Source organism: Bacillus sp. LQ16 (genome assembly GCF_057784645.1).
In genome coordinates this window covers 944,640-1,002,310 of record NZ_CM173491.1, presented here as the reverse complement: position 1 = coordinate 1,002,310, position 57,671 = coordinate 944,640, and the positions used below count along the sequence as shown (strand labels likewise).

The window sequence follows — 57,671 nt, the reverse complement described above, 5'->3', positions numbered from 1 at the left end:
ACTTTCGTAAATCCTTTCCCGTGCCACCCTTTCAAAATCCCCTTCACATAAGCAACCGTCCGCTTATTATTCTCAAACGCAATTTGAAGAGCCTTCAGCACAAGCTCCTCTGACAAATCTTCCATCCACGCACTCAGTTCCTCCACAGTATAAGGAGACAAACTACCGAAATGTTGCTCATAAAAAGAAAACACACGACTTCCCGTTTCTTCCTCTATAACCTCTTCTTCCGCCTCTGTCTCCTCACAAACTGGCTCAACATCATCCACAGCCAAATCACTCGGCATACCGAAATGCGCTAAAAGCATCGGAACATTCAGCTCCTCCTCTACGCACTTCTGAAGAAACATATGTACAAACTCTTTATTCTTCACACCCTTCAGCTCACGAAGCACACACTTCTCCACATTCGTATTCGTCACAGGGTTATAACGAAGCCAATTCAAAACGAATAACTCCCGTGTATCCGCATCATACAGAATCTTCCCATAATCAATGAAGCGCTGCACAAGCTTATCAACAGTCTCCCGATTATATCCAGTCTCCATCTCAGCTAACCGCTTCGGAAAAGGAAAAATCCCACACTGCGTCGTCTTCGAACAAGTCAACAAATACACATAAAAATACCGCTCCTCCGGCGTCAAATCCAAAACAAAATCATCCTGCCAAAAATTCACCTGCACAGTACGATACACCGCCATCCGAATTCCTCCCGTCTCCGTTCAAAATAAAAACCTCTTCATAATATATATGGGAGGTTAGTCGGGTTTTTGGCGTGTTATTTTAAATTTTTTTTGACTACTACTACGGTGTTTGTTGTTGTTTTTGTTTTGTTATGTTTTTTCTTAGTGATTTATTACTTAGTAGGGGCTTGTAAGGAGCTTAGGAGGGGCTAGTTATCAGTTACTTCGATTAGGAAGACTCGATCCGAAAAGCCGCCTCGTTCTTCTGCTTTCTTTTTACGGATGTTGTTGATTTCTTCTAGTGTTGTCCCTTCGTGTTCGGCTAGAGCGTTTATTAGTTCTAGTAGGTCGGATAGTTCTTCTAGTTTATGTTCTTTTGTTGTTGCTTCTAGGTATTCGGTTAGTTCTTCTTGTGTTTTTTTGCAGAGTTCCTCTATGTATTCATCTTTGTTTAGGATTCTTGTTGTTGGTGTTTTGCCGTTGGATTTTATTATTTGTGGGATTTTGTTCCGGATTAGTTTGTTGTAGGTTGGCATGTGGGTTTCCTCCGTTTGGTTTTTCTTCTATTATAATGGAAAAGCAGTTTAACTAGTTGTTAAACTGCTGGATTGCTTCTTATTAATTAATATCAATCTTTTCTACTAACATTGCTGGAATACTAATTTCGCCACCCATAGTAGATTTATAAGTATATATACCTGCAGATTTACCTTTAACAGTAACATTATCTTTTTCTAACACTCTTGAATTTAAAATGTCACTTTTATAAACAACGTATAATACTTTATCATAATTTCCATTAACTGCTACCCTTAATTGCGTCTCGCCTTTTCCTTCCATTACTTGAAGAACTTTTCCTGTAAATTTAGCTTTCTTTCCTTTAAACTCATCCGGTGTTCTAGCTAATTGATCATATGTAATTCCTGTTTCATATCCAATTCGCTCTTCTTCCTCTTTTGCCGCTTTCTCCGCTGCTGCTTTCTCTGCCGCTGCTTGTTCTGCTGCTGCCTTCTCCGCTGCTGCTTTCTCTGCTGCCGCTTTCTCTGCTGCCGCTTTCTCTGCCGCTGCTTGTTCTGCTGCTGCTTTTTCCTCAGCTGTTAACTCTTTCTTCTGCTCAACTTTAGCTGATTTAGCCACAGTTTTTGTCTCTTCTGCCTTTTTCGTATCATCAGCAGTTACACCAACCAAAACAAGCATTGCTATTAAACCTATTCCATAGAACTTTAACACACTTTTTCTATTTCGTTTTCCTTCTTCTCCCCATCTAACTACTAATTGAGGTTTAATAATCCCAATAATTAATGCTATTAAGCATACAACAAATAATAATGCAAATAAAGTATTCAAATCGTCTAGCCCTCTCATTCTTTTATTTAATTACAATTAATTTCATTCAAACTATATATTACCATGTTTCAATATTTTTTTTAACAATAAATCATTTAATTGATTTGTCAGATAATAAAGTTTTAATTTATCAAATGAACTGCCTATAAAGGCACTAATAAAAGTAATAAACAAAAGAATACAGTATGATATGAAGAATCGTTTTTAACCTTAATAAAATAAAGGGACAGCTTTCCTATTTTATTACTAATGAGGAAACTGTCTACTTATGGACTACATTTTATTCATAGCTTCTTTTATATACTGTTCTTCCTCATTTGTGAAAAGAGTAGGGAATTCGGCTATTGAAATTTTTGATTGTTTAATTACACTCACTACCTCACTTTGAGATATATCAAGATAGTCAGCTATCTTTTCTATTAAATTGAAAAATTCCTTCAAAGTAACTTGAACGTCATGATGACTCGGATTCTTCTCTTCTTCCTTATACTTTTTCAACTTCCCTATCACATCCATAAAACGCCGATCAAACTTTTCTTTTAATTCCTTATTATTATAAAACGCTTGAACACTCTCCTTTGAAAAGTGTTCCTCTAACCATTCTTTATTTTCTTTCTCCCATATAAAAGTTTGCAAAAACGAAGAAAACAAAGCGACATCCACTCGTTCTTCCTTTTGAAACTTCTTCGTCATCTTATCCATATGCGAAAGTACCTTCGTAATTCTTTCTTGCTCTGCCAGAAGCACTTCTCTTTGAAAATGCATCTGTCTTAAAAAGACTTCTGTCTCTATATCACGCTGCAATATAATATTTTGAATTTCTCCAAGCGAAAAACCAAGATGCTTAAACGATTGAATTTGCTGTAGCATATACAAATCATCTTTCTTATATAACCGATGCCCATACTCTGAAGCTACTATCTTCATACAGATGTAATTAAAATCAAGTAGAATGCAACTAACATATTTAAGGAGAATCTACTAAACATGTTTTGTAATTTTATAAATTAAAATTTTCCCTTCCAACTCACTATCAATACCTTTTGGAATACAAGGACAAAAATATATTCTATCTGGTGCCTTAGTAGATACGATTTTCATTTTTGTATGTAATTCACAATTTATATCTACTCCATTAACTTGTTTTGTTAATTTGTCTTTAACTGTTCCTCTACTTCGTTCAGGGCTACAATCCACAGACATGACCTCTCCAATATTTTTATATCCACTTATACCCCTACTAATAATTTCAGGTATTTCCTTCTGGATACAATATAAATGATAAATGATTTCGTTTTTCCTCACATCAAACCCATCATTTAGCTCTTCCATTGACTTTTCAAGATTTTCATCAAATACAACGTCAGGAAAGATTAATTTTAATTCTTGTACAAAATCATTTATATCATTAATTCGTTTAGAAAATAATAAAAGAACTTGTTTTAGAAGTTCTACTTCAAATATATTTCTTAAATTAACTCCAATATCCAACATATAGCCTATTTCATTAACATCATGATCAAAATATTTTTCATTTCTTAATATCTCCTTAAATGAATTTGATTCTTCCTTTACTAAATTATTAATTTTTCTTATATAATCATTTTGCTCTTTCATTTCTACATGCCTAAACATCTTTTCAAATATTTTATTTATAATTTTTATATCTTCTTTACCTTTCGAAGTACCTAGTACATTATAAATTTCTTCTACAAATTGATCAGATAAAATGACTGTATATGATAAGTCTTTTAATAATTCTAGAATTGAAACAAAATCACTTAATTTATTTTCACTACCCTTCAATAGTTCCAAAAACGTTTCGTTTTTAAGTACCATTTTTCCCATTATTTTTTCAACCTCATTTTTCTAATTTCAAATAAATCATTTTCTTCTTGATCCATAAAACCATCCGGCCAATGAGTTATTTCTGCTTTATCATTTAGTATGATTTCTTCAATACCACAAGTTTTATCCACATTAAAATAATTTATAATTAAATCCGACGATTTTAACGGATTTTTATCATGTAATATAGCTTTTCTAAATCCATTAACGATATGCTCACTATGTGTCTCAATAACCAACTGCACTCCTGATGCTGCAATCACCGCTAAAAAAGCAGCAATATTAGATTGCGCCTTAGGATGTAAATGTAATTCTGGATTTTCAACAATCAATATGGACCCCTCATCTGCTATTAGCCCCGCAACAATTATGGGTAAAATAAAGGAAATCCCATAACCTACATTGGTTTGGTGTAATGAATCTTTTTCACCAAACAATAAAGAAAAATGATTATCTGTACCTTTATTTGTTGCAGTTACTCTACTTTTAGGTAATACATAGTTCAACCAATCGTTTATCTGTATATCTAAAATACTAGTATCTTCATGATTCCAATGATTACGCCTCTTATCAATTTTTATAAATTTGTCTTGGCGACCTTTCTCAATAATATAACCTAAGTATTCATTATCTTTACCTAAACCTATATTGTGAATATCTCCACTTTTTTGATACCTAGAAATCAATCTATCTGCACTCAAGTATAATAATGTATTGGTAAGTTTATTTACTTCACCAGTAAAATTCAATTTAACAACATTATTGTCATCAGTTGATGCATATTCGATAGTTGATGTACACTCTCCATATTTTAATTCCATACTAAAAAAATTCTCTAAAGCATCTTCATAAATAATCTCATCAAATGAGTATAAATTTAATCCATACTTATTAGTTATTAAGTCTATACTTTCCCCTTCCTGCATACCACAGTCTAAGGACATTTTCGAAAGTAATAGTGCCTGAATAAATGAAGATTTACCTCCTGAATTAGTACCTAACAAAAGGTTTGCTTTTTTCATCTTCACTTCATTTTCTTTAAAACATTTAAAATTTTTAATTTTTATACTCTTAATCATTGCTACCTCCAAAAGTTTTAGCTAGAAATTCTTCAACAAGCATAAATGTTGTATCAACCCTTAGCCTATCATTTGTACCATACGTGATTGATTCAAAAAGATAATCCTCTTTTTGTAACCATATTGCAAACTCTTTAATAACACTACCTTTTCTTTCAACAATACACTCATCATAATTTGAAAGTAGCACCGAGAAAGCGGTAAACAAAGATTTATTAATCATATTTTTATAATATTCATTGTAATCAATTCTCACTTTCCTAAAAGCATACTCTTCAAATAAAACAAAAGCATTTTTCATCGCTAACAAAAAATCTGATTTTATAGTATTAAAAGGAACAGATTTAAATTCATTGTTTAAAATTTCAACCACATTATCTAAAAATTCATCCATAATTCCATTATAACGAAGTTGTGGAAACCAATCTGGTCGTTTATATAAAAAATAAAAACCAATAAATCGAATCACTAATTCTTGATCCATCATCCTTTTTGATTTAACACTATTATTTGTTGCCAATTTAAACTCACTCGAATTTGCTAAGTCCCTAACAAAATCTCTTGATTCCTTTATTAATATTGAATTTCTAATTTCTTGATTATTCAAGCTCCTACCACCGGTGTTTAACCTTTTAAATATATCTGATTTAACTCTATTTGGTGTATCCGGTTCAATAATATTACAATCTATTTGATATGATCTTAAATGTCTCACAAACTTCGGATGCAATGAAGAACTATTCTCTTTTTGAAAATATCGTTTGTCACATTCTTCTTTTAAATATTCTAAATTTCTTAACTTAAAACCATTTGAGAAAAATTCATTTATAACCGATAAACGTTGTACACCATCTACAACCTGATATTTCCCTTCTTTATTTCTAGCTAGATAAAATACAGGCAAAGGAATCTTTAATAAAATTGATTCAATTAATCGAGACTTTCTCGTATAATCCCATACATAATTTCTTTGAAAATCCGGTGATAAATCTAATATAGATTCATCATATTCTGTACCATTAATCATTTCAAATATTTCCCTTAAAGAAAAACGCCCTTGTGTTACCCTTATAGAATTTGGGTCATATGGTATAGTTATATTGGGATCATTTTCTGTAGTTTCTTGAGTTGACTCAATCCCACTTTCTAGATTTTCAATCATACGTTTAACTGATTTATTATACTCATTAATAAAAAGTTGTATTATCGTTTCTGTATACTCGTTTAAAAAATTACCATTATCAACTCTTTTAGCATCATAACAATAGGCTTTATTATCAGTAATTGCCATTAAAGTTAATCCAGACTCAGTACAATATTCATTGTCTGAATAGTTTGTAACAAAGAAATTAAGTCCTTCAATTTCTCCATCCAATATAATTTCAATTTCAACATTTTTTATAGATACCATTCAGTCGCACCACACTTTACCATTTTTTGATAATTAACCCTTTTGATTTCTTCTATCCATCTTTGTGCTACTTATAAATTCCTGGAGTAACATTTAGACTCTAATCAGTCCCAATATTTTTCCAATCATTTTTTCGAATCGAAAAAAATTTAAACTAACTGCTATTGATAAATTGCTAAAATTTCTAGTATTAGAATATTTTTATCACTTCGGATACTTTGTATGCCCTCAATTTCTTGTTCACCAATTTGTCTTCTAATCCCTCGGCTTAAAGAAAATAAATCTTTCATAACATCGAAAACAACAATAGGTTTATCAGTTACATTTTTTCTTGATAGCACTTTTGCGATTATTGTTACATCTTCATCTTCAAAATCTTCCAGATGCTCTAATTCATAACACAGGTTATTCGAGTTTAATTTTGCAAAACCTACCCTTTTTTCAAAATAATCACAATCAAGGAAAGCTGGAATTTTTGTACTTTCCTTTGTAAAAATACTATTAAATATCTCTTCTTCTTGAACATTTTGTAGGTTCATACTCGAAGTTAACATAGGTTTAAATTTGTTAATTAAATCCATCATATCAAATTCTGTAGGAATCCTAAAATCCCCCTCAAAACGAATGATAGATGTTCTAGATATTGTTTCAGCATCACAGTCACTCGCTAAAAAATCAAAATAATTATCTTTACTATTACTTTCAAGCAACTCTTCAAATTCGTTGCAATCAAGTATTAAATTCTCTAATATTTCTCCTTCCATTTCATTACTCCCATTAATCCCCCCTGAAAGTACTGATACTTTAGCATTTAGGGATTTACCGGAGCTTACTTTGACTTTTTTTATATCCACGTGTTTTTTTCCTTCTAATATTGCCCTATACTCTTTTACTTTATTTGAATCAAAATATATTAGATTTTTGAACACATTAAACTCCTCTTTTCTTATTAATATGTTAGTAAATTTTTATTTTAAAATTATATACTCTATTTTACTTAATAAAATCGAATCACAATCTATCCTTAAACTAATTCTACAAACTCTCAAATATATCTAACCTTTATACTTCAAGGTAATGGGAAATATAAACATTTTTATATATAATATTTCCATAAAGTTTACACAAGCCTTGCCAAAATAAATTTAAAGAGGTAGTTTAACTACTTCTCCAAATTACAACAATTACGCCACTTATATAAACCAACAAACGCTTCATAATAATATTTATCGTATTATTTCTTCCCCATTAACTCATTAAGACTTCTTCCATCCTCGGATTTCCACTTTGTAGTTCCTGTCAATCTCTTTCCACCAATAACTCCTGCCGCTTCACTAGGTGTATCAAATAATTTATCTTGCACAAATTCGTAATAAGTCTCTCGCTTCACTATAATTTCTTCTGCAATTAACTTATCCCTAGTTTCATGAAAAGCATCTGGCATATTCTTGTGAACATTTAGGACCATCTGAGAACCTTTTTGAACTAGTATCTGATAGTTATCTCGGTTATCATTCTTTCCTTTACATAATCCACTTGCTTTAATACCCTTATACGTCAAATACAGTATAGTATCTAAAGGGATTTCTCTCTCAGGAATTTTTCTGTAACCAAATGGTGATTTTTCAGGGAATTCATCTTCAATTTCTAACCCTTCTTCCTCTACATCCACCATTGAAACCTCATTATAATCCATAAATCCTTTTAAAATCCCCTCAAAGTCCTCGCCAAATAATTGACTAAATGTAAATTCAATTTCTTCCTTTTCAAGTTCATTTATATGGTTTGTATATTTAAAAATATAATCCTCATTAGATGAATCTTCATGCTTGTATATTTCATTCCATAAATAGAATAATACTTTTTCTACAAAACTTTGGGTATGGATTACTGCACTATTTCCGGCTGGCATAATAAAACGATTTCCTAACTGTTTATCTTCACTTTCCGTAATAGAATAGATTTTGGCGTTTATCTTCCTTAGAAAATCTTCCCACGAATAATATTCTTCCGTAACTTTAATATAAAAGTTTGCTGCATCTTGATAGTTAATTCCTTGATATCGCCACGACCATCTTCTTATAAAGGCAGAATCTACTGGAAATACAGATTGATCCGATGTATTCATTGTAGCAAAGATATAAAAATTACTTGGGAACGCCAACTTTAAATGTTCCCCATCTTCTTCTAATAACAACTGTTCTTTTATGAACTCACTCATTTCTAAAGGAACATTAATACTATACTGTGATTCACCCGTCATTGAATTTCTATCTAACAACTGAAAAAAGTCACCAAAAATGGCACTGCAATTCCCTCGGTTAATTTCATCAATTACTAAAATAACCGGATCATCCTGTATACATGCTTCTAAATAGGAACGCAACAATATTCCAGGTATGAATTTATAATTCAATCGTTCTTCCTTATTTTCTAATCTTTCCATAATAGGTCGATAGGTTCCTACAAAATCACTATAATCATATTCTGGATGAAATACAGTTCGGAATACATTATCTTCTGGTATACCAAATTGGTCCATTATTTGCTTAATAGTATAGGACTTTCCTGTTCCTGGTGGTCCATAAAATATTATTTGATGTGATAGATTCGGTAACATAAAAAAACACCTCTTATCTTTATTTAAAAACAATGGAATTTATTAAAATATTACTATTGGACTTAACACATTCTTTTACTAAATTTGAATCTTCCTTGTTTTTTTCTAACACTAAAACTGCTCTATCTTCTCCTATAAAAAACACCTTTCCCCAAAATATGTAGTAATTACTCTTTATAAAGTTTTTGAGGGTTTCTTCTTGCAATATAAACATGTCATACACATGATTATAATAATCAGCAATTCTTGTTCTTACTATTTTTCTAAACAATGATTGATATTGTTGTTTTATTTTTTGAGTTTTAATCGTATATGCTTTCATCAAAAATAACAGATTTACCTTAAAGTAAAAAATATGAAAAGTATCTCTATCAAAAAAAACATTTTCAAATTGCTTTGTTATTAATGGTTGGTTAAAAGGAACTATCGGTATTTCTGGGATTTTTTTATATTCTTCATGATTTATATCTCCAAATACAAAAAAGTTAGGTATCGCATCATACCCCCTAGAAAAATCTTCACGCAAGAGAATATTATGTTTATCAAAATAACCGCGATTTTTTTCGAATTCCTGAATGATATTTCTTGAGTACGTAAATTGTTTAAATATAGAGTTTGTATGTACAGTTTCCCCTTTATAGTATTTCGAATCTCCAATAAAGAAGATTTTACTTCCTGTTACAAAAGATTTCCCGCTAAAAATATGGTCAATAATTTTCCCATCCTTTTGTACTTTTAAAACTGCTAGATGCTCTTTATCTGATAAAATCTCATTGACCATATCTTCAAATAACAAATTAAAATTGAAAACTACTATATATCCAACACTATCTTTTTTCGCACTAATAGATTCATATTGATAATATGCATTTAATAATTTAACTAGCTGTTTCATATCATCCCTAATATAAAGGCTCCGTATATTCTTTAAAATCTTTGGAATTTTTCTTTCAAATTTTATAAACTCTCTTAATGGCATAATTGGTAAGTGACTATCTAAAGATATATTTATATTATAAGTGCACTTTATCTTATTTAAGAGTGAATAAAATACCATTAAAACAATATCATTCTGACTAAGTCTTGAATTCGAGTATTTGAAATGAAAATAATGTACATTTTCATCATACATAACTGGCATATTCTTTTTTATTGTTTTATTCCAATGAATTTTATTTGTCTTCTTTTTATCAATACCCTTTTCCTTAATATACAGGTGTTGATTTTGTTTATGAAACTTGATTACAGAAAAGGTTGTTTCAATCATGGACAATTTCTTGGCTTCCATATTTGATAAAACAGATAACTCGTCTGGGTGCTCATTTTTATTTTCCCGTTGATATTTCATTAAAGTTTGAAAAAGAAGTATAGTAAAATCATGAACAAAAACTACTTTTTCTTTATTCCCCTTTAACACATTTCTATAGTCCTGTTGCGCAAACTCCTCTGCATCTATATCATTAAATAATTTGCCATCTTTCTCAAATAATTTTGGTAAGACTATATAAATTTCTCGTGCATTATTTGTATAAAAACCTACACATTGCAATACCGCATGATTTTCATCCACATCTTTTATAAATCTTGGCTCAAACAATTCATACAGTAATCCTTTCTTATATCGATACTGTTCAACAAATATTTTCAAACTTTACACCTCTATATTCCACCCTTAGTTATCTTCTATTAAGATTAGCATAATTTTATCTTCCCTACTCAAATCTCAATTTTTTACTTTTTAGCAATCTAAAATTATTATTCCTCTAAAACCTTTCAATGTAAATATCATTATTACGCTTCAATCCATACCACAAACAATACTCCAATTATTCGAATTTTTCATCTCGATTTCGTTTGTCCTCTTAGTATAATTATTCTCCACAAAAAAAGTATAGTGAATTAATCCACTATACTCATTCCCTTATTTATTAAAACAAACTCAATTGCACAATACTATCCATCTTCTCTTCTTCTTCGTTAATCTCTAAAATCCTTTGACCCATTTGCTTCACCAAACCAACCACTAAAGCATTTCCCATACAAAAGTATCTGTTTCTTTGTGGCATTCCTGTATTCGTCCAGTCCATCGGGAAGCCATTTAACAATTCACATTCAACTGGTGTTAAATATCTTAGTCTTTTTGTATAAGGATCTTCGATTACATGTGAACTCCTATTACATGTTCCTTCACTTGTTAACATTGTACGTCCAGGCTTATTTAAATCATCCGGGAAAGCCATTCCTCCCTCAGAATAGAAATATTTATGCCCCGTCGCCTTTGATACTCTTTCTTCTTTTTTAGGACCTTTAAGGTACTTAAGTTCCTCAAATTCCGTTCTTCCCTTTTTGTTAACCTTATCCATTTTCAAATAATATGATTCATCTGCAGGACCAAATTTATCATATACTTTTTGAACAACTTCACCTAAAGTCTCTGGACTTTCAGTTACTGGAACTAATTCTTCCGTATATACTTGTCCATCTATCATTACGCCAGAATTATAGTATTCAGCTTTAAATGTATCAGAAACCTCAATAATATCGACCGGCAACTCAAATTGCCCTCTTTTTTTGTTTTCCTCAGGCGCTTCATGCACTTTAAAAATCGGAGCGAAGAATCCATTTTCACACAATATCTCTAAAGGCTTCATTTTACTTTGAACAGATGTGAAATGAGATTCTTTTAAATACGCAAAAATAAATACTCTTCGTCTTCTTTGAGAATTTCCATAATCAGCAGCGTTAATGACTCTCCATTCCACTACATAACCTGCATCTCTAAAGCTAGCCAGCATAATAGAAAAATCACGACCTCTTTGTTTTGCAGGTGACTTCAATAATCTATCTACATTCTCTAACAAAACAAATCTTGGCTTGCGAGAATTAACTATGTTCATTATCTCCCAAAAAAGAACACCTTTTTTCCCTTGTATTCCTTTTTCATTCGATAAAGTACGTGCTACAGAATAGTCCTGGCAAGGGAATCCTCCTACTAATAAATCATGCTCAGGTATTTCCGGCCAAGCTTCCGCTATATCTCTATTTACATGTATTCCTTTATTTTCAAAGCGAGTTGCATAACAATTAAATGCATGTTGTGCTTTAGTTGAGGGCTCCCACTGGTTTCCCCAAAGAACTTCAAAGTTTTCGTTTGCTTCTAGTCCTAATCTAAAACCTCCTACTCCCGCGAAAAGTTCTACTACTTTCACCATAAATACACGAACATCCTTTCGGTATTTTATTTATCTATGCTTCATTATAATAAAAAGTGAGGAAAAGATCAACTATAACATTTCAAGAACCGTACTTTTTTGTATTTCCTTGTTTGGCTTGTACCAATTAAGAAAATTGTTCGCACTTTATCAATATTATAAAGGACATAACTCATATTGAATAAATTCAATATGACTGTTATCTAATAATATAAACTGTCTTTTCCCTCTTATAAATTTTACTTATATAAATTTGAAACAGCTTTTTATTATAGCATAACTTTAATATGTATTGTTTAAAATCATACACCACAGCACTGGATACAGAAAGGAGATTATTATGGACTACACTACAATAGAAGAACTAATGAAAAAAGCACATGAAGCTGAAGGAAAAACATTTGGTGAAATCGACACAACTGACCGACTCGCAAATGCAAAATCAAAAGGTGGGCTAGGGCAAGTAATCGAGGAAAGCTTCTTTGGATATGAAGTAAATTCAAACGCAGAAGCTGACTTTAAACATCTTGGTATTGAACTCAAAGTAACTGCATTTAAACAAAATAAAAACGGTTCATTATCAGCCAAAGAACGGCTAGTCTTAAATATTATCAACTATATGGAAGAAGTTCATACACATTTTGAGACATCAAGCTTTTGGAAAAAAAACGAAAAGCTACTACTAATGTTCTATGAATGGGTACCTGGCGTAGACCGTAAAGATTTTCATATTACAAAAAGCCTCCTGTTCACCTATCCTGAAGCTGATTTAGAAATAATTAAACAAGACTGGGAAACCATCGTAAATAAAATTCGTGCCGGCAAAGCACATGAATTATCCGAAGGTGATACAAACTATTTAGGAGCTTGTACAAAAGGTTCCAATAAAAATTCACTTCGCTCACAACCGCATTCTGAAATTCCAGCAATGCAAAGAGCTTTTTCGTTAAAGCCTTCTTATATGACAGCACTAGTTCGCAGGTATCACCTAAACGAAGAACTAGTAAGTTTTACAACAACAAATGAACTAAAAGGAAAATCTTTAGAAGAAATCCTTTATTCAAAATTTGAAAATTACATAGGCTTAACTGATCAAGAAATCGCTCAAGAATTATCTATTGATTACAAACCTGCAACCAAAAGCTTTGTTCCATTATTAGTGAGCTATTTACTTGGTATTAAAGGAACTCGACTCGATAAAATTGAAGAATTTGCGAAAGCTAATATAGAATTTAAAACAGTTCGTTTAGAGCCCAATGGAAAACCCGAACAAAGCATGTCATTTGAAACAATTGATTTTCATCAATGGACAAACGAATCATGGGAAGAGAGCGAAATTCGAGAGCGCTTCTATCAAACAAAGTTTTTATTTGTAATTTTTGAATTTAACCAAACAAAAAAGGAGAATCCAAACCGTAAACTTTACTTTAAAGGTATTAAGCTTTGGAACATGCCGGTCCCTACAATAGAGAAAGAAATACGTGAACTATGGGAAGAAGTTAATAAAGTAATACATGAGGGTATTGAAATTAAATATAAAAAACGTGGTGATAAAATCGTCGAAGCAAATAACCTACCAAAAATAAACTTCAACGGTGTCGCGCATATCAGACCAAAAGCTCGCAACGGCGCTGATAAAGTAACTTTACCTGATGGTCAACACATTACAAAGCAGTGTTATTGGTTGAATAATTCTTATGTTGCTTCTGTTGTTGCCAATAACATTAACGAATAATTTACCTTAATCTATAATCTCTATACCCTAAAAACACCTTCTTACCTCACATGCTTAGTACATGTAATAAGAAGGTGTTTTGTTATTTATATAAAACTCTTATTGTAGGCGTCCTATCTCCCATCATCTCAAACCAATTCCTCTTATCAACTCTCCATACCCTAAATTACTCTCCTCCAAAAACCCCCTACTCTCCCCACTATCCTTATAATAAGAATTCCACCCTCTTTCCCTCAAAATCCCCTTCCAACTCTCACTCTCTACCATCTTCTTAATAACACCATCCCAATAAGCAACCTCTTCCTCCGTCATATCTTTCGGGCCCACGATTCCTTTCCAGTGTTGGAATATGACGTCGATGCCTTGTTCTTCCCATGTTGGGATTTCTGGTAGTCGGTCTAGGCGTTTTGGTGCGGATACGGCTAGTATTTTTATTTTGCCGGCTTTGTATTGCTTTTCGGCTTCGGATAGGGTCATGGTTGCGGCGCCTATTTGTTTGTTCGTTAGGGCGTTTATGATTTTTTCTTTGTTTTCGTAGACGAAGAATTGTAGTTCGGCTGGGTTTATACCGAAGGCTTTGCTTACTTGTACGAAGGATAGGTGATCGTCATTTCCTAGGCCTGGGGCAACGCCGATTTTGAAGTTTTTCTTGTCTTGTTTTAGTTGTCTCATTAGTTCGTTTGCGTTATCTATGGTGCTGTCTTTTGATACAACAACGACTTCCCAGTCCGATACGAGTGTTACGAGTGGTGTGAAGTCTTTATATGTTAGTTTACTGTGGCCTAGTAGGTTGTTCGTTATGAGTAAGCTTGAGTTAATCGCCAGTACGTGACCGCCTTTTTGTTTCGTATATTTCCATCCGACATCACCGCTGCCACCTACTTTGTTTGTGACAGTGATTGGTTTTGTGAAGATTTTTTCTTCTGTTAGTGTTTTTTGCATTGCTCGTGCTGTTAAGTCCCATCCTGCTCCTGGAACGTTTGGCGCAACGATTTCTACTCCCTCTATGTTTACTTTATTCTTTTGGGATTTTTCCGAGGAACAACCAGTTATTGCTCCTGTCATGATCCATATACATAGTAATAATCGTTTTTTCATAGCCCTCGTCCTATTCGGTATTTTCGTTCTGGTCGTCCGATAATGCCGTATGTGTACTCTACTGTGCATTCGCCGGTCGCTACTAAGTATTCTAAATATCTTCTTGCGGTTGTTCTGGAGGCCCCCATTTGTTCTCCCATTTCTTCTATTGTAATGCCCTCTTCGAATCCTTTTATAATGCCTTTCACTTTTTGCAGTGTTAACGGATCAACACCTGTCGGTAAGTTTTTTATGTCTTGTGTTTGCGAAGTCCCGAAGAAATTATCGATGAGTGCTTGATTTATTTCATTGTTACTATGTAATAGTTGCTTCTTTCTTTTATAGTCTTCAATCGTACGAACAAATTTTTCTAACGTGACCGGTTTTATAAGGTAGTTACTTACGCCGTTTCGAATTGCTTTTTCTAGCATATGGGTTTCATTCGCCGCTGTTACCATAATGACGTCAACGTTTGGAAAGTCAGCATGGATTTTCGGCAATAAGTCTGTACCGATTCCGTCTGGTAAATAGTTATCTAATAGAAGTAAATCGATTTCTTCCTTTTGTAGTAGTTCCATCGTTTCTTTTGCATTTAATGCTTTTCCAATCACTTTTACGTCCTTTATTTTTAATAAAAACTCTTCCTGAATTTGTGCGACGCGGAAATCATCTTCTGCAATTGCAACCTTCAACATATGCCCATCCCCCTGTTTGTTATGTACTTTCTCTCAATGTTTTTGGAAGGTAAATTGTAAAAATAGCTCCCCCATTTTTCTCGTTTTGAATTTCAATTGTTCCTTCTAGTAGATCTACCATTTCTTTCACGTTTGCTAGCCCGTAACCACGATCAGTTCCTTTCGTTGAAAATCCTTTTTGAAAAATGGTCGTTATTTTTTCTGCCGGTATCCCTATCCCGCTATCTATCACTTCAAATACAATATCGCGTCCAATATCCGTAACAAAGAAGGAAACACTCTTTTCCTCTCGTTCACTCACCGCATCAAATGCATTGTCGATTATGTTTCCAAGAATCGTAATAAGGTGCGAAACTTTTATATGGTCTGGTAACGGATGCAGCGCACTATCTCCTTCAATATGAAAATCGATTTTCTTCTCAGATGCTGTTCCGATTTTTCCTAATAAAATTGCTTGTACTTTCGCATCATGAATTTGATGGAATAAAATATGATTTTGACTTTGATGAATATTAGATTCTTGCTGAATAAATTCAATCGCTTCTTTGTAATGTCCTAACTGAAGTAATCCCGATAAGACGAACAGCTTATTTGTAAATTCATGTGTTTGAGCACGTAAGTCCTCGGAATACTTTCTTACCTCAGATATCGTATTAACAAGGTGTTGCAGTTCTGTTTTATCTCTAAAACTACATACAACACCTACCGTACTGTTGTTTTCAAGTATCGGTGTCATGTTTAAAATAAACACTTTATCTTGAAATGCGATTTCTTGATCGGTTTCTAGCACTCTTTCCATATTAAAATTCGGTAAAAATTTTGAAATGTGCTGCTGCATATAATCATCATTTACATGAAGCATTTCTTCGGCCGAGGTGTTCATCATCGTAATAAAACCGTTTTGATCAATGGCGATAATTCCTTCTTTTATAGATAGTAGTATTGCGCTTCGCTCCCGGTATAACGCTGCGATTTCATTCGGCTCTAAACCGAGTGTATCTTTCCTGATGCTACGCGCTAAAAGGATTCCACCAACAATGCCGGCTAATAACACCGCTAAGGAGAAGAGGATAATTTCTTTCGTTCTACTCAATATGTTAGATTCAATGCCTTTTATTAAAAACTCTACTGTCACAACGCCTACAACTTGATCGTAGTCTCCGTTACGAACAATAATGGGTGCTTTCGCCATTAAAGCCGGACCACTTGTACCATTTCCTTCGAGCGTATAGTACCCACCAAAAGTGAGTGCTTCATAGTTATACGGGTTGTTACTCTTTGTTCCAATCAACTCAGAATTAGAATGGGAATATATAACCCCATAGCGATCTTCCACAATTACATAATCCGCACCAGCTTGCTCACGAACTTGTTCCGCAATAGATTGAATGTTACTTTTATGCTCGTTATTTTGAAAAGCCTCTTTTATAGCTGGCATAAAAGAAAGAGATTTAGCTGTTTGCAGCGCTAACTGTTCTACTTGGCGCTTCGTATCAACGGACTGAATGTAAACAAACATTCCTGCTAATAGGAGAACGACAAATAAAATTAACGCAATAATTAAGCTTACTATTTTCGTTTGTAATGATACTTTGCGTGATTTTTTCATACCCCATACCCTTTGATAAAATATTCAAAACTATCAATCTCCTTTTTCTATTATTATGACAAAACTAATAATGAAGCAACTATTAAAAATATCCATGTTCATAAAGTACAAAAAGAATAAAATTGTCATAATATTGAGATTTTATTTAAAGAACAGTACAATTCAACTACAATGAACACGCTTTCATAATTATTATTTTATTTATAAGCAAGAGGAGGAATTAGTATGGCTCAAGTAAAATCAAACCGAGTCGCCGGCAATATTTTCAAAGGTTCTGTCGGCAATTTAATTGAATGGTACGACTGGTACGTTTACTCTGCTTTCGCTGTTTATTTTTCAGCAGAGTTCTTTCCTAAAGGAGATCCAACGAGTCAGTTACTGAACACAGCAGCTATTTTCGCAGTTGGATTTTTAATGCGCCCTATCGGAAGTTTATTAATGGGACGCTATGCGGATCGGCACGGACGCCGGGCAGCATTAACGCTTTCCATTACAGTTATGGCCGGTGGTTCTTTAATTATTGCCTGTACACCGAGTTACGAAAGTATCGGTATTATGGCCCCTATTATTTTAGTTCTTGCTCGTTTACTTCAAGGGTTGTCACTCGGCGGAGAGTATGGAACTTCCGCAACGTATTTATCTGAAATGGCTAGTAGTGGACGCCGTGGTTTTTATTCAAGTTTCCAATATGTAACCCTCGTTGCTGGACAGATGGTTGCGTTAGGTGTTCAAATTGTTCTTCAGCAATTACTAAGCGAACCAGATATGAAAGCTTGGGGATGGCGTATTCCATTCATTATTGGAGCGATGGGCGCAGTAGCTGTATTATGGCTTCGCCGCACGATGGATGAGTCGGAGCAGTTCTCAAACATAAAATCACAAAAACGCGAAAGCGCAGGAACCGTTCGTGCACTTATGAAACACCCGAAAGCAGTATTAACAGTAGTCGGCCTAACATTAGGAGGCACTGTTGCATTTTATACGTACACAACATATTTACAAAAGTTCATGGTAAACACAGTCGGCCTTCCGAAAGAAGTTGTAAGTTGGATTAACTTTATCGCACTACTTATTTTCGTCGTACTTCAACCGATTGCAGGGCTACTATCCGATAAAATTGGACGCCGCCCACTATTAATGGCATTCGGTATTCTCGGAACGTTACTAACAGCGCCGATCTTCTTCTTCATGGAAAAAACGACAGAACCAATCGTAGCATTTTTACTCATGATGGTCGGTCTCATTATCGTTACTGGTTACACTTCCATTAACGCAATTGTAAAAGCAGAACTCTTCCCAACTGAAATTCGCGCACTTGGCGTAGGTTTACCATATGCACTAACCGTTGCGATATTCGGCGGAACAGCAGAATTCATCGCATTATGGCTAAAGAGTATCGGAATGGAATCACTCTTCTACTTCTACGTAGCTGGATGTATCGCGATCAGCTTTATTACGTATTGGCGTATGGATGAGTCATCGAAAACTTCGCAGATCGAGGCGGAGCTTGGTGGTGGGGATACACTAGCTAATAATAAGTCTAGTTAAAATTATGTATTCTATGTTCTTCGTTTATCTGAACTCGATTTACTTTATCTAAGAAGGCATAATTTATTCATATATAATTTAAAAACCTTTGGATATTGGTTCTATAAACAAAAGATATGGCGATGTTGCAAGAAATACTCAATTAGAGCACCCTACAAATTACACTGAAATATATTGGTATCAACAAGGTAGAAAAAGACAATATACTAGATACACTTTGTATTTAATTCAATACATATTTCTAATAATATCCCCAGTAAGTACTCATGAACCTAAAATATATTGAAATTAATAAAAAACTAAAATAACATCAAGAACTTGCAGATTTACAATATTAAATATCTATCAATATGATTTATTCTATTGATAGATATTTAATTAATTTTACACTTCAGCTAAGGCTTACAAGTATCTCGTATGACTTATCTCAAAATCCCTATTGATGTTAAATTTATTCATTTTTAAGACTAGAAACAAATTAATATAGTAAATTCACATTTTAGGGGTACTCTCCCATCACCATCAAGCTAATATTTTAAAGTACTCCCAAAATAAAATTGTTAGCTCTCTACAGTTATTTATGTGAATTCAGCTCGTTTTTTTGTTTTGGATGAAAATTATGTTTGAACTTGATAGCAATGTGGTGCTGCCCCTATTAGGCAAATTCGACAAAGAAAAGACACCCAAAGGTGCCTTCCTCCGACTTAAACCATCTTAATTTTATTGTGTTGTTATTATATAAGAAAAGAAGACATCGCCTAAGATGTCTTCTTTTACTTGTACACTTGGTGTTAAGAAGGTATTTATTGCTTAAAAACCATAAAAAAATATAACAATCATCGAGTAAACCTATTATAGCATCAATAAATAGAGTTTTTATATGCATTTTTACATATATATAGATTTATTTATGTTTTATATATATAGTTAAATTGTCTGTTTCTTGTTTTAATTCGTTTGTTTATTTTGAGTGCTCCAGCAATGGAGCCTTTTTTTATGCAATAAAACATTTTCTTAGCATTACTTAGTGATCTATATTAACTTTACCCTCTTAAATTATATCTATATTTTACCAAATGATTATATAGATAACCAGTTTTTTCTGATAATTTAGTGGATTGATAATTTTAATGTTAGTTGTTAATACTTATAGAAAAATTCATCATGCAATGAAAATTGAGAAATCAAGAATTATAAAAAACTTATAGTATCTTTGGGAAAAGTATATTTATAATTTGTATATTAATATGTTATAATTCAATTTCTAAAACTACCAAAAAAGGACTGCCAGTAATGGTGGTCTTTTTTATACTGGTGAGATTGTACTAGGTTGAGCAAAAAAATGGAACTGAAAAAGTTATTTCTAATGAGGATAGCCCTCTTATGATGAAGTTTAATTCAGTGAATCTGCAAGCAAACATAAAAGAAGGAAAAAATTACGATTTTACTTTACGTGGATATAGAATACCTATACTTTCATGGTTTCCAAATTTAGATGGTGCCGAACCACAAAATTAGCACTATTCTTTAATAAAAAATCCGACTCATTTTTTAATGAGTCGGATTTTTTATTAAAGAGCTATTTCGTATTAATTTGTGCCATCATTTAATATGCTATTTTTAAATGATTTCCAAATTTGATAACTAATTATCTAAATTTCTAAATTCTATACCGCACTATCAATTAAACAATTATTAGATATATCTTCTATCTAAAACATCGTATTATCATTAGCTGCTTCACTTGGAATCTCTTGAATTACATCCCAGTGTTCGACAATCTTTCCATCCTTGATACGAAATATATCCACTATAGCAACTCCCTTATCTTGAGAATTAGTACGAGAGTGTACATGAAGAGCAACTGTATCCCCTTCAGCTACTACACGTTTAATCTCTGCAGAGGAATTAGGATTTTTAACAAAATCCTCCTTAAAGAAATCCATGAAGGCTTTTCGTCCATCAGCAACAAAAGGATTATGTTGCTTATAATCTTCGCTAACATATTTAGGGATAATATCGATATTATGTTTGTTAAAAACTTCATTATAGAAATCAACTACCATCTTTTTATTCTTTTCATTTTCTTTCACTTCTTTTGATACAGAAGCAACATTCTCGCTCTTTATTGCGTTCCCTTTGTTATTACCGGTGGAAGCTTGATATACCAAAGTCGAAACTACTCCTAAAATAAATACAGAAATAATTGTTATGATTAAACTTTTCTCTAATTTCATATATACCTACCTCTTCTACTTAAATAAGTTTTCTTCTATAAAAAGTTTGAAGAAGGAGAAACCTTCCCCAAAATGTAATGTCAGGGGTAATGTTAGGAATTTCATTTATCCTCCCCTTATACAAGGCATATTAGAAACGATTAACTCTAACTTAATACCTCATTAACAGTTGCACTGTCCACAATTTGAATAAACTTCTTAACCTTATCGTTCTCATCAAACTTATAAAGATGACAAAAATCTGCTACAAATGACTTCCCTGTAGCTTTATATGTTCCACTATATTTTCCATATACAATAACAGTATTGTTATTAAAAGTATAAATTTCATCTTTAGCGCTATAGTCATCCCATTCCGTGCCAAGGCGTTCATGTACGTTTTTCACTACTTCATCTGGACCTATATAAGTACCTGCATATGGAAACCCAGCAGCTTCTGTCCAAGATACATTTTCACTTAAATACGTTTTGAACGCATCCAATTTCCCTTCGCCAGTTAACACATACGTTTCATGTAATAGTTTTTGATATTTATTCATATCATTAACCCCAAGGCATTTCTTTTGTTACAACTTTTGCACTTAATTCTAATACACCTTTATTTGCATAGTCTGGATATGCTGCTTCAAGTTTTGCCACAAAATCTTTTGAAGTTCCACTTTCCTCAGAAGCTTGAATCGCAGTTCTTAGATAATCCATTGTCGCAGTAAGTGCTTGATTATTTAGGGATTTTTCGATTGATCCATGGCTTGGTACAATTATGTCAGCATGTAATGCTTGTAATACTTTCAAGTTCTCAATCCACGCCTCCATAGCCGCTTTTGAGCTAGTATCCGCTAAGAATACATGTATTTCGTTAAATACATCAATACCACCAATTAATACTTTTAGTTCTTTATTAAATAGGCTAGTTCTGTAATGATCTAAGCCTACTAGTTCAAATGTTAACCCCTGAAAATCAATCGCTTTTTCTTTAAACACTTGAGGTAATACCACGTTACTTGGTGCATTTTCTCCAAGGGCGTCTTTCCAAACTTTTAATTTTCCTAAGACAGAATGAACGATATGTTCAACAGTAGACTCTGTTGCATACGCTATAGCTTCTGGGTAAACAGCTTTAATGCTCTCTAATCCAAAGTAGTAGTCTGGATCCCCATGAATAATAAAGATTTTATCTAAAGATAAGTCGTTTTTTTTCAGATACTCAACAATTTCTTTCGAATCAGATTGAGTAAATTTTGAGTTTATTAAAAATGCATGTCCTGCTTTCTCAACTAATGTTGCTGTGACCATAAAGCTTTTTTCATCCGAACTAAACACCGTTAATTTCACATCTTTTTGATTTGTATCGATTGTTTTAAACATAGTATGTTATTCTCCTTTTGTTAAAGTTATTAACTAATTATCATATTTTTATCTTGTTCCGATAAAGTGAAACTTTAATCAGTGGGGGTTTTGTTCATCCCCCACTGATTATTAGCCCACACCAATCGGACTTTTACGGACAGTTGATCCCCCACCTAACTTCTTTGCTTCCACTGAATTTTGAGGTGGGGGTCTTACTGCCCGTTAAAGCGGGATAAAATCTCCCACTCCCATTTATCTGAAAGTGTAATAGTACTGGCGAATATTACGGAGATGAACGTCAGGTGGCCTAAGATAACATGTTTGCTACTATATCCTAAATTTTCTTAATACAAATTTTTAAAACGCGCTTCAATTTTATCCGGCGTCATTACGCCACCACCAATAGGAATAATTTGATTATCCTTTTGTAAAAGTAAGGAAGGATAGCTATTAACACCAAGCTGTCGAACTTTATTGAAATCATTTTGGACATCTATTATTGTTTCTTGAGCGTTTAAACGTTCTAATACTTGTTCAGGGTCCAAACCATGCTCGATTGCAATCTTGCGATATGTTTCAGGATCACTCAGACTTTGACCCTCATAATAAAACGCTTTTTGCATAGCCGAAGTGAATTCTAACAAACGTTCTGGCGCTAATGAGCGTAAAGCTGAAAAACCAATTGCAGCATCTTTCGAATTCATTTTAAAAGTCCCTTCCTCCACCAATTTTTGATATGAAGGACCAAATTCAGCACCTGTAAGTTGATTAATTCTTTTATTTCCTTCTTCTATATATGAGAAGTTTTTCATTGGTAAATTATCTAAAAATAACCCTCCACATAAAACTGTTAATGGCACTTCAGTGTGGTTTTTGTAAAATCCTTTAATACTTTCTGAAAAACCATAGCACCATCCACAATATGCATCCCATACGTAAATAAGGTTATCTTGTTTCGTCTCCATTTAAATCTCCTACCTTTTTTTTATTATCCAGCTCAACTAAATTTTTGGTTTATATAAGTACACCTTTTTATACCTTGTTCTTTTTTTAGATACCTTACTAGATTTCCCCAAAACTAATATTTCCAAAGAAAGATCCACCAAGGTTTTTAACAAAAGATAACGTTGCACCTTATTGCCCCGTAACAGAAAATACTAAAGCTTAGAATATGCATTGATTTGAATGTGTTAGTAACTTTCTACACCGGGTGGCAACGTATGGACCACCATCCTTAATTAAATATATAAATCATATTTTTAGCAGATATTAGTTGTAACTAAATTGATTACATCTTTATGTAACTATTTTAGTTACAACTAATATAGAAGTCAATTCTTTTTTTCGAAAACATTAAATTTCTACATTAATCTACAACCAATCCCACTCTTTAAAAAAATATATCAACGATTATTCGATTATATCGATCGTAACTCCGAATATATCAACGTTTCGACACAACATATCGATTTACCGACAAATTTCGAGCGCGTTATCTCCTAAACTAACAACCAATCCCACATCACGTTCACCTACAAAGAAAAAAAGCACCAGGTCCCCCTAGTGCTCTCCCTCTAAAACAAATGACAAGCCACCTCATGCCCCTTCGCAATCTCCACCATTTTCGGTACTTCCTGCGCGCATTTTTCAGTGGCGAATTTGCATCGCGTTCTGAATTTGCAGCCGGATGGTGAGTTTAGTGGGCTTGGTACTTCTCCCTCTAGGATGATCCGTTCTTTGCCTGTGTTTGTTGGATCTGGTTCTGGCATAGATGAGAGTAGTGCTTGTGTGTATGGATGTGCCGGTTTTGTGTATAGGTCTTCACTATCGGCAATTTCTACTATGTTTCCTAGGTACATGACTCCGATTCTATCTGAGATGTGCCTTACCATCGATAGGTCATGTGCGATGAATAAGTATGTGACTCCTGTTTCTTCTTGAATGTCTTGCAGCATGTTTACGACTTGTGCTTGGACTGAGACATCGAGTGCTGAGATTGGTTCGTCACATAGGATAAAGTCTGGTTTTACAGATAGTGCGCGCGCGATGCTAATGCGCTGGCGCTGGCCTCCACTAAATTCGTGCGGGTAGCGATATAAGTGTTCTTCTTTTAATCCTACCTTTTTCAGAAGGTCTAAAATGATTTCTTTTTGTTCTTCTTTTTCGTAAGATCCGTGAATATTCATCGGTTCGCTAATAATTTGAAATACGTTCATTGCCGGGTTTAATGATGCGTATGGATCTTGGAAAATAATTTGCATTCTTTTTCGATATTCTTTTAGTTCACTTTCTTTTAAACTTGCGATATCTTTTCCGTCGAATAAAACGTTACCTGAAGTGACATCGTGTAAACGAATGATGCTTCTTCCTGTCGTTGATTTTCCGCAACCTGATTCTCCTACTAATCCGAATGTTTCACCTTTTTTAATGGTGAAGCTAAGGTCATCGACTGCTTTTAATTGCTCTGTTTTTCTGCCAAATAGTCCTTTTTTAATAGGAAAATACTTTTTTAAGTTCCGAACTTCAATTAAGTTTTCTTTATGCATGGAAATCACCTACCGCCCTATCATTTAACCAACACATGGAACGTCTTTCATTTCCGATTTCAAAATATGGCGGACGTTCTTTTCCACAAATGTCCATCGCATGCGGGCAACGCTCTGCGAATGGGCAACCTTGTGGCGGGTTTAATAAGTTTGGTGTTACACCTTGAATAGGAGCAAGTCTTTCTTTTACGCCGTTCGATATTTTTGGCAAAGAGTTTAATAACCCTTTCGTATATGGATGATTCGGCGATTGGAAAATATCAAGTACAGGTCCTTCTTCCATAATAAGTCCGCCATACATAACGATAACGCGCGTACAGTTTTGCGCGACTATTCCTAAGTCGTGCGTAATAAGAAGTAACGCCATATTCGTTTCGTTTTTTAAGTTTTTCATTAAATCTAGTATTTGTGCTTGTATCGTTACGTCAAGTGCAGTCGTCGGTTCGTCCGCAATGAGAAGGTCTGGGTTACACGACATAGCCATTGCGATCATAACCCGCTGCTTCATACCACCGCTTAGTTCATGCGGATATTGTTTTACCCTTTCTTCTGGCGACGAAAGGCCGACTTGTTTTAACAAGTTAACTGCGATTTGCTCTGCTTCTTTCTTTTTCACTTTTTGATGACGTATAATTACTTCCGTCATTTGTTTCCCAATTTTCACGACCGGATTTAGCGCTGACATTGGGTCTTGAGAGATAAGTGAAATTTGATTTCCTCTAATAGAACGCAATTCTTTTTCAGATTTAGAAAGTATGTTTTCATTATGAAAAAGGATTTCCCCTTCTTTCACTTTTCCTGGTGACGTAACGAGAGACATAACAGACTTCGCCATTACACTCTTCCCGCTTCCAGATTCCCCAACGATACCGACTACTTCTCCTTTATTTAAGCGAAATGTAACGCCGCGAACCGCTTCAACTTCGCCACTTTCTATGAAAAAAGAAGTTTTTAAATTTTTCACTTCTAGTAGTTTTTCAGACACGCTTCTCACTCCTTTCACTTAACACTTTAGTTTTCATGTCCGGCTCCTTTTGGTGCGAAAGCTTTCTTCAATGCTTCACCAATTACGTTAAAACTAAGTACCGTTAAAAGGATAAGGAATCCTGGGAAGAGCGTTAAATACCAAGCTTCACCTATATATCCTTGCGCATTGTTTAGCATGCTGCCCCAAGAAGAATCTGGTTCTCTAATACCTAAACCTAAGAAACTAAGTGATGATTCCATTAAAATCGATGTCGCAATCGTTAATGTCGCGGCGATAATAATGGTTGATAAAATGTTAGGAATGATATGTCTTACAATAATCATAAATGATTTTTGTCCTGATACTTTTGCGTATAAAACGTACTCACGCTCTTTTACAGATAACGTTTCTGCCCTTACAATACGGGCGGTGTCCATCCATGTTAGTAATCCGATAATAAGAACTAACGTCGTAATTCCTGGTTTTAAATACGCATTTAATAGTAGCATTAAAAAGAATGATGGAATTGACATAAGTACTTCAACAACTCGCATTAAAAAGTTGTCTAACTTTCCTCCAAAATATCCGCTAATTGTTCCGACTGCGGTCCCGATTGTAATAGAAACAACCATCGCAAGGAAACCGACCGCAAGTGAAACTCGTCCGCCATATAACGCTCTCGTTAAGTAATCCCTTCCGTAATCATCCGTTCCGAAAGGATGACTCATACTTGGTTCTTGTAAGCGATCTGGAATTGACATTTTACTAGGATCGTACGGCGATACGAATGCGAAAATTGATGCGACCGTTAAAACCGCAAGTATAATAACTCCCATTGCAACAAACTTATTTTTCGTAAAGCTATGTTTTATCGTTTGAAATCTCCTATTATTCATTCCAAATCACCCCCTCATTCGAATGCGCGGATCTACTACGCCATATAAAATATCAGCAATTAAGTTACCGAGAATTAACATGAATGATGATAGTAATGTAATTGCCATGATAATCGGATAATCAAATCTAAAAATAGCATTTACCCCAAGTGAACCAAGACCCGGCCATGAAAATACTGTTTCCGTAATAAACGCTCCGCCTACTAAACTTGGAATCGATAATCCGAAAATTGTAATGATTGGTATTAATACATTTCGAAGTACGTGATTAAATAACACTGTTTTCTTCGAAGCGCCGTATGCATATTGAATTTGTACATATTCTTCTTCTAATTGCTGAATCGTACTTGAACGAATATATCTCATATAAACAGATACGTTTTGGAACGCAAGCACCATGCAAGGTAAAATGCCGTGTTGCACAATATCCCAGACAGAGTCTTTACCAACGGTGCGCATCCCCATACTCGGAAGTAGGTTCAATTTTAAAGAGAATAAGTAGACTAATAGTAGTGCAAACCAGAAAACCGGCATAGAAATACCAACGTATGAAATAAAGTTTACAATGCGGTCAAAGAATGAATTCTTTTTCACACCTGTAAATAGTCCAAGTGGTATTGCAATTACGAATGAGACGAGTAAAGATGATCCCATTAATCCAATTGTTGCAGGTAATCTTTCTGTGATAAGTTCCAAAACAGGACGATGATTTTGAAGTGAGTAACCAAAGTTTCCTGTTAAAATGTTTTTTAACCATAAAAAATACTGCACGTAAATTGGTTGATCTAATCCTAAACTTTTACGAATACGCTCAACATCAATTGGACTCATGTTTGGCGTGACAAAGTTTCGAACTGGATCCCCCGGTGCTAGTTTTATTAATAGAAAAGAAATAATAGAAATAACAAATAAAAGCGGAATTGCATTTAAAAGCCTCTTCGCAATTACTTTATACACAAACTTCCCCCCTCAAGCTAAAGAAGCTGATTTCCACCAGCTTCTTTATTGTTTCTTATTTCACTTCATAAATCTTAGATAGATCTTCAAACATTGTGACAGGAATTGCTTTCGCTTCTTTTAATCCATCAAACTTTTTATCTACTGCAATAACTGCTTTCGGATACGCGATTGGTAGATAAGGTACGTCTTCTCTAGCTGTCTCTTGAATTTTATGGTATAGCTCTGCGCGTTTTGTTTTATCTGTCTCAACTGCAGCTTCTTCCCATAACTTATCGAAATCAGCGTTTTTATATCGTGCATAATTGTATTCAGCATTGCTTAAGAATAAGCTCTTATATGAATCTGGCTCAGGTCCCATTATGTAACCACCAAATGTAATGTCATATTCTTTATTCTCTTTATCTAAGCCTTTTTCACTTGCCGCACTAGCATCTAATGCATTTAGTTCAACTTCTAAGCCAACTTCTTTTAATTTTTGTTGTGTATATAACGCTAAGCTTTCCATAATTTTATTATTCGTTACATACATCACACGTACTTTTTCCTTATCTTTCACGCCAGCTTTTGCTAATAAATCTTTCGCTTCTTTTTTATCATACTTATAGTCTTTAATATCTTTCGCATAATACATAGCGTCTGGCGTTAAGATTGAATTTGCTGGTTCTGCAAACTCACCTGAAACGAATGCTGAGTTAATCATTTCTTTTTTATCTAACGCATGCGCAATTGCTTGGCGCACTTCTTTTTTCTTCATCAAATCTGTATTCATGTTATAAGATAAGTAGAATAATCTACCTTCAGGGAATGTCACCATTGAGAAGTTCCCAGTGCTATCTAATTTCTTAAAGTCTTGCGGCTCAATCATCTTCATGTTGATTTGACCATTTTGCAGTGAAACATTTGCTGTATTACGGTCTTTTACAACTCGGTATACGATAGAGTCTAATTTAGCTTTCCCACCTACATAATCATCAAATCGATCTAATGCAACGTACTCATCTGATTTATACTCTTTAAACTTAAACGGACCTGATCCTACAGGCTGTAAGTTTTTCTTACTCTTCGCTAAATCTGCTTCCCCTTCAAATACATGTTTCGGAATTGGGAAGAAATCATTCATCACACCTTCGAAAGATGCGCTTACTTGTGGTAAAACGAATTGAGTTGTTAACTCATCTACCTTTTTCACCTCAAGCGGCTTTCCTTTAAAAATAAAGTTTTCACGACTTGAGCTATTTTGCTTCTCATCTAAAATAGATTGGAATGTAAATGCAATATCGTCTGATGTAATCTTCTTACCGTCATGCCATTTCAAATTATCCTTTAACTTCAGTGTCCAAGTTAATTGATCTTCTGAAGGCGTAAAGCTCTCAGCAAGAACAAACTTTTTCTTACCGTTTTCCATATGATATAGCGGCGCATATAAAGCTTGCTGCACAGTTAATGACACACGATCATTCGCATAAAGCGGATTCATCGTATCTGGATTATCGCTAACACCAATCGTTAACGCCCCTCCGTCTTTCGGAGTCCCTGATTTACTAGTTCCTGCTTGCTTCGAATCTTTTTCCCCTGAACAAGCAGCTAATGCAATAAATAATAGTAGGACAAATGGTAATACAAACAACTTCTTCTTCATATTTCGACCCCTCTCGACTATTTACACCTATAAGAAAACTCGGAATTAATACCGAGTTTTCTTATAGGTTTTAAATTACCACTACCCGTATGTATTGTCAAACTTTTTCGCAAAGGTAGAAAGTTTGTAATCTATTAATGCATTCTTGCGATAACCTTATATTTATGCGGAGGAGAAAATAAAAAGACCACGAATAAGTAACCTCATAAAATGAGTTAAAAAACTATCAACTTACAGAAAATCCCTCTAAAATGATTGTTTTATATGATCGAAAATGTAGAATGGGATTAAAGACAAAAAACACATTTAGGAGGTTATCATGACATTTGATGAATTGAAAAAAAATAAACCAACAACCTCATGGGTTGAGTATGATGAAGATGGGGAATTTTTTACTGAAGAAAATATAAGTGCAACAAATACAGTTCTTGACACTTACATTAACAACTTACAGCGATTAGGAGAGAATCCAACCGAAGTCGAAGTAATGCAAGTTGTTAAAGAGGTAGTTATTAAATTAAATGAATTAAATATCGAACATGAACATTTTATCGAAACAATGGAAAGAGAAGATCTCTATGAATTTATCGATACAGCAGCACGAATAGCTGGCTTAGAATCCGAGGAAGATATAACAGAAGAATGGCGTGAATGGTAAAAAGTTGCATCTCTAATAATTAGAGGTGCAACTTTTTCATATACCAATTGAATGAATGATTTGATGTCCGCGCAGAATTCATATATTTCAACATAATATTAAAAGGCTTCAATTATAAATACTAGCACACCCATCCTGACAAAAAGACCACCAAAAGGCAGTCTCAAAACTCAATCTTATTCCCTACCCCTTGCTCCAACGCTCTCTCATACAAATACTTCGCAACGATAATATCTACTACCGCCAAACCAACTGATTTGAAAATAGTAATCTCTTCATCATTTTCGCGCCCAGCTTTTTCTCCGCTTATAATTTGACCAAGTTCAGCGTGAATGGCGTTTGCTTTGAATAGACCTTCTTTTATCGGAACTTGAAGGTCTCCTGTTTCGTCTAGTGCTGCTTCTTTTGATTCAACTACTACTTTGTTTGCGCTTGTGATGGCGTGTGAGGGTAGTTCTTGCATGCTCGGTCTGAATGAGCCGACGGCGTTTACGTGGACGCCTTTTTGTAGTGTTTCTGAGAAGACTGGTGTGGTTGCGTTCGTAGTTGTGGCGATGATGTCTGCTTCACGTATTACTCCATTTGGATCCCTGTAAACGTAAGCAGGTTTACCAAATTTCTCTTGTATATGTTGCGCAAATGCATATGCTTTTTCTTCTGTTCGATTGTATAAAATGACTTTTTCGATATCTCTAACTGCAAATATTGCTTCGGCAATTCCTTTCGCTTGTTCGCCCGTGCCGATAATGCATAAAGTTTTTGCGTTATGACGAGCTAAATATTTTGTCGCTACTCCTGATAAGGCGCCCGTTCGGATCATCGTTAAGTACGATCCTTCTAGAAGTGCGAGCGGTTCTCCCGTTTGAAAGTCTGATAGCATCACAATCCCATTGATTGTTTTCTTTCCTATCTGTTTATTTTGCGGGACTACCGTTACTATTTTTACTCCAAGTGCCTCAAGCCCTTCCGCTACTGAAGGCATAATTAATGCCGTATTTTGCTCATTCGCAAATGGTAATGAGCCTCTTATTGGTGTAATCGTTCTTTCTGCGGAAAATTCTTTTAAAGCAAGCGCCGCGTATTCAATAACTTCATTCATATTTACTAAGTTTCTTTGTTCGTTCGCGCTTATGACTAGCATATCTTTCCACCCCCTTCTTCTATCCTATCAAAAATCCCCGTTTCAAATCATCTCTCGGATCTACAACGAACTGATGAAACCCTGTAATAAATGCATTCCCCGTTACTTTCGGAACGACAGCTTCATATGTACCTACTGCTGTTACGGATAATACTTCTCCCTGGAATTTCCCATCAGTAATGCATTCATGGATGAATACTTCTCCTTTTTGCAAGGTAGCTTTTTCAAAAAGAGTTGCGATTCTCGCTGAAGTTCCTGTACCGCAAGGAGAACGGTCTACTTGCCCATCAGCAAAAATCGTTACATTTCGTAGCGTAGCACCTTTGTCTTTCGGTTCATCTGAAAAGATAACGCCGTATATTCCTTTCAATCCTTCTTCAAGTGGATGTTTCACTTCCATTTTGCTCTCTATATAATGTTTAATTTTACCGCCCCACGTTTGAATAGCGGGCAAGTCTTTAAAATCAACTTTCAAACCAAATTCTTTACAGTCTACAACAGCGTAAAATGCTCCTCCAAACGCGATATCTACTTGAAATTCATAGTTATCTATTTTAATAGGAACGTCTTTTTTGTATACAAATGAAGGAACATTTTCAAATGATACAGATTCTACTTCACTCCCGTTATATTTTGCATACGCAACAACTTCCCCAGCAGGGCTATCAATAATGAACTTTTGTTTTTCACCCTTTACTTCAAACATGCCTGTTTCAATTCCAACTGTAATGACAGCGATAATGCCGTGACCACACATCGTACTCCATCCTTCATTGTGCATAAATAATACGCCAAAGTCAGCGTGAGCACTTGCTGGCGGTGTAATGATACAACCGTACATTCCGTGATGCCCTCTCGGTTCATACATCAGAATTTCACGAAGGTAATCCAAATGTTCCATACAGTATGCGCGTCTTTCCAGCTGCGTTTCCCCTTTTATTTCTGGCACGCCGCCCGTAATAATTCGAAGCGGCTCCCCAGCTACGTGTGCATCAATCGTTGTATATATTTTACTAACCTTCATTTCTATCTCTCCCCTATACGTTGATACTATTTCCAACGCAAGTATCATGCCAAATCGTATAGCATTACTTTTTTCAAATCTCCTCAGTAATGTGTATTCTTTTTTCAACAAATTCATATACAACTGTCTACTTTTTTATACACGGCTTGGATGTTACGTTATAAAACACCTCGATAACTTTGCAATTCCTCTCGTACACACATGTAGGATTCCTTTTACCATTATTATTTTCAATGTAAAGTTACTTCGTCCCCCAACATATACTGTTCAAAAGCAAAAAGGAAGTGATCCCATGTATTACGGAACAAAGGGCTGGTACGTAGCTGAACTAAAAAAATTAGGCGTACGCTATCATGAAGGACGAAAACTAGAAAGTTACCGCGGACACATATTACGCAATTTATTAATCGCACAACAAGAGAAATTAAAAGAACAGTAACATTCTAATGTAACGATATCGGCGATTCGACATGCAATATCGACTTACCGACAAATTTCGCTAATTCATCTACCTAAACCACCAACCAATTACACATCAATACAAACAAAAAAGGTCACCCAAACGGGTGACCTTTCTTTCTTATTCACAAACAAGAATCTGTCTAGTAAATGATCCTTTTCTTGTAATACAGCGATCTGTAATTTCGAATCCTGCTTCATGGATCATGTCGTCCATTGTTTCCATCGTGACAACGACTACTTTTTTCGCGATGCGGCGTGCACTTGAGAGAATTGATAGTTGATCTTCTGGTGTGGCATGCGTAAATAAGTCGTACGGCATATCGATAATGGCAACGTCGTAGTTCTCAGTAATTTCCTCGATCGGCCCTTTTGTTACTGTTCCTTCAAATCCGAAATGTGCGATGTTTTTTCTCGTTCCAAGAACTACAAGTGGATTTATATCTCTACCAACGATGTTAATCCCCATAGAAAGTGCTTCTACTACTACTGTTCCAATACCGCAGCACGGGTCAATTGCTCGTACTCCCTCTGGATTTGGTACAGCGATATTTGCAACTGATCTCGCAACACGTGTGCTAAGAGATGTCGAATAACTATGCGGTTTTTTTATGTGATGATACCAAACTGGTTCGCTTTCTACATAGTGCCCGAAGTACCAGCGTCCTTCAAGAGGAACAATCCCGAATACACGCTCTGGATTACGAACATCCGCTTCTCCTTCAATATGCATGCCGAGGTCTCGTTCAATAAGACGTCTTTCTCCATATTCAATTTTATTCTCTCCAACGAGGTCATTGATTTTAACGAAGATAACTTTAAACGACGCCCCCGCCAAATCAATTTGTTCCACTTGTTTTAAAATGCTTTCTAAGTCGTCCCCTTCATACATAACCTCAACGCGCTCTTTCATAAACGCACTTCTACTCGGGTCAATTTTGACATCACTTTTTAAAATATTAACGTGCGACTCCATTCCAAAGAACGAGCGCATTTCCAAGTAACATAAAGCACGCTCCTCCTCACGAAATGCATACGTATATATACAGGCAGGTGTTTTACTATGATTATTCAATCTATTATCATCCTCTATCGTTTAAAATTGTTATGATTACAATTACTCAAATACTTTTCTTTTGTATATAAAATTAAATGATATCATATGCCGGAAATAAAGAGAAACGTTAATAAATAAAAGAGACTGCCAATGGCAATCTCTTATTATTTATTAACGGAAAGAAGACACGTTGTTACCCATTTCTTCATAGTAATCTAAAATGCCTTGATAAATCGCTTCCGCTGCACTTTGTCTTTGCGCTGGTGTAGCTATTTTATCTGCATCACTTTTATTATCTACAAATGCTAATTCTGCTAATACAGCTGGCATTGTATTTTCTCTAATTACGTATAAATCGCCTTTTTTCACACCACGATCTTTTGTTCCCAGTGCATCTACAAGACGTTCTTGAATTTTTTCTGCTAGTAAACGACTTTCTGATACATTAGGATTTGTTCCTCTTGCTGTCGCTGATTCATAGTAGAATGTTTCTGTACCTTGTCCATTTTTCTCTTCCGTGCCATTACCATGAATACTTACAAAAATATCCCCATTATTTTTTTGAGCAAATTCTACACGTTTCTTTAAAGAATCAGAAGCACTTGTTCCTGGACGTGTATCATCTGTACGAGTGAATAACACAGTAAATGGTGTCTTTTTCTCAAATATTTTCTGTAATCGTAATGATACATCTAATACAGTTTCACTTTCTTTCTCATAATAACCTGGATTACCTGAATCTGCTCCACCATGACCTGGATCAATAATAATCGCTTTTCCTTCTAAGAAATTCCCTTGCTTCACTGGATTTAATTGATTTTTATTAACCCATTGGAAACCAGCGCCCATGCGGATACGAATCCAGCTGCCGTTCTCTTCAATAACAGTTACTTGCTGTGCGTTATGTGTTCCCATTACTTTTGATGAAGAAGAAGCTTCTGCATAAGTAGTGAATCCTTCATTAATAACTTCTGTTTTCTCTACTAAAGGTGTCCATTTATCACCGTTACTTGTTGCAATTTTGATCCATCCATCTCGTTCTTCTTTAATTTCAACCGTTTGTGGGTTATGCTGATTCGCACTAATCCCAGAACTTAATGATGGTGCGTGATATGTAATGAATTTTCTATCTATGTACATTTTCTTTGTTTCTACTGGACGATCACTATTCTTACTAAATTTATCTGTTTGCGCAGTAAGCTGAGCTGCTTGTTCACGCGTAATAGAATCATTCGGTTTCCAGCCATTCTCTGTACCTAAAGAAAGTTTTAATTCTACTAAAATATTAACTTCTTCTTTACCCCAATGATTCTCTAAATCAGCGAATTTTGTAGGAACTGGTCCTGTTACTTTGCTTTTCAGATTATATGCTCTTACAAGCATAGCTGCCATTTCAGCACGAGTTACTTTTCCTTCAGGATCAAATACTCCTGGTTCTCGCCCTTTAATAATATTCTCTTTTTCCATGGCTGCAATAAATGAAGCTGCCCAATTATTTTTTGCATCATTATAAGACGGCTTTGCATTCGGATCTACTTTAGCACCAATTGCTGTTGCGATAATCTTTGCTGCCTGGGCACGTGTTAAATTTCCGTATGGCATAAAGTTACCATCTGGCATACCGTTAATTACATTTCTCTCTACTAAATAATAAATTGCGTCTTTCGACCACGCACTATCTGAAACATCAGGAAATTTCTTCGTTTCTGCTAAACTACTAATTGGATGTGCTAGTAAATTTGCTGCTAATAAACCTGCGGCTATTGCTTTGTACTTCATGAAAAATAAATCTCCTCTCAAAACTTCATATTCATACATTTTTTTAATCAAGCTAACTAAAAAATATTAACTATTAATTAATTCCTTTCATAGTGTATAACATTATATATCTATAGTAAATACGTTTCCGGCCTTATAACAAAAATCGCATATATATAACTTATAATGAATGTATATAAAATAAAACTTTAATCAGCCCACAAATAGCGGGATAAAAAAACGATTAGGACATGTCTCCTAATCGCTTCGCCAAATAAAAAGCTGATTAAAAATAATATTTTTAATCAGCTCTCTATTATCTATGAAATTATTCTTCAATTAAATTAGACATTACATATGCATACACTAATGCTTCTGTATGCGCAATAGAACTTTCATGTGTACGTTCAAATGCGTGAGAAGAATCAATACCCGCTCCAATTAAAGCATGTTTCACATCAAATCCCGCGCGAATCGCAGCTGATGCATCAGATCCGTAGTATGGATAGATATCTACTTTATATTCAATATGATTCGTTTTCGCAAGCTCTACTAAATGTTTACGCAGTGCGTAATGATACGGGCCGCTAGAGTCTTTTGCACAAATAGATACTGTATATTCATCAGATGTTTGTCCATCACCTAACGCTCCCATATCAACTGCTAAGTATTCAACAGTTTCTTCTGGAATATTAGAATTACCACCGTATCCAATCTCTTCATTATTAGAAATTAAGAAATGCGTTGTATATGGTAATGTTACGTTTTCATCTTGTAATCTTTTAATTAATTTTAATAAAATCGCAACACTTACTTTGTCATCTAAATGACGTGATTTTATGTATCCACTCTCTGTAATTTGAACGCGCGGATCAAATGAAACGAAGTCTCCTACTTCAATTCCTAATTCGCGTACTTCATCAGCTGAAAATACGCGCTCATCAATACGAACTTCAATATTTTTCTCATCGCGTTTTGCTTCACCTGCATCTTTATATACATGTACAGATGTTTGATGCATTAAAATCGTTCCTGTATATGTCTTGCCACTTGATGTTTCAATTTCGCAATATTCTCCTTCTACAGAGTTCCAGCGAAATCCACCAATCATAGAAAGACTCAGGCGACCATCAGGCTTAATTTCTTTCACCATCGCACCTAACGTATCAACGTGTGCCGTTAATAAGCGGTGCTGCGCATCATTCTTCCCTTTTACCGTTAAAATAAGAGCGCCTTTATTGTTACGCTTCGTTTCTACGTTCCACTCACTGACATAGTTTTCAATGAAATTAATAATTTTTGCTGTATTTCCAGATGGACTCGGAATAGAGACAAGCTCCTTAATCAGTTCCATCGTTTCTTTCGTATGATGTGCCATTGTCGTTTCCTCCTCATTTTCTCTACTATTCAGTATACAAAATTCGCCAGAAAACCTCTACTTATATAGCTTAATTTTCTAAATTGTAGTAAAATTCTTTTTAGTATACAAAAGGAGTCCTGAAATATGAATATATCAAAAAAATATATACACATTGCACTCATTTGGTTTTTAGCATCATTATTTTGTTTACAAATCTCTTATGCCATTCATACTACTACTTCTATTACAATCGGCTGGATATTAACAGCTATCTTCTTCATTATTAGCTTCATTGCAACAAAAAAGCATAGCGTTACTCATTAACGCTATGCTTTTCCTATAAAACTATTCTTCTGAAACGTCTAATAAATAAATACCTCTTTCAAATCCACCGCGCTCTACTTCTTTTTTCTTACGAAGGCGCTCCACATCTTCAATCGATGCACCTTCTGCACGTGCTAATGAAATGATAACTTCTAGCGCATCCGCAAGAGAATCTAGCGCATGTTCGCGTTCTTTCATAGAAGCAAATTCACGAATTTCTTCCGTTCCAATTTTCGCTAAAGCTTGTATGTAGGCTTGACCTGTTAATTTTTGTGCTGTATACGTTTTTCCAGACATTAAAATCTTCTCTGGAACACGATCTCTTACTAACTTGTTATATGCTGACATCATTCATCCTCCTATATTTAATAACATCCGAGCTCTGCTTTATAGAAAAACCATTTTTTCTTCACGCACGCACTTAACATATCAATTCCTGATCCATGTGCTCTTACATGTGGAAAGAAATAGTGCTCTAAGTCTTCGTCCTTACCATATAGAGTTTGATACTCATCTGGAATCGCTTCTTTTTTCGCTTCTTTTTCTTTCGTCACCCCGTCAGAAAATGCAACACTTGGATGTCCCTCAAAAAACAACGCAGTCCGAACTGCCAAAGATGGTGTACTATGCAAAGCAGAATATGTAAGCAAAATAATAGTGATAACACCGATCATTTTCTTCATGTATTACTCCTTAAAAAAAGTGCTAACACAATTATACTAAAATGTGTTAGCACTTTCTCCCCTTTATCCCGAATTAACGAGCTAATAATCAGTGAGGAATGGACAAACTTTATTCCCCTTTAAATGCTGGTAAACGTTTCTCTAAAAACGCAGCAATTCCTTCTTTATGATCCGCTGTTTGTCTCATTGCATATTGACCACGCTTCTCTAATTGCAATGTTTGCTCTAAATTAGAGCGATTTACTTCACATAAAATTTGCTTCGTTTGAATCATTGCTTTAATCGGTTTTTGTGACCATTCATTAATTTTTTGCTTCACAGCCGTTTGGAAATCTTCGCCGATTACTTCATCAATTAAGCCGATATCAAGCGCTTCTGTCGCTGATAATTTCTTACCTTCCCAAATAATTTGCTTCGTCATATTTTCACCGACGCGCTTTTGAAGGAAGAAATGACCGCCTCCATCTGGAATTAAAGCGATTCCAATAAAGTTCATCGCAATAACAGATGATATATCCGCCATTACATAATCAGCTGTTAACGCAATACTTAATCCAAGACCTGCAGTTGGTCCATGAATTGCACTAATAACAAGCTTTGGCATCGTATATAACGTCACGACAACTTCAGAAATAGTATTCATAATACCATCAAACTTACTTTCATCATTACTTGAAAGCATCGATTTAATATCCCCACCCGCAGAAAAACCACGGCCGTTCCCGCATAACACAACGATATGCGCAGAACTTTCCGCTACTTCTTTCAACTTTTGTAATAACTCTTTTAAGGTCGGCTCATCTAACGCATTTAACACCTCTGGGCGATTGACCATAACCGTTGCAACGTGGCCTTCATATTTCACAACGACAGATTCTGTTTTACTTGTTATTTCCATTATATATACCCCTCTTTTCTCCATAAAGATTATACTTATATAATTATAGAGAACCATTGAAAAATCCTTCTTTTTTCTCAATTTTCTGTCTAATAATCTCGCAATTTGTACATATACCGTATAAAACATACAATTCCGTTGAAAAATATAGAAATTAAAGTCGGTTTATCCATGCTTTTCATCTATTTACCATTACAATGAAATGGTGTATTCTTAAGTTTGATAAAAAACAAATATTGAAATTCATTCGCCTTACTATGTAAAAAAGGCTTTATACCCATCTTTTGGGTGTTGTAATAAAGGAATGAAGAACTGGAGGAACATATGGTTACTAAGTTGAAACAAACGGATAACTACTTCCCACATTTCCTATTGCTATTCATTGTGTTTCAACCAATTTTAGATTTATTAACATCTTTTTCAATCTATATACTACACATGAGCGCAACAGTTGGAGTTGTAGTCCGTTTCGCCTTTATGCTTCTTGCATTAGGATACCTACTTCTTCATCACAAACAACAAGATGCGAAAAAGTATATCCTCTATTTATGTTTACTCGGAATCGCACTCGCAATCGGTCTTGTAAATAATATGATGGTTAAATCTCCAGTTTCATTTGGAGAAGAAGTTAAATTCATTTTAAAGAGCATATATCCAATTGTGCTACTGTTTGGATATATTATCGCCTTTAAAGAGCTAAAAAATAAAGAGTATGTATTTCATAAAATCATTACATATTTCTTATATGCAACTTTAATTTTAAGTATCACTATGATTGTGGCAATGCAAACTGGAACGGATTTCCCAAGCTATCCTCACTCAAAAATTGGTTCAAGAGGTTGGTTCTTCGCTGGAAATGATTTAAGTTCTCTTTTCGCCATTATGTTCCCAATCATTGTCTTATATTCGATTCATAAAACAACTTCTTTCTCGAAAATATATTACTGGATTCCAACAATACTTGCGATGTATGCAAGTATTATGGTCGGAACGAAAGTCGGATATGGCGCAATTGTTATTACATTAGGCGTAGCACTTTTCTTCTCATTCATTGAGTACATGATAAATCGTAAAAAAGAAGGAAAAGGATTCACACATATTGTAAATACCGTTGTTGCAGCTGTTATACTAGGAGGTTTAATTGCTCTTACACCGCATACTCCTATCGCAAAAAATATGGGCATTCACATGCAAATATACGAATACAAAAAATCAGTACAAGAAGAAAAAGATCGAAAAGAAGGTAAAGTAATTAAAGAAGATCCAGAAGATGCAAAAAAACATGCAAAAGGTGAACTTACAGATTCTGAAGTAAAAAGTTTAATTTACAGCGATCGCGACAAATTCTTAAAAACATACAAACAGTACTATAAAGACGCACCGCTTTCACAAAAACTATTCGGAATGGGTTACGCTGGTAACTACACAGATAAAATTAAATTAATTGAAATGGACTTCCATGACCTATTTTTCGCATTTGGAATTGTCGGTTTCCTTATTTACTTAATACCACTTCTATACTTTGGTATTAAATTATTCATCCGCATGATCACAAACTTTAAGAAAATCATGACTGTAAAGTATATGCTATTAGCGAGCACACTCATTCTATCACTTGGCATTGGCTTTATGTCTGGCCACGTATTAACAGCGCCAGCCGTTAGTATTTTCTTCATTGTTATTCTCGCTTATATCATTGTTGATTTTGAAATTGAATAAAGTGAAACTTTAATCAGTGGGGGTTTTATTCATCCCCCACTGATTATTAGTTGAACCAATCGGGCTTTTACGGGCAGTTCATCCCCCACCTAACTTCCTTGCTTCCACTGAATTTTGAGGTGGGGGATTACTGCCCGTTAATGCGGGATAAAAAGAAGGTGCTACGAAATATTAGTAGCACCTTCTTTTTTATTTAATTAATGTTTTACGTACTCTAAGCTTTCTTTTGCGATATACGCTTCTGTTACAGTAGGGTTATCTGAAATAACTTTAACCCACGCTTTTCCATTTATTATTTCTTCACCAGTAACTGTGACAACTGCATTTGTATTTAAACGATACAGTCGCTCATTTGATATACTAGGATTCTTTTTCACTTCCACGTTATTCATCACACGTGCAAGTTTATACTTGTTGTATTCTTTTTTACCTAAATAAGAATCAAAACGGTTCATGTGCCCCGCTACTTTTTTACCCCAGTTCGCATCAGATGCATATTTTGCATTTAAACCAGCAGCTTTATCACCTGTATATGTTGCTGTATAACGCCAATGTCCTGGATTTAAATATCCTTCATTCATGTATAATTTTGCTGCATGTTCAATACAATCTTCTTTTGAATTGAATGCTTCTCCGTTACCATATGGACTATCGTCTGTTGCTTTTAAACCAAATAAATTATTTTTGTCTTTTGCAAGAGCGCTTGTTCCATAATAACTTTCATGAATTGCTAATGAATATAAGAATAATGCATTTACATTATACTTGCTTTCTACTTCTTTAAATTTCTTTCCTAAACCAATTAATGGAGAGTCTGGCTTAATCGATTTCACATAACTATCTAGTTGTTCAGCTGTATAATCTGTTTTCGAACGTAATGATAAATAATTGAAATATTGATAGAAAGTTTCGTCTCCAAATGTCTTTCCATCTACACTATACATTTGCTGTCCTTGCTTCATGAAAGAAGGTGCCACACCATATCTAAATTCTGTATATCCAGGTGAACTTGTATTATATGTATAATATTTATGGTATAAATATCCATCTGATTTCACATAATAAGACGACTGTTTCATTTCATTTGTAGGAATTAAAGTGATTTCATTCTTCTTCACATAACCTGTCAAACCAGAAAGTTGAACTTTCACACGATCTTCGCCAACTTCTAACACTTTCAATTCTGTTCCATACTGAATATACGTATATACTGTTGACAAATTCTCATCATAAATATTAATGATGTTTTGCCCAGTTATTCTTTTCGCACTTGCAAAACCATCTTTAATCCATAAAAATTCGTTCTCGTATTTTACCGCATTCATACCTTTATTTTGAGCAGCCGTAACCGCTTCTTTATACGTATTATAGCGCTCTACTTCTTGCTCTGTTCCGTTTTCTCTTACATTTGTCACAACATATTTCTTAGTTTCTACAGGATTGCTATTTCCGTTTTTTTCAATCGTCTGAAGCATGCGATCCAACATAGCTGAAGCCATCCCTCTTGTAGCTGATAAATGTGGTCTAAATGTATTATCTTCTGGATACCCTTTAATAATTTGAGTAGCCACCATAACTTGCACATGCTCTTTATAGTTAATACTATCTTTATCAGTAAAGGTAAGCGGACTTACAGCTACTTTAATATTTTTATAGTCTAACGCTCGCTTTACCATTATCGACATTTCTTCACGTGTAATCACATCATTTGGTGAGAATGTCTCGTTCGTACGACCATTAATAATTTTCGCTCCATATGCTCTACTTACACCATCATATAAACCGTAAGTCTTCGGCACATCCTCGAAATTCGAATCAGCTTTCGGTAAATTTAAAGCCCTTGCTATGAATGTAGCAAACTCTGCTCTTGTTACTAATTTATCAGGCGCATATACATTGTCTCCATACCCCATTAAAACTCCTTTAGTAATAAGTGAGCGCATATTCGTCTCAAACATATGTCCTGTAATATCATCATTTGCCGCATAACTTGAAATAGGAGTTAAAAGTAATGATCCCGTTAATGCCACTGCTGTTATACCTTTTGAAAAAGTCTTCAAGGTTATCCTCCTCGTAATCTACGAATTTATTATCACAAATTTGATTATATAATACTCACAATCATTTTAGCATAATAAATAGGAATTAAAATAAAACGTTTTTTAATTAGAATTTTCATTACATTCAAAACAAAATAAAAGACACTTTACTTTTTTAATAAAGTGCCTTTTTCCATATGATCAATGAGTTTCTTTGTTGCCTGTTTGCCTTGCAACCGAAGCTCATCTATTGTCAATTGTAACTCTTGCTGCACAGTTCCTTGTTGCCTTAATTGCTTTTTCGCAATTTCATATAAATATTCAGCACTCCATTCGCCATCCACACTTCCTATAACTGGCTGATTCACTTGACTTAAAAACGAATCAATTTTCGGATCGTATGAAATCCCGACCATTGGAGTTTTGGCTACAGCAGAAAAAACTAGTGCATGAAGACGCATACCAATTAGTAATGAACATTGTGATAAAATGAATATTTTCTCGTCGATATCCATTTTATATGGAAGCATATACGTCTCTTCTCCCATTAAGTCTACTACTTCACGCGAAGCTTTTTGATCAAATGGCTCATGCATTGGAACAAATAGAATTTGGTATCCTTCTTGCTTTAATTTTTTTAATGCCGCAGCTAATTTTTTTATATAATCTTCTTTTGCATTCCAATAACGCACACTAACCGCGATTACTTTTCCATGTATCGAATGCTTTTGCAACCAATCCGATTGTTTTGTCCGTTTCCATGTTAAAACAGGGTCTGGAACAATTTCAATATCGTTTTTTATGCCAAGTCCTTTTAAATATAAAAACGAATCCTCATCTCGAACTGATACATAGGAAGCTTTTGACAAGTTCCATTTTACTAATAGACGATTATATCCTTTTGTAATTGGACCTATTCCTTGTGAATAAATATAATACGGCTTTTTTAATAATCGAGCGAGTCCCATAATACCCGTATAATATAGAATACTCTTCGTACTTGTCTGATCTTGAAGAAGGCTCCCGCCACCACTAATAACTCCATCACTGTTTTTGATCGCATGATAAACAGCTTTTATATCCCAGCGATCTACCGATTCTACACCATACATTTCCTTTGTATATTTAGAATCATTTGATAGTACTACTAGTTCTATATCCGGGTTCTCTTTACTTAACGATTCAATAATTGATTGTAGAATCGCCTCGTCTCCAACATTATAAAAACCATAATATCCTGATAAGACTAAACGCACCCTAAATCTCCTCCAAAACTAGGTAACCGTTTATTTCATCTAACATAAACTGGTACCCATTCCTTACCTAAACACTTAATACCCTACATAGTTTCCTCTTTATCAGCTCATATGAATTTTAATAAAAAATTAAATTTTTATATTTATTTTTTCAAAAATGGTATTTTTTTTATTGATATCCATTTTAATTTCAAAGCACATACACCATACAAAATGGTTGTAATACTTAATGCTATACCACTGAATAATAACGTCATAATTCTTGAAGATGTAACATCTATCACATTAAATAGTTCATACAATCCTAGTCCTAAAATAGATGCTATTGCTAGCACACCAAAAAAGCTTTTTAAATGAATAGAATAGGCAATATAGCTTCGAATATACAAATGATTTACAATACAAATCAATACGTAAGTAATGAATGTACTATACGCCGCTCCATCTATGCCAAACTTCTGCACGAACATTATGTTTAACACGACTTTCACACAACTCGCACCAATAACAATCCATGCAGCTTGTGCAGAACGGTTAATGCCCTGTAAAACACCTATTGATAATACCATAACCGCAGTAAAATACGAACTGCCAATCATAACTGTTAACATACTACTGCCTTTTACGTCTGTGAACAATCCGACATTTAACGGTACTGTTAATGCCATCAACCATATTGTTAACGGTGCTGTCAAAACATGCGCTAGTCGATTTGTATTTTGAATTGTTATTTTCGCCAAATTTATATCTCTTTTGGCCAATGCGGAAGTTAAGAGTGGTATTAACGGAAATACAATTGCACTTGCAAAAATAACAATTATTTGCGTGAATGCAAAACCGCGACTGTATATTCCAAATTGTTCTTGAATTTCTGTTGATGATCCTTGTAATACATGCGGTATTGTAAGCGAGTCTACTAAATTTAAAAGTGGCATTGATAAAGCTCCGATAGCGATTGGGATCGATACCCTCAATATCTTTTTGCCGTTTTCTCTTAAATCTCGGAGCGAATAGGAATTGCTTTTATTGTAGTATGGACTTCTATTATATTTTATACGCAAATATATAAGCGAACTAATGACTCCAAGAAAAGAGCCAACCATCGCACCACTAGTAATAACAGTATTACTCTTATCCCATGATACTAGTATGTAAGCAATTATTAACATAAAAAACACACGTACAAATTGCTCAATGACCTGTGATACCCCTGTTGGTTTCATATCACCGAAACCTTGAAAATACCCTCTATAAACTGCCATGTATGGCGCAATGAGTAATGCTAATGAAGTAATAAGCAACGGCATTCTAGTTTCTTGTCCACCAAGCATATTTGCAATTTCAATAGAAAATAATACAATGACTAAACAGCCGAAAACGCCAAATGCTATCCCAATAATTGACGCTGATTTAAATAATTTCGCAATTTCCTTTTGCTTATTTTTTTCGTTCAACTCTGCAATTAGTTTCGAAATTGCAAGTGGAACTCCGGCTACCGATAATGTAAGAGCAATCATATATACAGGAAAAACAAGACGGAAAATACCGAGCACTTCATCTCCTGCAATATTTTGTAATGGAATTTGAAAAAAACTACCAAGCAATTTTGACAAAAAAGTTGTAATTGTTAAAATCGCTGCTCCTTTTACAAATGTTTTATTCATATTTTTTCTCTTTTCTTTTATACATATACTCTCAAACATATTGTTTTAAACGATAGGGATTCACTTTATCCCATTGGTTATCATAACAAATTTATTATAGGTTGAATACTTGGTTTTTTTTACAAAATAGAAAAGAGAACCAATTTACGCCTATCTCTTCACACTCTAATTTCTAATTCCTTCCATTATATGTACACATTATAACTGTTTTCGTTACTCAAAAAGAGCTCTTCTCTATCACTGCGGTACATATTACTAAAAACATTATAAGAATATCCCACAACTCTACATTATAATGTATGTAAGATTGTGAGATATTCTAATTACCATCTAAACACTTAAGATTTTCAATTGCTCTTTCTGTTCATCGCTTGCCATTACTGCGATTGTTTTTTCAATACTCGGATGTACTTGCTCAAGCTTTACACTTGCTCCTACTTTATTTGATTGCTCAACAAAATTTAATAATGCCATAGCTCCTGATACATCCATATAACGCACATCTTTCATACGTAAAACAACCGGTGACTTCACATCTTGTAAAGTGGAGAAAATACGATCTACTGATAAGAAAGAAAGCGGTCCTTGAATCGTATACGTTTCTTCTCTTTCTTTTACGATAGAAGTTTTACGTTCTTTACATTTCACCATATATATGATGAACGAAAGAATAATACCGAATGCAACAGCAATCATTAAATCGAACTTCACCGTCACAATCATCGTTACGAGCATAACAACGACATCACCTTTAGGAGCGACATGCATCTTTTTCATGCTTTCCCAGTCGAACATTCCAATACCAGTTAAAATTAAAATACCTGATAGTACAGCAAGTGGAATATATTGTACGACCGAACCAAGACCCATAATAAAAATGAATAAGATAACACTATGCATACATGCCGAAAGTGCCGTTTTACCGCCACTTCTTATATTCACGATAGACCTTACAGTCGCACCTGCACCTGCTAATCCGCCAAACAATCCGCTCATCATATTACCGATACCTTGTCCAACGAGCTCTTTATTACTTTTATGACGTGTACCTGTCACATTATCCATTACGACCGATGTTAACAACGAGTCAATCGATCCTAATAAAGCAATACTAAGCGCTGGTAAAATAAGTGCTGCTATTCCTGTTCCACTTAAAGATGGAATATGAAGCGTAGGTATCGCTTCTGGAATGGTTCCAATCTTTTCAATTACTTTATTTAGTGAAAGATTTCCGATAATCGGTAAATTTACTGTAAGTCCTTCGAGTAGGGAAGAAAATAAAGGTAGCAAAGCTGTCACACCGACTAGTGCTACTAAACTAGACGGAATCGCCTTAATCCATTTACCAGAAACAATCATTACAATAATCGTTAACACAACCAGTAGAAAACTATTTTGTACGTGCTTTATTTCGCCTAAAATAATGATTAATGCAATACCATTCATAAATCCCGAAACGACAGGATACGGAATATATCGAACGTAAGAACCGAGCTTACATACACCGAATAAAATTTGAAATAACCCTGCCATCATAAAGGCAATAAAACTTGCCTCTAACCCGTGCGTCGCAATAACTCCTGTTGCGATAACGGTAATTGGTCCAGTTGGCCCCGTTACTTGCCCAGGTGTCCCGCCAAATAACGCTGCGAATAAACCTGCAAAAATCGCACCATACAATCCAACAAGCGCTCCCTCAGACGTTCCTGTCGCAGCAATACCAAATGCAATCGCAAGTGGTAACGCAACAATCGCAACAGTAAATCCTGCTAAACATTCCTTTGCTATTTTTTGAAACATAAAAAAACCACCTTTGTATAAAGTCCATGTTCCATTGTACACCTAAAAAGATACATTCGTTAGCTCACTTTTTACATTCTCGTGACGTAAACGTATTCAATGAAAAGTTTCCCCCTTATCTTTGGAAACAATTGCAACTATGCTATAATGAACAAATTAAATCTTTTACTATATACTTGGAGGCACTATGCTAACTTTTGAAGAAAAATTATCGATTATTGAATCTTTCCCAGAACTAGAAAGAAAGAACGTATCATTAAAACGTGTAAACTTCCACTTTGAAGAAAGTCGTTTAGATAAAAAGAACGTTGTATTTCATTTACACCCAAATGGAAATGGATTTGTGTATGCAAGCGGTATTAAAGGTTACAAAACGGATGATAAGGGTATGGTTAACATCCGTGAGTTTTCAGCAGAAGAGTTACGTTCAGTAATTGAGAAATCAATTGACCTTCTATCACAAGAAGAAGTAGTAGCACCTGTAGAACCTGCGAAAGAAGAAGAATGGCAGAACGAAGATGGTCATATTCTTACTCTTATTTCAGAGGATGACATGTGGAACGTGTACGCTGGTGTAAACTTAGACGGTACATTCAACTCTTATCCAGAAGCTGCGGAATACCTTGATGAAGAAGGGTTTTCACGTAAATAAAAATAGAAACCTATTTCATTCAACGACTTTTATAGTAATCAAAAAAAGACACTTAAGGTGTCTTTTTTTGTTATATAAACTCCTTTCTCACACTAACTCTATTAATTTTCATAAAATGATTCAGAGGAGGTTTATATGAATACAACTGCTAAATTAATAAATTGGAAAGAACATGGCGATATGATTATTCTAGAATGTGAATTAAATGGAAAACGCTTCGAGATATCAACATATAAACAACGAATATATAATGCACACCTTTTATCAGCTGACGTTTATATTCGTTTAGATTCATCTGATAATATAATTGGAATAAATATCTATAAAAAGTAAGAAAAGCCCACTATTCCGTAAGCGGGCTTTATCTTTATTACAAAATGTTAGAGTATACTCTCTTTTTTTCATACAGTTTATGTAATTATACATATTCATTAAAAAATACACTAAATGAATATTACATGTAGTAAAATATAACTTGTGGGCACGTTCTATAAAGCAGATTCTTTTAAAAGGCGTAACATATCAATTATTATAGGGGATGTGGCGTCACTTCGATATTGATCTCAAATCTCTTGTCTTTTGTGAACTAACAATCTAGTGTATATAGACGATTCTGCTTTATAGTGTGTGCTTACACTCATAACAAAGGGGTAATGGTAATACGGATAGATTCCGATTCGTATGAAATGAAATGGTTCAAGTCGGAGAGAGGCACCTTAAGGTGTCTTTTCTTTTTGGACATTACATCCATTTTGTTTTTCCACCTTATTTCAAATGCGCTAATTAACCTTCACCAAGAAGAAATGAGAATTAAAAAAGATATTGTTTCTTCTGTTTAATACAGAAAAATGAAGGATACCCCATAGATATGGGGCATCCTTCATTTTCTATTTTTTCGCACCTTTCAGTGACTCCCTCAGCACAAACTTCTGCAACTTCCCGCTCGCATTACGCGGAAGTTCATCTACAAATAAATAATGACGCGGACGCTTATAATCTGCTAATTCGTCACTTTCTTTGCAATACGTTTCTAAATCAGCTTCTGTTATTGTTTCATCTTTCTTCACAATAACTGCCACAACACGCTCTCCCCATAATTCATCTGGCTCACCAAGTACCGCCACATCTAATATACCGGGATGACTATGAAGGAAATCTTCAATTTCACGAGGGTAAATATTTACGCCACCGCTAATTACCATATCATCAACACGATCTGCAACGAATAAATAACCATCTTTATCAAAGTATCCTAAATCACCAGAATGATACCATCCTTTATACATCGATTTTTTATTCGCCTCTTCGCGATTATGATAGCCAGCCATCATAGTTGGGCCGCGTAAAATAATTTCTCCTACTTCATAAGGAGGTAATACATCATCTGGTTCTGCCGGTGCATCCTCGTTCGGTTTCACAATACGAACTTCATGACTAAAGCATGGCGTGCCTGCTGAACCAGCTTTCGTAATTTGATCCTCCTCTACGAGAAACGCCACAACTGGTCCCATTTCTGTCATTCCGTATATTTGAACAAGGTCAATATAAAGACGTTCTTTACATTCCTTCACTAACGCCGGTGCCATTGCCGCTCCGCCATATATACCGATTTTCATTGAAGTTAAATCATACTGAGTTAAATCTTTTTGCAACAACATATTCCACATCGTCGGCGCTGCAAAGAACGTCGTAATCTTTTCTTCTTGAATCATATGTAATACTGTTTCTGTATCAAAATGATGCAAAATAACATTCTTTCCGCCAACTTGAATGCGTGGTATGATTCCAGCATTTAATTCACCACAGTGATATAAAGGCGCAACGACAAGCCCTACACTATCTCTATTATATTTTAGGAAATACGTACAAATCATACTATGCTCAGCCATTTCACGATGACGATGTAACACGCCTTTCGGATGACCTGTCGTACCGCTCGTATACAGCATAGAACAATAATCCATTTCATCAATTTCGATATTTACTTTCTCAGAAGATGCTGCATTCACTTTTTCATGGTAGGAACTTGCATAGGAAGGTTTGTCGTTTTCTATAGACCAAAAAGATGTATTTGGAAAATCTCTTTCAATTATAGCAACAGTTGACTCAACTGCTTTTTCAAAGACAACGACTTTCGAGGATGCGTCCTGAAGAATATAAGATACTTCTTTCGCCTTTAAGCGGAAGTTAATCGGGTTAAAAATCGCGCCAATTTTCGCACAAGCTAAGTAAACGTTTACAAATTCATGGCAGTTATATAAGTAAACAGATACTGTATCTCCCTTCCTTACTCCGTCTTCTAATAAAGCGTGTGCCGTTTTATTTATTTGTTCATCCCACTGTTTATATGTCCAGCGAATATTTTTTTCAGGTTCCACTAACGCCTCTTTATTTGGATACTTACCAACTGATAAATCAAAAATTCTCCCTATCGTCATATACATGCCAACAATTTCCCCCTTTTCTCTTTCATAAATCTATCATTTCGTCCATAAGTAGACATTGTCCTCTAATGATTTGACTAATTTTTCTGATTATTATCGACATAGTTTTACATACGGTACCGCTAAACGGTGAATGAAATTATACCGGCGATTTTTCGAATATATCGACTTACCGACAAAACTGACAAGATATAATCGCCCCCCCGTTACTGCATAAGAAGAAAGAGGTTGTTCCGACTCGGAACAACCTCTTTCTTCTTATGCGAATAGCTCTTCTAAAATTTTCAGTTTATCTTCTGTATATTTTACAAAGCCATCGTTATATGATTTTGGATCTTTCGGATTCGCGAAGTGCGTAATTGCCCCCGTCTTCGGATGAACAAATTTACTTGATGCACCGCAACCAAGTCCGATAATTGATTGTACTTCTTCCATAATGACAATGTTGTAAATACTTTCTTGCGTCGGCATTGCATAACCAACGTTCTCTAAGTTACCTAAAATATTCTTTTGACGATATAGGTAATATGGTACGTAATTATGCTTTTGCGTCCACTCTTCTGCTTCGTGCATCATCGCTGTAATTTCTTCGCGACCTGCTACTTTATATTTACGTTTGTTTTGCGTCATTTCAGAAGCACGTTTAAATGATAACGTATGAACTGTTAATGATTCTGGCATTAACTTTTCTGTTTCATCTAACGTATGCTTGAAGATATCTAACCCTTCACCAGGAAGACCAATAATTAAGTCCATATTAATATTGTTCATTCCCATTTCACGAGCTAAATGGTATTTCTCAATTGTTTCTTCTACAGTATGATGACGTCCAATTGCTTTTAGTGTCTCTTGATGATATGACTGCGGATTAATACTAATACGGTCAATGTTCCATTTATTTAACACTTCTAGCTTTGCTGGCGTGATCGTATCTGGACGACCTGCCTCAACTGTTACTTCACGTACATTTTTCACGTCTGGGAACGCTTCGTACATTTCTTCATACAGCATATCCATCTCTTCTGCTGTAATACTTGTAGGTGTACCCCCGCCATAATAAATCGTCGTAACTTTCACACCTTTTTCTTTTAAAAACTTACCAATTTCACGAACTTCATAATGTAAACCACCTAAGAACGAATCAACAGACCCTTGGCGTCCATTAATCGCATAAGCCGGGAATGTACAGTATGCACATTTCGTTGGGCAAAACGGAATACCGATATAAATACTTACTTCTTCTTTCAAACGGTATAAATCCGGAACAACTGCTAATTGGCAATCAACAATACGCTGAAGAAGTTCAATTTTCTCTTCATGAATTAAATAACTTTCACGAAGTTCTTGATGCGCTTCTTCTTTTGACATACCATTTTGAAGCATTTTATGAAGAAGTTTCGTCGGACGTACTCCCGTTAAAATACCCCAGCTTTGTTCAAGTCCAGTTAACTGCTGAAGAACAGAAAGATATACATAAGAAACAACGTGCTTCACTTGCTTCATACGCTCTTTTTCATCTGTGAAAGCAGATAAATCTTTCGAGAATGTTTCTTCATACACATTTCCTGTGCTAACATCCGTTAATCGAGCGGATGCTTTCACATTATCCTCAATGTGTATATCAACGATCAGATTCGCTTCCTCTTGTTCAAATCCAATCGTACTATCTTCAAAAAATAAGCCGCCAATATTTTGTAGCGGACGTAAAAAACGATCATCTTGTAACGTTTTAATTGAAATTAACACATTATCACCTTTTCATTTGCAAACTCTCTTTAGTTTACTTGAAGGGCGTTTACAGGTCAATACAGAAGGTTTTACCTGTTTCTCTTACACTTTTTCAAATAATTCTTTTTATGAATATCGCTCATGTATATAGACATCATGATTTTCTCTTGTTAAAATTTATTAGTACAAAAAATCGTTACATAGCGAAAATACAATATAAAAAGGAGGAATGTTAACACTAGATTCCATAATCTAATGTGTTAAAAAAAATATGAAAAAGAAATTTTATAGTGTTTTAACTCTCTCTCTTGCATTACAAACTGTTCTTGCACCTACTTATTCATTTGCAGAGAGTGCTGAAAAATCCGCCGAAGTATATACGGAGGATCAAGTTTTTAAAAGTATTAAAGAGCATGTTAATGAGCATAGTACTCATGAAGAAGATATCGAGGTTACTGGCCAATTCCTACTATACACTTCAAAAAAACATTCATTATATACCGCGAATGATTTAAAAAACAAATCGAATATCGAGATTACAGAACAAGTCGTAACGGCGACAAAGAAAAAAGGAAATGCTTACTACATAACGACGCCAACTGGCGCTGGATGGATAGATAACAATGATAATAGCTTAGAAGTTCAAGAGATTCATAAACTATCTAACCAAAAATTAATCGTAAAAGAAGAAGCTTCCATACATGCCCTTCCGTTCCAATCGTTTAAAGAAGAAGGGAAACTACAACCACAAGTCATTACTCCTACTGAACAAGCTGGAAATTGGTTTAAAGTCCAAATAAACGAAACAGCAAAATGGATTTATGCACCTTCTGCTACATTTGAAGGTACAAAAGCTTCATTACTAAAAAACAGTCGTACTGCTAAAAATAGTTTATTGAGAGCTCCGGAAGCTCTACAAACAAACAATATTTATGGCGTTACATTTAAAGAAATGATTGTCCCAAAAGGAAATGACGATATTCGCCCTGGCTACCCGATGGTACCTAAATATATTACGATTCACGAAACGGCTAATACAGCGAAAGGTGCTAATGCTCTAAATCATGCAAAATTCTTAGATAACCAAGCACGCGGAACAGCTGATCGCGCCGCATCTTGGCATTTCACAGTAGATGATAAAGAAATTTATCAACATCTTCCGGTAAATGAAGTTGGATGGCATGCTGGAAATAAAACTGGAAACTATGAATCTATCGGAATTGAAATTGCCGTTAATCAAGATGGAAACTATGAAAAAGCGGTAGAAAATGCCCGTAAATTGGCAGCTTATTTAATGAACGACTTAAATATTTCTCTAGATAAGGTCCAAAAACATCAATTTTGGTCAGGAAAAAACTGCCCTGCGTTTATGATTCAACGCGGACAATGGAATGCTTTCTTAAAAGGAACTGAAACATACTATAAGGAAAACCAAAAAAATCCCGTAACTGATGACATTACAGGTGGATGGTATGAACAAGACATTCGTCAATTAGCAGCTAGAGGCATTATGCAAGGAGAAGGGAACGGCAAGTACTTCCCAGAACGTCTTGTAACGCGTGCTGAATTTGCTACACTAATTACTCGTGCTTTACAATTACCAAGTGGAAATGCTAAGTTCACAGACTTAGAACAAGTACACCCATCTTTAAGAGACGGTATTAATCGTGCAGCAAGCGCAGGCATAATCCGCGGACGTGGTGATAATACATTTGATCCAAATACTACAATTACACGCGAAGAAGCTGTTATTATGATTGATCGTTCTCTAAAACACGCTGGTATTTTTGCAAAACAAGTTGAACTACCATTCGTAGACCAAAACTTAATTTACGCTAAAGAAGAAGTACAAAGAGTGTATGGATATGGAATTGTAAAAGGTAATGAATTTAATCAATTCGTACCAAAAGGACCATCACAACGTGCACACGCAGCTGCATTTATAAACAGAATGCTTAGCGTAATTGAAGCTTAAAATATTTATCTGTATTAATTTAAAAGGCATCAGAGATTGTATAATCTCTGATGCCTTTTATACATCTTTTAACTATTTTTAGCCATGAATCTTAAACGTATTCCTAGTAACAGAAGCATAAAACCGATGAATGGAACATAATTCGTATTGTGTCCTGTAGCTGGAAGTTGTTGATTATTAGAAGAACCTTGTCCTTTTTCTGGTAAATTAGGTTTTTCTACTCCCTCACCTGGCTTTTCTGTTCCTTCACCTGGTTTTTCTGGCCCTTTTTCTGTATCTTTTTTATTTGTAATTTGAAGCTTTACAACTTCAATTTTTTCATTAGAAATCGTAAATTTCATTTCCTTATCGGATAAAGTATATCCTTCTGGCGCTTGGATTTCTTTTAAAGTGTAATCTCCTGGTTCTACTAACTTCTTAGAAGTCGCTTTACCGCTCTTATTTGTTGTTAATGTGTCAATTTTTGTTCCGTCTTTCCAAATTTCAAACACTGCGCCTGCTAATGTTTTATTTGTATTATTAGCATCTACCTTTGTAATTTCTAATTGACCTGTAATTTCTTCTTTCACTTTTTCATTCATAACCTCTTGTTTTACTACTTCATTTGCTACAACATTTACTTCTAATCTTACTTCTAACGCTTTATAACCTTCCGGCGCTTTCGTTTCCTCTAACGTATACTTTCCTGGCACTAAGCTTTCGAATTTCACAACGCCGTCTTTATTCGTTGTTTTCGCTTCTCCAACTACTTGACCAGCTTCGTTCTTTAATTTAAATTCTGCACCCGCTAGAACTTTTCCGCTCTCCGCATCTTTTTTGACTACTTGTAAGCTTCCTAGTTCTTTTGCGTTTTCTATTTGTACTTCTACTACTTTGTCTGCTTCCACAACGACTTCAATTTCTTCTTTTAACAACTTATATCCTTGTGGTGCTTTCGTTTCTTTTAATTTGTATGTTCCTGGCTCTAATTTCTGAGAAATTACTTTACCAGTTTTATCTGTTCGTAACGTATCTACTTTTTTACCATCCTTATACACTTCGAATTCTGCGTCTGATAATACTTTCGTTTTATCTTGAGAATCTACTTTTACGATTTCGAATTGACCAAGGCTCTTACCGTTCGTTACTTTTACATCAATAACTTTTTCACCGTCAACTGTTACATGAATTATTTGTTTTGTTAACTCATAACCTTCTGGTGCTTTTGTTTCTTCTAACGTATATTCACCTGGCACAAGTCCGTCTACCTTAACCGTTCCAGACTTATCTGTTGTAATTCCTTCTTTTACAACATTTCCTTTCGCATCTTTCAATGTAAATTCTGCGCCTGCTAAGCGTTTCGTTTGATCTTTATCATCCATTTTAATAATTTGTAGAGAACCTAAGATTATTTCGTTTTCTGCCTCTACTTTTACTACTTCTTTCTCGTTTTGAATTGTTACTTTCCATTCTTTATTTGAAAGCTTGTAGCCCGCTGGTGCTTTCGTTTCTTTCACTGTGTATTCACCTAGCGGTAATTTTGGTGACATCACTTTTCCACTCTCATCTGTTTTCAGTTCCGCTACCTTTTTACCATCTTTATACACTTCGAATTCTGCACCTGATAACAATTTCGTTTTATCATTCGCATCTACTTTCACGATTTCAAATTGACCCGTTACTTTTTCATTCGTAACTTCTTGTTTTACTACTTCGTTCGCTACAACGTTTACTTCTACTGTTACTTCTAACGCCTTATAACCTTCCGGCGCTTTCGTTTCCTCTAACGTGTACTTTCCTGGCACTACGTTTTCGAATTTCACAACACCGTCTTTATTCGTTGTTTTCGCTTCTCCAACTACTTGACCAGCTTCATTTTTTAGTTTAAATTCTGCACCTGCTAGAACTTTTCCACTCTCTGCATCCTTTTTGATTACTTGTAAGCTTCCTAGTTCTTTTGCGTTTTCTATTTGTACTTCTACTACTTTGTCTGCTTCCACAACGACTTCAATTTCTTCTTTTAGCAATTTATATCCTTGTGGTGCTTTCGTTTCTTTTAATGTGTACTTTCCTGGTTCTAATTTCTGAGAAACTACTTTACCAGTTTTATCTGTTCGTAACGTATCTACTTTTTTACCATCTTTATACACTTCGAATTCTGCATCTGATAATACTTTCGTTTTATCTTCCGCATCTACTTTCACGATTTCGAATTGACCCATTACTTTTTCATTCGTAACTTCTCGTTTTACTACTTCGTTCGCTACAACGTTCACTTCTACTGTCACTTCTAGCGCTTTATAACCTTCCGGCGCTTTCGTTTCCTCTAACGTGTACTTTCCTGGCACTAAGTTTTCGAATTTCACAACACCGTCTTTATTCGTTGTTTTCGCTTCTCCAACTACTTGACCAGCTTCATTTTTTAGTTTAAATTCTGCACCTGCTAGAACTTTTCCACTCTCTGCATCCTTTTTGATTACTTGTAAGCTTCCTAGTTCTTTTGCGTTTTCTATTTGTACTTCTACTACTTTGTCTGCTTCCACAACGACTTCAATTTCTTCTTTTAGCAATTTATATCCTTGTGGTGCTTTCGTTTCTTTTAATGTGTACTTTCCTGGTTCTAATTTCTGAGAAACTACTTTACCAGTTTTATCTGTTCGTAACGTATCTACTTTTTTACCATCTTTATATACTTCGAATTCTGCATCTGATAATACTTTCGTTTTATCTTCCGCATCTACTTTCACAATTTCAAATTGACCTGTTACTTTTTCGGAGATCTTTTTATTCACCACATCTACAGTCAATACTTTATTAGCCTCTACATCAACAGAAACTGAACTAGATGATAATTCATATCCTTTCGGTGCTTCTACTTCTTTTAATGTATAGCTTCCAACTGGAAGTTGTTTCGATAAGGCTTCACCTTTATCATCTGTAACAATTGTTTCCACAACTTTCCCATCTTTATCGATAACATCAAATTTTGCACCTGGTAGAAGTTGACCAGATTCACTATCTTTTTTCAATAATTTAAATTGGCCATTCTCTACTTTTTTCGTATTCTTCATAACAAGTTCAATTACGTTTGTATTATCAATTGTTACTTTGACTGGTGTATCAACTTTTATATATCCTTCTGGTGCATTTATTTCTTTTACAAAATAGTCACCAAGTGGTAAATCTTTAACTTCCGCAATACCCTTTTCGTTTGTTGTAACAGTAGCCACAACGTTATTATCTTTGTCTATAACATCAAATTTTGCGTCTTTTAAAACAATGTTTTCATCGTTTTCATCAACTTTTTTAATTTGTAAATTTCCTTTTTCGGCTGCTGGTTTATTCCACTTTGGCCAGTTAAATTTAAAGTTATGAACCTCAAAACCATCTCTTTGGTGTAATCCTCCAACATAGGCTTGTCCATTAATAGAACCACCTTTTGTTTCTACAACTGCATTAGGTGCAAACACACTACCTACTACACCATAACCTTTAGTTGTTATCTTTGTAGCATTAGGAAATACCCAAATTACTTTACTAGCTAACTCAGTAAAAGATGAATTAGGGTCGTATGCTTGAGATGTATTAATTAAATCC

The 57,671-nt window shown here is 34.7% G+C and carries 46 protein-coding genes and 2 pseudogenes (2 of these 48 cut by a window edge); 10 read left to right on the top strand and 38 right to left on the bottom strand.

What is annotated here, in order from left to right; all coding sequences use genetic code 11:
• The 11 genes and pseudogenes from AC3EMB_RS04995 to dcm all read right to left on the bottom strand — a co-directional run.
• Nucleotides 1-701, bottom strand: partial view of a DnaD domain-containing protein gene (locus AC3EMB_RS04995; protein ID WP_488517535.1) — the 5' portion only. 163 nt of this gene lie to the left of the window's left edge; only the first 701 of its 864 coding nucleotides appear in the window; its start codon is at nucleotides 699-701; its stop codon lies beyond the left edge, outside the window.
• Nucleotides 702-892: 191 nt separating this feature from the next.
• Nucleotides 893-1,219, bottom strand: coding sequence for a nucleoside triphosphate pyrophosphohydrolase (locus tag AC3EMB_RS04990; protein ID WP_430530563.1), 327 nt, complete (start codon nucleotides 1,217-1,219; stop codon nucleotides 893-895).
• An 82-nt stretch (nucleotides 1,220-1,301) separates the two neighbouring features.
• On the bottom strand, nucleotides 1,302-2,030 hold the full coding sequence (locus tag AC3EMB_RS04985) for a hypothetical protein (protein WP_488517534.1): 729 nt from the start codon (nucleotides 2,028-2,030) through the stop codon (nucleotides 1,302-1,304).
• A 273-nt stretch (nucleotides 2,031-2,303) separates the two neighbouring features.
• Nucleotides 2,304-2,942, bottom strand: a pseudogene (locus AC3EMB_RS04980) (MerR family transcriptional regulator); the annotation flags it as partial.
• A gap of 69 nt (nucleotides 2,943-3,011) precedes the next feature.
• Nucleotides 3,012-3,878 carry a hypothetical protein gene (locus AC3EMB_RS04975; RefSeq protein ID WP_151629396.1) on the bottom strand — a complete coding sequence of 289 codons (867 nt, stop codon included), beginning with the start codon at nucleotides 3,876-3,878 and terminating at the stop codon, nucleotides 3,012-3,014.
• Nucleotides 3,878-4,957 carry an AAA family ATPase gene (locus AC3EMB_RS04970; protein ID WP_151629397.1) on the bottom strand — a complete coding sequence of 360 codons (1,080 nt, stop codon included), beginning with the start codon at nucleotides 4,955-4,957 and terminating at the stop codon, nucleotides 3,878-3,880. The genes AC3EMB_RS04975 and AC3EMB_RS04970 overlap by 1 nt, the downstream gene beginning before the upstream one ends.
• Nucleotides 4,950-6,368 carry a GmrSD restriction endonuclease domain-containing protein gene (locus AC3EMB_RS04965; RefSeq protein WP_151629398.1) on the bottom strand — a complete coding sequence of 473 codons (1,419 nt, stop codon included), beginning with the start codon at nucleotides 6,366-6,368 and terminating at the stop codon, nucleotides 4,950-4,952. Before AC3EMB_RS04965 ends, AC3EMB_RS04970 begins: the two co-directional genes overlap by 8 nt.
• Before the next feature lie 161 nt (nucleotides 6,369-6,529).
• Nucleotides 6,530-7,297, bottom strand: a complete 768-nt coding sequence (locus AC3EMB_RS04960) for a DUF6414 family protein (RefSeq protein WP_151629399.1) — start codon at nucleotides 7,295-7,297, stop codon at nucleotides 6,530-6,532.
• Nucleotides 7,298-7,602: 305 nt separating this feature from the next.
• Nucleotides 7,603-8,988, bottom strand: a complete 1,386-nt coding sequence (locus AC3EMB_RS04955; protein WP_488517533.1) for a DUF4357 domain-containing protein — start codon at nucleotides 8,986-8,988, stop codon at nucleotides 7,603-7,605.
• 19 nt (nucleotides 8,989-9,007) lie between these two features.
• Nucleotides 9,008-10,636 (bottom strand): LlaJI family restriction endonuclease, encoded by a 1,629-nt coding sequence (locus tag AC3EMB_RS04950; RefSeq protein ID WP_327904997.1) that lies wholly within the window; start codon nucleotides 10,634-10,636, stop codon nucleotides 9,008-9,010.
• A 280-nt stretch (nucleotides 10,637-10,916) separates the two neighbouring features.
• Nucleotides 10,917-12,200, bottom strand: coding sequence for a DNA (cytosine-5-)-methyltransferase (dcm, locus tag AC3EMB_RS04945; protein WP_488517532.1), 1,284 nt, complete (start codon nucleotides 12,198-12,200; stop codon nucleotides 10,917-10,919).
• Between the two features lie 340 nt (nucleotides 12,201-12,540).
• Here dcm and AC3EMB_RS04940 point away from each other — a divergent pair, with 340 nt between their 5' ends.
• The gene (locus tag AC3EMB_RS04940; RefSeq protein WP_488517531.1) at nucleotides 12,541-13,935 is read left to right on the top strand and encodes a Sau3AI family type II restriction endonuclease; all 1,395 of its coding nucleotides are present in this window, start codon (nucleotides 12,541-12,543) and stop codon (nucleotides 13,933-13,935) included.
• Between the two features lie 123 nt (nucleotides 13,936-14,058).
• Here AC3EMB_RS04940 and AC3EMB_RS04935 read toward each other — a convergent pair whose 3' ends face one another.
• The 3 genes from AC3EMB_RS04935 to AC3EMB_RS04925 are packed head-to-tail and all read right to left on the bottom strand — an operon-like array spanning nucleotide 14,059 to nucleotide 17,316.
• Nucleotides 14,059-15,033 carry a tripartite tricarboxylate transporter substrate binding protein gene (locus AC3EMB_RS04935; protein ID WP_488517530.1) on the bottom strand — a complete coding sequence of 325 codons (975 nt, stop codon included), beginning with the start codon at nucleotides 15,031-15,033 and terminating at the stop codon, nucleotides 14,059-14,061.
• Complete coding sequence (locus AC3EMB_RS04930) at nucleotides 15,030-15,707, bottom strand: response regulator (RefSeq protein WP_488517529.1); 678 nt, start codon at nucleotides 15,705-15,707, stop codon at nucleotides 15,030-15,032. Before AC3EMB_RS04930 ends, AC3EMB_RS04935 begins: the two co-directional genes overlap by 4 nt.
• 19 nt (nucleotides 15,708-15,726) lie before the next feature.
• A complete protein-coding gene (locus AC3EMB_RS04925) occupies nucleotides 15,727-17,316 on the bottom strand; it encodes an ATP-binding protein (protein WP_488517528.1) in 1,590 nt (529 codons plus the stop codon).
• 225 nt (nucleotides 17,317-17,541) lie between these two features.
• Between AC3EMB_RS04925 and AC3EMB_RS04920 the strand changes: the two genes are divergently transcribed.
• Together AC3EMB_RS04920 and AC3EMB_RS04915 are read left to right on the top strand one after the other, a co-directional pair.
• A complete protein-coding gene (locus AC3EMB_RS04920) occupies nucleotides 17,542-18,864 on the top strand; it encodes an MFS transporter (protein WP_488517527.1) in 1,323 nt (440 codons plus the stop codon).
• A gap of 84 nt (nucleotides 18,865-18,948) precedes the next feature.
• Nucleotides 18,949-19,091: pseudogene (locus AC3EMB_RS04915) on the top strand (tyrosine-type recombinase/integrase); the annotation flags it as partial.
• A 1,485-nt stretch (nucleotides 19,092-20,576) separates the two neighbouring features.
• On the opposite strand, the gene AC3EMB_RS04910 reads toward AC3EMB_RS04915, so the two are convergent.
• The 9 genes from AC3EMB_RS04910 to AC3EMB_RS04870 form a co-directional block, all read right to left on the bottom strand.
• Nucleotides 20,577-21,101, bottom strand: a complete 525-nt coding sequence (locus AC3EMB_RS04910; protein ID WP_065482361.1) for a nuclear transport factor 2 family protein — start codon at nucleotides 21,099-21,101, stop codon at nucleotides 20,577-20,579.
• A 146-nt stretch (nucleotides 21,102-21,247) separates the two neighbouring features.
• A complete protein-coding gene (locus tag AC3EMB_RS04905) occupies nucleotides 21,248-21,640 on the bottom strand; it encodes a nuclear transport factor 2 family protein (protein WP_001046367.1) in 393 nt (130 codons plus the stop codon).
• Between the two features lie 4 nt (nucleotides 21,641-21,644).
• Nucleotides 21,645-22,466, bottom strand: coding sequence for an MBL fold metallo-hydrolase (locus AC3EMB_RS04900; protein WP_488517526.1), 822 nt, complete (start codon nucleotides 22,464-22,466; stop codon nucleotides 21,645-21,647).
• 326 nt (nucleotides 22,467-22,792) lie between these two features.
• Nucleotides 22,793-23,413 carry a DsbA family protein gene (locus tag AC3EMB_RS04895; protein ID WP_061660960.1) on the bottom strand — a complete coding sequence of 207 codons (621 nt, stop codon included), beginning with the start codon at nucleotides 23,411-23,413 and terminating at the stop codon, nucleotides 22,793-22,795.
• 609 nt (nucleotides 23,414-24,022) lie between these two features.
• Nucleotides 24,023-24,994 carry an ABC transporter ATP-binding protein gene (locus AC3EMB_RS04890; protein ID WP_488517525.1) on the bottom strand — a complete coding sequence of 324 codons (972 nt, stop codon included), beginning with the start codon at nucleotides 24,992-24,994 and terminating at the stop codon, nucleotides 24,023-24,025.
• Nucleotides 24,987-25,979 carry an ABC transporter ATP-binding protein gene (locus tag AC3EMB_RS04885; protein WP_069355074.1) on the bottom strand — a complete coding sequence of 331 codons (993 nt, stop codon included), beginning with the start codon at nucleotides 25,977-25,979 and terminating at the stop codon, nucleotides 24,987-24,989. Before AC3EMB_RS04885 ends, AC3EMB_RS04890 begins: the two co-directional genes overlap by 8 nt.
• A 26-nt stretch (nucleotides 25,980-26,005) precedes the next feature.
• A complete protein-coding gene (locus AC3EMB_RS04880) occupies nucleotides 26,006-26,857 on the bottom strand; it encodes an ABC transporter permease (protein WP_029441726.1) in 852 nt (283 codons plus the stop codon).
• Between the two features lie 6 nt (nucleotides 26,858-26,863).
• Nucleotides 26,864-27,814 (bottom strand): ABC transporter permease, encoded by a 951-nt coding sequence (locus AC3EMB_RS04875; protein WP_000278778.1) that lies wholly within the window; start codon nucleotides 27,812-27,814, stop codon nucleotides 26,864-26,866.
• Nucleotides 27,815-27,869: 55 nt separating this feature from the next.
• Complete coding sequence (locus AC3EMB_RS04870) at nucleotides 27,870-29,456, bottom strand: ABC transporter substrate-binding protein (RefSeq protein WP_064532647.1); 1,587 nt, start codon at nucleotides 29,454-29,456, stop codon at nucleotides 27,870-27,872.
• A gap of 319 nt (nucleotides 29,457-29,775) precedes the next feature.
• Between AC3EMB_RS04870 and AC3EMB_RS04865 the strand changes: the two genes are divergently transcribed.
• Nucleotides 29,776-30,114 (top strand): hypothetical protein, encoded by a 339-nt coding sequence (locus AC3EMB_RS04865; RefSeq protein WP_000141783.1) that lies wholly within the window; start codon nucleotides 29,776-29,778, stop codon nucleotides 30,112-30,114.
• Between the two features lie 163 nt (nucleotides 30,115-30,277).
• On the opposite strand, the gene AC3EMB_RS04860 is transcribed toward AC3EMB_RS04865, so the two are convergent.
• Nucleotides 30,278-31,255, bottom strand: coding sequence for an ornithine cyclodeaminase family protein (locus AC3EMB_RS04860; RefSeq protein WP_488517524.1), 978 nt, complete (start codon nucleotides 31,253-31,255; stop codon nucleotides 30,278-30,280).
• 19 nt (nucleotides 31,256-31,274) lie between these two features.
• Nucleotides 31,275-32,279 (bottom strand): proline racemase family protein, encoded by a 1,005-nt coding sequence (locus AC3EMB_RS04855; RefSeq protein ID WP_488517523.1) that lies wholly within the window; start codon nucleotides 32,277-32,279, stop codon nucleotides 31,275-31,277.
• A gap of 208 nt (nucleotides 32,280-32,487) precedes the next feature.
• On the opposite strand from AC3EMB_RS04855, the gene AC3EMB_RS04850 reads away from it, so the two are divergent.
• The gene (locus AC3EMB_RS04850) at nucleotides 32,488-32,718 is read left to right on the top strand and encodes a YflJ family protein (RefSeq protein ID WP_100910561.1); all 231 of its coding nucleotides are present in this window, start codon (nucleotides 32,488-32,490) and stop codon (nucleotides 32,716-32,718) included.
• A gap of 141 nt (nucleotides 32,719-32,859) precedes the next feature.
• Here the strand turns inward: AC3EMB_RS04850 and AC3EMB_RS04845 are convergent, their stop codons facing one another.
• The 3 genes from AC3EMB_RS04845 to AC3EMB_RS04835 form a co-directional block, all read right to left on the bottom strand.
• Entirely contained in the window at nucleotides 32,860-33,813 is a 954-nt protein-coding gene (locus tag AC3EMB_RS04845; protein ID WP_488517522.1) for a TRM11 family SAM-dependent methyltransferase, read from the bottom strand.
• A gap of 153 nt (nucleotides 33,814-33,966) precedes the next feature.
• Complete coding sequence (locus AC3EMB_RS04840) at nucleotides 33,967-35,574, bottom strand: N-acetylmuramoyl-L-alanine amidase (protein WP_000875329.1); 1,608 nt, start codon at nucleotides 35,572-35,574, stop codon at nucleotides 33,967-33,969.
• Between the two features lie 307 nt (nucleotides 35,575-35,881).
• The gene (locus AC3EMB_RS04835; RefSeq protein ID WP_000930086.1) at nucleotides 35,882-36,931 is read right to left on the bottom strand and encodes a M42 family metallopeptidase; all 1,050 of its coding nucleotides are present in this window, start codon (nucleotides 36,929-36,931) and stop codon (nucleotides 35,882-35,884) included.
• Between the two features lie 126 nt (nucleotides 36,932-37,057).
• Here AC3EMB_RS04835 and AC3EMB_RS04830 point away from each other — a divergent pair, with 126 nt between their 5' ends.
• Nucleotides 37,058-37,237, top strand: coding sequence for a hypothetical protein (locus tag AC3EMB_RS04830; protein ID WP_001027083.1), 180 nt, complete (start codon nucleotides 37,058-37,060; stop codon nucleotides 37,235-37,237).
• Between the two features lie 21 nt (nucleotides 37,238-37,258).
• Here AC3EMB_RS04830 and AC3EMB_RS04825 read toward each other — a convergent pair whose 3' ends face one another.
• From AC3EMB_RS04825 to AC3EMB_RS04815, 3 genes are all read right to left on the bottom strand, one after another.
• Nucleotides 37,259-37,585: a nucleoside triphosphate pyrophosphohydrolase gene (locus AC3EMB_RS04825; RefSeq protein WP_001277348.1), complete on the bottom strand. Its 327-nt coding sequence runs from the start codon at nucleotides 37,583-37,585 to the stop codon at nucleotides 37,259-37,261.
• A gap of 17 nt (nucleotides 37,586-37,602) precedes the next feature.
• Entirely contained in the window at nucleotides 37,603-37,920 is a 318-nt protein-coding gene (locus AC3EMB_RS04820; protein WP_366987689.1) for a hypothetical protein, read from the bottom strand.
• 109 nt (nucleotides 37,921-38,029) lie between these two features.
• A complete protein-coding gene (locus AC3EMB_RS04815; protein ID WP_001999174.1) occupies nucleotides 38,030-38,842 on the bottom strand; it encodes an enoyl-CoA hydratase in 813 nt (270 codons plus the stop codon).
• 300 nt (nucleotides 38,843-39,142) lie between these two features.
• Here AC3EMB_RS04815 and AC3EMB_RS04810 point away from each other — a divergent pair, with 300 nt between their 5' ends.
• Nucleotides 39,143-40,537: an O-antigen ligase family protein gene (locus AC3EMB_RS04810; RefSeq protein WP_454500604.1), complete on the top strand. Its 1,395-nt coding sequence runs from the start codon at nucleotides 39,143-39,145 to the stop codon at nucleotides 40,535-40,537.
• Between the two features lie 197 nt (nucleotides 40,538-40,734).
• On the opposite strand, the gene AC3EMB_RS04805 is transcribed toward AC3EMB_RS04810, so the two are convergent.
• The 4 genes from AC3EMB_RS04805 to AC3EMB_RS04790 form a co-directional block, all read right to left on the bottom strand.
• Nucleotides 40,735-42,597 (bottom strand): S-layer homology domain-containing protein, encoded by a 1,863-nt coding sequence (locus AC3EMB_RS04805; protein ID WP_053565144.1) that lies wholly within the window; start codon nucleotides 42,595-42,597, stop codon nucleotides 40,735-40,737.
• Between the two features lie 146 nt (nucleotides 42,598-42,743).
• The gene (gene csaB / locus AC3EMB_RS04800; RefSeq protein ID WP_075716842.1) at nucleotides 42,744-43,832 is read right to left on the bottom strand and encodes a polysaccharide pyruvyl transferase CsaB; all 1,089 of its coding nucleotides are present in this window, start codon (nucleotides 43,830-43,832) and stop codon (nucleotides 42,744-42,746) included.
• Between the two features lie 143 nt (nucleotides 43,833-43,975).
• Nucleotides 43,976-45,496 (bottom strand): putative polysaccharide biosynthesis protein, encoded by a 1,521-nt coding sequence (locus AC3EMB_RS04795; protein ID WP_053565145.1) that lies wholly within the window; start codon nucleotides 45,494-45,496, stop codon nucleotides 43,976-43,978.
• Between the two features lie 330 nt (nucleotides 45,497-45,826).
• Nucleotides 45,827-47,296 (bottom strand): SulP family inorganic anion transporter, encoded by a 1,470-nt coding sequence (locus tag AC3EMB_RS04790; protein WP_075716844.1) that lies wholly within the window; start codon nucleotides 47,294-47,296, stop codon nucleotides 45,827-45,829.
• A gap of 187 nt (nucleotides 47,297-47,483) precedes the next feature.
• Between AC3EMB_RS04790 and AC3EMB_RS04785 the strand changes: the two genes are divergently transcribed.
• Together AC3EMB_RS04785 and AC3EMB_RS04780 are read left to right on the top strand one after the other, a co-directional pair.
• Nucleotides 47,484-47,948: a hypothetical protein gene (locus AC3EMB_RS04785; protein ID WP_000954998.1), complete on the top strand. Its 465-nt coding sequence runs from the start codon at nucleotides 47,484-47,486 to the stop codon at nucleotides 47,946-47,948.
• A 135-nt stretch (nucleotides 47,949-48,083) separates the two neighbouring features.
• On the top strand, nucleotides 48,084-48,281 hold the full coding sequence (locus AC3EMB_RS04780) for a hypothetical protein (protein WP_001098258.1): 198 nt from the start codon (nucleotides 48,084-48,086) through the stop codon (nucleotides 48,279-48,281).
• Nucleotides 48,282-48,835: 554 nt separating this feature from the next.
• Here the strand turns inward: AC3EMB_RS04780 and AC3EMB_RS04775 are convergent.
• Both AC3EMB_RS04775 and AC3EMB_RS04770 read right to left on the bottom strand, forming a co-directional pair.
• The gene (locus tag AC3EMB_RS04775) at nucleotides 48,836-50,392 is read right to left on the bottom strand and encodes a fatty acid--CoA ligase (RefSeq protein ID WP_064532636.1); all 1,557 of its coding nucleotides are present in this window, start codon (nucleotides 50,390-50,392) and stop codon (nucleotides 48,836-48,838) included.
• 258 nt (nucleotides 50,393-50,650) lie between these two features.
• Nucleotides 50,651-52,138 (bottom strand): coproporphyrinogen III oxidase, encoded by a 1,488-nt coding sequence (locus AC3EMB_RS04770; protein ID WP_000908776.1) that lies wholly within the window; start codon nucleotides 52,136-52,138, stop codon nucleotides 50,651-50,653.
• Between the two features lie 253 nt (nucleotides 52,139-52,391).
• Between AC3EMB_RS04770 and AC3EMB_RS04765 the strand changes: the two genes are divergently transcribed.
• On the top strand, nucleotides 52,392-54,095 hold the full coding sequence (locus AC3EMB_RS04765; protein WP_000726527.1) for an S-layer homology domain-containing protein: 1,704 nt from the start codon (nucleotides 52,392-52,394) through the stop codon (nucleotides 54,093-54,095).
• A 68-nt stretch (nucleotides 54,096-54,163) separates the two neighbouring features.
• On the opposite strand, the gene AC3EMB_RS04760 is transcribed toward AC3EMB_RS04765, so the two are convergent.
• Nucleotides 54,164-57,671: the 3' portion of an MSCRAMM family protein gene (locus AC3EMB_RS04760; RefSeq protein ID WP_488517521.1), read on the bottom strand. The gene runs 752 nt beyond the window's last position; 3,508 of the gene's 4,260 nt are visible here — the last part of the coding sequence; its start codon lies beyond the right edge, outside the window; its stop codon occupies nucleotides 54,164-54,166.

What these genes read in the sequence shown, in the direction of transcription:
- AC3EMB_RS04810 (WP_454500604.1), top strand. Translation starts at nt 39,143, where the DNA reads ATGGTTACTAAGTTGAAACAAACGGATAACTACTTCCCACATTTCCTA.
- AC3EMB_RS04825 (WP_001277348.1), bottom strand. Translation starts at nt 37,585, where the DNA reads ATGTCAGCATATAACAAGTTAGTAAGAGATCGTGTTCCAGAGAAGATT.
- AC3EMB_RS04785 (WP_000954998.1), top strand. Translation starts at nt 47,484, where the DNA reads ATGCTAACTTTTGAAGAAAAATTATCGATTATTGAATCTTTCCCAGAA.
- AC3EMB_RS04795 (WP_053565145.1), bottom strand. Translation starts at nt 45,496, where the DNA reads ATGAATAAAACATTTGTAAAAGGAGCAGCGATTTTAACAATTACAACT.
- AC3EMB_RS04835 (WP_000930086.1), bottom strand. Translation starts at nt 36,931, where the DNA reads ATGGCACATCATACGAAAGAAACGATGGAACTGATTAAGGAGCTTGTC.
- AC3EMB_RS04975 (WP_151629396.1), bottom strand. Translation starts at nt 3,878, where the DNA reads ATGGGAAAAATGGTACTTAAAAACGAAACGTTTTTGGAACTATTGAAG.
- AC3EMB_RS04790 (WP_075716844.1), bottom strand. Translation starts at nt 47,296, where the DNA reads ATGTTTCAAAAAATAGCAAAGGAATGTTTAGCAGGATTTACTGTTGCG.
- AC3EMB_RS04860 (WP_488517524.1), bottom strand. Translation starts at nt 31,255, where the DNA reads ATGCTAGTCATAAGCGCGAACGAACAAAGAAACTTAGTAAATATGAAT.
- AC3EMB_RS04815 (WP_001999174.1), bottom strand. Translation starts at nt 38,842, where the DNA reads ATGGAGAAAAGAGGGGTATATATAATGGAAATAACAAGTAAAACAGAA.
- AC3EMB_RS04780 (WP_001098258.1), top strand. Translation starts at nt 48,084, where the DNA reads ATGAATACAACTGCTAAATTAATAAATTGGAAAGAACATGGCGATATG.
- AC3EMB_RS04765 (WP_000726527.1), top strand. Translation starts at nt 52,392, where the DNA reads ATGAAAAAGAAATTTTATAGTGTTTTAACTCTCTCTCTTGCATTACAA.
- AC3EMB_RS04865 (WP_000141783.1), top strand. Translation starts at nt 29,776, where the DNA reads ATGACATTTGATGAATTGAAAAAAAATAAACCAACAACCTCATGGGTT.
- AC3EMB_RS04820 (WP_366987689.1), bottom strand. Translation starts at nt 37,920, where the DNA reads ATGAAGAAAATGATCGGTGTTATCACTATTATTTTGCTTACATATTCT.
- AC3EMB_RS04955 (WP_488517533.1), bottom strand. Translation starts at nt 8,988, where the DNA reads ATGTTACCGAATCTATCACATCAAATAATATTTTATGGACCACCAGGA.
- AC3EMB_RS04965 (WP_151629398.1), bottom strand. Translation starts at nt 6,368, where the DNA reads ATGGTATCTATAAAAAATGTTGAAATTGAAATTATATTGGATGGAGAA.
- AC3EMB_RS04925 (WP_488517528.1), bottom strand. Translation starts at nt 17,316, where the DNA reads ATGAAAAAATCACGCAAAGTATCATTACAAACGAAAATAGTAAGCTTA.
- AC3EMB_RS04990 (WP_430530563.1), bottom strand. Translation starts at nt 1,219, where the DNA reads ATGCCAACCTACAACAAACTAATCCGGAACAAAATCCCACAAATAATA.
- AC3EMB_RS04905 (WP_001046367.1), bottom strand. Translation starts at nt 21,640, where the DNA reads ATGAATAAATATCAAAAACTATTACATGAAACGTATGTGTTAACTGGC.
- AC3EMB_RS04870 (WP_064532647.1), bottom strand. Translation starts at nt 29,456, where the DNA reads ATGAAGAAGAAGTTGTTTGTATTACCATTTGTCCTACTATTATTTATT.
- AC3EMB_RS04855 (WP_488517523.1), bottom strand. Translation starts at nt 32,279, where the DNA reads ATGAAGGTTAGTAAAATATATACAACGATTGATGCACACGTAGCTGGG.
- AC3EMB_RS04910 (WP_065482361.1), bottom strand. Translation starts at nt 21,101, where the DNA reads ATGAAATTAGAGAAAAGTTTAATCATAACAATTATTTCTGTATTTATT.
- AC3EMB_RS04900 (WP_488517526.1), bottom strand. Translation starts at nt 22,466, where the DNA reads ATGTTTAAAACAATCGATACAAATCAAAAAGATGTGAAATTAACGGTG.
- AC3EMB_RS04920 (WP_488517527.1), top strand. Translation starts at nt 17,542, where the DNA reads ATGGCTCAAGTAAAATCAAACCGAGTCGCCGGCAATATTTTCAAAGGT.
- AC3EMB_RS04840 (WP_000875329.1), bottom strand. Translation starts at nt 35,574, where the DNA reads ATGAAGTACAAAGCAATAGCCGCAGGTTTATTAGCAGCAAATTTACTA.
- AC3EMB_RS04830 (WP_001027083.1), top strand. Translation starts at nt 37,058, where the DNA reads ATGAATATATCAAAAAAATATATACACATTGCACTCATTTGGTTTTTA.
- AC3EMB_RS04895 (WP_061660960.1), bottom strand. Translation starts at nt 23,413, where the DNA reads ATGGAGACGAAACAAGATAACCTTATTTACGTATGGGATGCATATTGT.
- AC3EMB_RS04930 (WP_488517529.1), bottom strand. Translation starts at nt 15,707, where the DNA reads ATGTTGAAGGTTGCAATTGCAGAAGATGATTTCCGCGTCGCACAAATT.
- AC3EMB_RS04775 (WP_064532636.1), bottom strand. Translation starts at nt 50,392, where the DNA reads ATGTATATGACGATAGGGAGAATTTTTGATTTATCAGTTGGTAAGTAT.
- AC3EMB_RS04880 (WP_029441726.1), bottom strand. Translation starts at nt 26,857, where the DNA reads ATGAATAATAGGAGATTTCAAACGATAAAACATAGCTTTACGAAAAAT.
- AC3EMB_RS04890 (WP_488517525.1), bottom strand. Translation starts at nt 24,994, where the DNA reads ATGCATAAAGAAAACTTAATTGAAGTTCGGAACTTAAAAAAGTATTTT.
- AC3EMB_RS04935 (WP_488517530.1), bottom strand. Translation starts at nt 15,033, where the DNA reads ATGAAAAAACGATTATTACTATGTATATGGATCATGACAGGAGCAATA.
- AC3EMB_RS04970 (WP_151629397.1), bottom strand. Translation starts at nt 4,957, where the DNA reads ATGATTAAGAGTATAAAAATTAAAAATTTTAAATGTTTTAAAGAAAAT.
- dcm (WP_488517532.1), bottom strand. Translation starts at nt 12,200, where the DNA reads ATGGTGAAAGTAGTAGAACTTTTCGCGGGAGTAGGAGGTTTTAGATTA.
- AC3EMB_RS04940 (WP_488517531.1), top strand. Translation starts at nt 12,541, where the DNA reads ATGGACTACACTACAATAGAAGAACTAATGAAAAAAGCACATGAAGCT.